Genomic DNA, 57,671 nt, shown 5'->3' with positions numbered 1-57,671 from the left:
CATGGTTGCAGCTGACTCTATTGTACTTGCGACAGGCGGTTATGGTATGAATAAGCAGATGGTTGCTTACTACCGCCCAACGATGAAAGACATGTCTAGCTCAAACAACGTTACAGCAACGGGTGATGGTGTGTTACTTGCTAAAGAAATCGGTGCTTCTATGACTGATATTGATTGGGTTCAGGCGCATCCAACAGTAGGAAAAGATAGCCGTATCTTAATCTCTGAAACTGTACGTGGTGTTGGCGCCATCATGGTGAACACGGATGGCCAACGTTTCATCAATGAATTAACCACTCGTGACCGCGCTTCAGATGCCATCCTTAAGCAAAAAGATCAATATGCTTGGTTAGTCTTTGACGAGCAGTTAGTTGAGAAGAAGAAAATGGTACGTGGTTACGAGCATTTAGGTATGTTAAGTAAGGCAAATACTATTGAAGAGTTAGCTAAAATCACTGGCATGAGCGATTTACCTAAAACAGCGATTGATTACAACAAATATCAAGCAGCAGGTAAAGACGATGCATTCGGCCGAGCTAATTTACCATTAAGCCTAAGTACGCCACCTTACTACGCTGTAAAAGTAGCTCCAGGTATCCATCACACCATGGGCGGAATTGCAGTCGATACTGACTCGAACATCTTAAACTTGCAAAGCTGGAAAATGCCTGGTTTATTTGCTGCTGGTGAAGTGACTGGTGGTGTTCATGGTTATAACCGTCTAGGCGGTAATGCGATTGCTGATACAGTGGTATTCGGCCGTAAAGCTGGCGAAAATGCAGCGAAACATGCTTTAAAGAAATAAGCTGTAATTAAAATTCATCATCACTAATATCCCCACAAAGGCCAAGTATCATCTACTTGGCCTTTTTATTGTTTGTTCATCACAAAAAATTTCTACCCACTTTTGTTTTGATATCCATAACATCGTTAAATAATAATTTTATTAAATTTAGAGTTTCACTCTGCTAACACTGATTAGTAAGGGGGAGTTTTGAAGAGGGAGGTTGAAAATATTTAATCTCATGCTTGGCGTTAATAAGAACTACAGACATAAAAAAACCAAGTCATCAGACTTGGTTTTAATTGATATGTTATTAGTTTCTTCTTATAAACTTACAACATCAAACGTCACGTTAGGGTTAACGTCCGCTTCATAATCAATGCCGTCAATACCGAACCCAAACAGTTTTAAGAACTCTTCTTTGTATTCATTGTAATCGGTCAATTCAGCTAAATTTTCAGTGGTCACTTCAGCCCAAAGCTCACGGCAATGCTTCTGAATTTCTTCACGTAACTCCCAGTCATCTAAACGTAAGCGGTTATCAGCATCAGTTTCTGCAGCTGTTCCATCTTCACGGAATAAACGCTCGCTGAACATGCGGTAAATTTGGTCCATACAACCTTCATGAACACCTTCTTCACGCATTTTCTTGAACACCATTGCAATATACAGTGGCATAACAGGAATAGCAGAACTGGCTTGCGTTACCACACTCTTAAGCACTGCAACATTAGCTGAACCGCCAGTTGCTGATAACTTAGTGTTTAATGCATGTGCTGCACGGTCTAAATCCATTTTGGCTTTACCAAGCGCACCGTGCCAGTAGATCGGCCAAGTGATTTCAGTTCCAATGTAGCTATAAGCGACTGTTTTACAGTTGTCGGTTAATACGCCAGCTTCACTTAAGGCGCTCATCCATAATTCCCAATCTTCACCGCCCATTACAGTGACTGTGTCAGCAATTTCTTGCTCACTTGCAGGCTCAACTGATGTTTCGATGATAGTGTTTTTATTCGTATCTACAGCTGTCGCAGTGTAAGTCTCGCCGATTGGCTTAAGACTTGAGCGGATAACTTCACCCGTATCAGGCAGTTTACGAACAGGTGATGCTAGTGAGTAAACTACCATATCGATTTGACCAAGGTCTTCCTTAATCAACTCAATCACTTTTTGCTTAGCTTCATGGCTAAAGGCGTCACAGTTAATACTTTTAGAATATAACCCTTCAGCTTTAGCAAACTTGTCAAAATAAGCTGAGTTATACCAACCCGCAGTACCAGGCTTAGTTTCAGTGCTTGGTTTTTCGAAGAAAACACCAATAGTGGCAGCATCGCTACCAAACGCAGATGCGATGCGCGAAGATAAGCCATAACCACTTGAAGAACCCACTACAAGGACCTTTTTAGGGCCATTAGCAATTTTGCCTTTCGCTTTAGTTAATTCAATTTGTTCTTTTACGTTAGCTTCACAGCCAATTGGATGCGTAGTGGTACAAATAAAGCCACGTGTCTTTGGTTTAATAATCATAATTTCGTTTCTTCCTTTAACAATGGCCCTAGGATAAATAGTTAGCCGCCGAAATGGCACTCATTTTTGTTAAAAATGGCCATTTAACTCAGTGGTTGGAGCAGTTTAGCGTTTTGCCGAGAGCTGAGTTTGCTCTGCAATTAATCTGCGAGTGTATTCATGTTGTGGGTTTTCGAACAGCTCTTCAGTGGTGTTTTTCTCAACCATGACCCCTTTTTTAAGCACCATAACTTTGTCACTGAAGTGTCTGACCACATTTAAATTGTGAGTCACAAAAATATAAGATAAGCCCATTTCTTTTTGTAATTTGAGCAATAAATTTAAAATTTGCGACCGTACTGATAAATCTAGTGATGTTAGCGCTTCATCAGCAATAATAATCTTGGGGTTTAACATTAAAGCGCGTCCCACAGCGACACGTTGTTTTTGTCCTTCCGATATCATATGCGGATAAAAGTTGGCATGTTCTGGAAGTAAGCCCACTTTACGTAGGATATCAGTCACTTGTGCTTTTCGTTCAGCACTTGTCATATCGGTATTAAAGCGTAAAGGTTCTTCAAGTAATGCACCAATGGTCAATCGTGGATTGAGGGAGGTGTTAGGGTCTTGGAAAATCATACGAATTAAATGACAGCGTTGCTTTAAATTACGCGCTTCTAGCTCTTCGCCTTCATATTCGATCGTACCAGTAGAACGAGACTCAGCACCAACTAGAATTCTTGCCAAGGTACTTTTTCCTGAACTTACTTGGCCAACAATAGCTAAGGTTTGGCCTCGTTCAAGCTCAAAAGATACAGTTGAAAGCGCTTGATTATACTGCGCTTTAAAACGCTTATAACCAATAAAGTATCGCTTGCTGAGCTCAGTGACATTAAGTAATGGCGTCGTCATCTTCTATCTCATTGTTATATGGGAAGTGGCAAGCAAAATAGCGATCTTTTTCATGGGCTAAATTGGGCTGAATAACACATTCTCTTTGCGCATCAGGGCAACGAGGGCCTAAGCGACAACCCGCTGGTAAATGTTGCAATGACGGCGACGAACCCTGCAAAGAAGGCAAATAGGATTTATGGCGCATTTTACCAGTGTGTTCAGGTAAGTTTTTAAATAGGGCCTTGGTATAAGGGTGATAAGGTTTTGTCAGTAGCTCCGAAACTGGACCTGATTCCATAATTTGACCGCTATATAAAATACTGATGCGATCACACCATTTAACCAAGGTTTCTAATTCATGACTCACAAGTAAAATAGACACGTTTTGCAATTGATTGAGTTGTGACAGTAACCGAAAAATTTGCGCTTGAGTACTCAGTTCCATGGAATTAGTCGGTTCGTCGGCAATTAATAGTCTTGGATGGTTTGCAACAGCCATAGCAATCATTACTTTTTGGCACTCGCCTTCAGTGAGTTCCCAAGGGTAGCTTTTCATAATGGCTTTAGGTTTTTTAATCCCCACTTTATGAAGCCATTTTTGAGCGGTTAAATGGGTATCTTTAGAACGACGCCAAAAAGGCACCGCTTTATTTGGCGTTAAAGACTCTATTAGCTGACTGCCGATGGTTTTAACCGGGTCTAAACTGCCTGAAGGGTCTTGAAATATCATCGTCATATCAGTGCCCATTAAGTTTCGGCGCTGTTTAGATGTCATTTCAAGTAGGTTTTGCCCATCCCACATCATACGGTCTGCGATGATATTCCAGTTTGGCCCTAAAACACCAAGTACCGCTTTTGCTAATAAACTGCGGCCAGAACCTGATTCACCGACCAGCCCATGCACTTCACCCGGGTTAATGGTTAAGCTGACTTTTTCAAGCACTTTGACTGTGCCTTGTGGAGTATCCAGCTCAATGGTGAGGTTTCTGATATCAAGTAATGGCATAGGTTAATTTCTTATCGGCGCTAACGCCGAGCGTAATCCGTCACCCACTAAATTGATGGATAACACCGTAAATAAAATGGCAAGCCCTGGGATTGTAATTGTCCAAGGTGCAATAAGCAGGCTACTTAAACCTTGATAAATCATTGACCCCCACTCAGAACTGGGTGCTTGTGCACCTAAATTCAAGAAGCCTAAGGCTGCAATATCCAAAATCGCAACTGAAATAGCAATGGTGGTTTGAATGATAACCACATCCCACACATTAGGCATGATCACATACCAAAATATCTGGATTTGGCTAGCACCATCAAGTTTAGCGGCTGTAACGTATTCTTTTTGTAACTCTTCATGCACAGCTTGATGAATCGCGCGAACAAATTGTGGGGTTAAGGCAATACCCACAGCCCAAAACACATTTGATAGCCCAGGACCTGTGACTGCGACCACTAAAATAGCTAACAATAGTGATGGAATTGACAGCAATGCATCTAATAAATGGCCTAAAATACTCGACTTTAAGCCGCGCATCATTCCTGACAAGGAACCAATAATGAAACCGACAACAAGGGCGCATACCACGACGATTAATGACATCCCAAAAGTGAGCCTGACGCCATGTAAAATTCGACTAAATAAATCACGGCCTAAATCGTCGGTGCCTAAAAAGTGCGAAACATGACCTGCTTGATCCCAAGATGGGGGCAGTAAAATCGCATCTGGATTTTGCAACTCTGGCTGAAAAGGGGCGAGCAATGGACCTAAAATAACCAGAAGTAATAGAAATATCACCGCCCATAAACCTGCAACTGCAAAAGGGTTAGATGCAAAAGCATGCCATAACTGCCCAAGCGGTGAGTCTATTTGTTCTTCTTGGTAGAGTTTTTTAATCGGCATACAGTTCTTTCCTATTAATGGGATTAATAGTGGTATGCAGTAATTCAATCATAATACTCAAAAAGATAATTAATAATGAAACCGACAAGATACCTGCTTGGATTACGGTGTAATCTCGTTGATATATAGCATTAATCAACCAAGAACCGACTCCAGGCCAAGCAAATATCACTTCGACAATAATGCCGTAACTTGCAAATGAGCCAAGCATTAAACCGAATGCTTTTAACACTGGAATAAGCGCATTGGGCAGGGCATGTCTGATTAGAATACGGTATGTACTTAATCCTCTGGCCTCAGCAGCACGGATATAGGTTTGAGTCATGACGGTCACCATAGCTTGGCGGGTGATCCGGATAACCACAGTAAAAGGCAATACGGCTAAGGTGACAGCAGGCAGTATGATATGCAGTAAAGCATCTTTAAACGCCGACATGCTGTAACTTGACTCAGATAACAATGTATCTATCAACATAATACGAGTGACGGGCTCTATTTCATATAACAGGTTAATTTGACCAGAAATCGGTAACCATTCTAATTGCACACCAAACCAAAGAGAGAGGGTTAATCCAAGCCAAAATACTGGAATGGAATAGCCGGTTAAGGTAATGGCTAAAATACTACGCTGCACTGGTTTACTGGAACTAAGCGAGGCTAACACCCCTAACGGTACGCCGAAGAAGACTGCAATACAGCCAGCAAATAATGATAGTTCAAATGATGCAGGTAATACGGCACTTAACTCTTCAGCCACATCTTGCTGTGAGTTAACTGAAATACCTAAATTTCCTGATAATCTTTGTGTTACATAGGCATAAAACTGACTGAACTGGTTTTTATCTAATTTGTAGTCTTCAACAGTTTGAACTTGTTGTTCTTCGGTAGGGAACTGAATACCGGTAAGCGCATAGCCTTTTTCTACAGGAAACATGCCCGTTGCAAAAAATAATACCGCCATCATTACTATCGATGTAGCAATAAAAAGGTTCAGTCGTCTTATAAGATAGCGCCACATTAAGGTTGAACCTCCTGTTTAATCAGCTCAACTCCGGAAAATGACATACCACCGTATGGATTGACATTTTTAATGCTCACGTTGGTATTTTTCAGCAGTAGCTTTTGGGCGTGCGCGATATTGACCAAAGGTACTTGCTCATGAATGATTTTCTCGGCCTGTTTGTAAAGCCTTTTTCGTTCTGGCTTGGAAAGCGTCTCTTTAGCTTGTGATAACAAAGTATCCAGCTCAGTAGAACACCAGCGGGAGCGATTGTTATTGGACTCAAGTGCGCTGCAACTTAACAGTGGCGTAAAAAAGTTATCTGGGTCGGTGTTGTCAGCATTCCAACCAATGAGTACAGAGTCGTATTCACTGGAAATAAGTTTCTGCGTGAATACACTCCAATCGTAACTGACGATGTTAACCGTTACGCCGATATTCGCTAAATCCGCTTGAATGAGCTCAGCGGTTTTAAGCGCATTAGGGTTATAAATTCTGACGACAGGCATCGCCCAAATATCAAAGATTAAATTTGTGACGCCAGCTGCTTTTAACAAACGTTTAGCTTCTTCAGGATCGTAATGCTTGGCGTATTCTGTTTCTGTATAAGCCCAAGATGCGGGTGGCAACATGCCCGAAGCGGCAACGGCAGTGTCATGATAAACCACATTGAGAATGTTTTGTTTGTCTACAGCGTGGGCCAAAGCATGACGCACTCTGACATCATCCAACGGTGGTTTTTGGGTGTTGAATGCCCAAAATGCTACGTTTAAACCTGGCTTAGTACGTAACTCAAGGTGCTTATGTTTGTTTATGACAGCAAGTTCATTGGCTTTGGGTAGTGCGGATACTTGGCAATCTCGAGTAATGATTTTAGCCAGTCTTGCTTCACTTTTACGAGTGATATCAAAAACGAGTAAATCAATCTTGGCTTGCTCCCCCCAATAGTACTGATTACGTTTGAAGCGTATATATTCGTTTTTAGCATATTCAGCTAAATAAAATGGCCCTGTACCAATGGCAAAGTAGTCGATATTTTCAGGTGTGCCAGCTGCCAGTTGTTGTGCAGCGTATTCAGCGGATAATATAACGGCAAAGTCGGTGGCAAGGTTAGATAAAAATGACGCATCTTTATTGGCAAGATGGAACACAACTTCGTAATCATTAATTTTTTCAATTTTGCTTACTAAACTAGCAAAATCAATACTTTGAAAAAAAGGATAACCGGTTCTGCTTACTAAATGATATGGATGTTCTGTATTGATAATGCGTGCAAAAGAAAAGATGACATCATCAGCGTTAAAGTTGCGAGATGGACTAAACAAACTGTTGTAGTGGAATTGTACATCTTGGCGCAGAGTGAATCGATATTGCAGGCCATCATCTGATACCGCCCAATCTGTCGCGAGTGCGGCGCTATAATCAGATGAGTCATCATTGTAATCAATTAAACGATTATAGAGTTGATTAGAGCTAGCATCGATGGTGGTGCCTGATGTAATGAGCTGCGGATTAAAGGTTTCAGGATTACCTTCTGAGCAATACACAATCCCAGATGGAACATTGAGCTCACCACAAGCTGTTACTAAAAAAGATAGTAAGCAAAGTAATGCTAAGGGATTCCAACGTTCTCTAATCACACGCATTTTTTCATCATTCAATTTTTAGGCTGTAAACGACTATTTTAGCAGTGTTAATAACTTAGGAGCAAATATCATCTTAAGCCTTTTCCAATAAGTTGTACTTTTTCAAAATACCGCGCAACTGGTGATAGCTTAATCCGAGTAACTCTGCGGTTTTCTTTTGATTATATTGACTCTCCGCCAAGGCTTTCTTTAATAGTTCAACTTCATAGTTTTCTGTATGATCTTTAAAGTTGATAGGGAAACTAAACTGGCTATTGAGTTGGCCTGTTTGATGTTGAGTTCCTTCTGCACTGCTTGCTGAGCTTGTATTACTGTCCTCAGGGCTATTACTTTCAATTGGCGCTGCACTGACATGTGATTCTGCACTAGAAGTCGCTGGGGCTTGTCTTTCTCGGGTTTTTACTCGACCGTTTGGTCGATAAGGGGAGGCAAATGGATCGAGAATAATATGGTCAATTTCATCACCGTCAGATCCTCGGCGATAAACGCTTCGCTCAACCACGTTTTTAAGTTCACGAATATTGCCCGGCCAGCGGTGCGACATTAATTGCTCTATTGCGATGGGACTAAATCCACCGAAAAAATCTAAATTCAGCTGTCTTGCCATACTGATAGCAAAATATTCAGCTAAAGGCATAATGTCTTCTGTTCTGCATCTAAGCGGTGGTAGCGTGATTACATCGAATGCAAGTCTATCGAGTAAATCGGCGCGGAACTCACCATTTTCAGCGAGTGAAGGTAAATCTTCATTGGCAGCACAGACGAGTCGAACATTAGTTTGTACTGTTTTACTGCCGCCAACACGTTCAAACTCACCATATTCAATGACACGTAATAACTTTTCTTGAATTAACCCTGAAGTGTTAGCAAGTTCGTCTAAAAATAGTGTGCCGTCATCTGCGCGTTCAAATCGACCTTCATGTTTTCCTTTCGCGCCAGTAAAAGCGCCAGACTCATGGCCAAATAATTCGCTTTCTAGTAAAGATTCACTTAAGGATGAACAATTGAGCTTAATAAACTCTTGATCCCATCTGGCAGATAGATAATGTAGACGTTCTGCGATAAGTTCTTTACCAGTACCACGTTCGCCGATGATTAAAACCGGCTTAGATAGTGGGGCAACTTTAGAAACATGTTCCAATACTTCTAATAAAGCATTGGATTGTCCGATAAGATTGTCTTGCTCAAATTGTCTAGTCACTGTAATTTTTAGTCTAATACGCTAACAAGTGGTGAAAATCATAATAGTTGGCTAGCGCTTTAAAATAAAGAAAAAGTTAATATTTTGGTTAACTTGTTGAAAAACAACATGTATAAAAAGTTGGCACGGCTTGTGAATAGTAATATTCGACATTAACAAAATATTTGAGGGACACATTATGGGAATCTTCTCACGCTTTGCAGACATCATTAATTCGAACATCAGTGCTTTACTAGATAAAGCAGAAGATCCAGAAAAAATGGTTCGTCTGATTATTCAGGAAATGGAAGACACGTTAGTTGAGGTTCGTTCAACTTCTGCCAAAGTGTTAGCAGAAAAGAAAGAACTACTGCGTCGTATTAGCCGAGTGCAAGAGCAAGTTATCGATTGGCAAGCAAAAGCAGAATTAGCTTTATCGAAAGATAGAGAAGATTTAGCAAAAGCTGCATTAATTGAAAAACAGAAAACAGTCACCATTCTAGAAACCTTAGAAATGGAACTGCAAGTAGTTGAAGAGCATATTGCCCGTCTTAAGCAAGAAGTTGAGCAACTACAAGAAAAGCTTAATGATGCTAGAGCTCGTCAGAAAACCATCATTATGCGTAAGCAAACTGCAACTTCACGTTTAGAAGTGAAAAAGCAGTTAGATTCAAGCAAAATTGATGACGCGATGGTGAAGTTTGAGAATTATGAGCGTCGTGTTGAAGGCTTAGAGTCACAAGTTGAAGCTTATGATATCGGTAAGAAAAATAATCTTGCAGATGAGTTTGCTGCATTAGAAGCTGAAGACTCAGTCAACGAAGAATTAGAGGCTTTAAAAGCAAAAGTTAAAGCTAAATCAACAACTAAAACAACTACTAAATCAAGTAAGTAAACTTTTTCAGAGGTGAGTTATGGATATGGATCTTCTTATTGCCCCAATTATTATTTTTCTTGTGATTGTGGCGCCTATCTGGTTGGTTCTTCATTATCGCAGTAAGCGACAAGTGAGCCAGGGGCTCACTGAGGCAGAGTTTACACAACTGAACGAACTGATTGCCCAAGCTGATAAAATGGGCCAGCGAATCGAAACATTGGAAGCTATTTTAGACACGGAAGCACCAGAGTGGAGGGGAAAACATGAGCAAGGCTAGCGGTCGTACATTATACCGAATCCCCAAAGCGGGTAAAATTTCAGGAGTTTGCGCAGGGATTGCCGACTACTTTAATTTTGAAACCTGGTTAGTACGTGTTATTGCGGTATCAATCTTTTTAGTGGGTGGTTCTGGACCAATATTAATCATCTACATTGCATTATGGTTAATTTTGGACAGCAAGGTTGAGGAGGTGACGACAAAACCGCACCATAAAGATATTGAAGTGAAGAAAAAAGTTTGGCAAGCAGGTGAGCCAGCTAAACGCGCACTTCATGAAGTAAACAGTCAGTTTTATGCGCTTGAGATTAGATTACAACGTTTAGAGCGCCACGTGACTTCAGATAATTTCGATTTGAAACATGAAATTAATAATCTGTAATCTTGTTCAATCTGCTGTAAGTAGGCTCTTTCTAACCAGAGCAACTAAAATCCAATGGGCGGTATCCCGCCCTTGATTTTTTCCTTTCCTGCCTAAATGTTATAGTAATCAGCACAGCAATAACTCCCCAAAATGATCACCAACACTTTTTTGAAATACTTTTTGTATAAGAGTTGGTTTTTAACAGATAACTTGAGATAAATTATGAGCTTTATTGATCGTTCAATCAGTAAAATTTCCAAAAAAACGCATCAATTAGTGCATCGTAGCACCGATAGACATGTGCGTTTAGCTGTAACGGGGTTATCTGGCGCGGGTAAAACTGCTTTTATTACTGGGCTGGTCAATCAAATGCTTCATGCTGGCAGTAACGTTAAACAAAACCCTTTACCGCTATGGCAAGTCTCAAGGGATAATCGGCTTATTGGTATTAAACGCACTATGCAGCCAGACCTAGCCATAGCAAGTTTTGATTATCAAGGTGGGATGAATGCTCTGACTTCATCTCCTGCGACTTGGCCAGCTTCAACACGTAATATTTCCGAGCTCCGTTTAGCGATAAAATATCGTCCCAGAAAGGGCATATTAGCCAAAATATCAGATACGGCGACTTTATATGTCGATATTGTTGACTACCCAGGTGAATGGTTGTTGGATTTACCTATGTTGAAGCAAAGCTACGTTGAATGGGTAGCGGGCCAACTTGAAGTGAAAAACCGCTTAAGACATTCGCCATATTTTTCTGCTTTTGAGGACGCGATTAACGCACTTAATTTAGCGGAGGTGGCAGATGAACATAAGTTAAAGCAAGTTGCCGATTTATATCAAACTTTACTCATTGATATGGTGAACAAGCAAGGTTTCTACCTTGCTCAGCCAGGGAGAATGTTATTACCAGGCGAGTTTGCTGATACGCCATTGTTAGCCTTTTTCCCATTGGTTAATTTATCTTTAGAGCAACTCACTGAGCTTGAAACGTCACCAGATGACAGTTATTACCAAGTATTAAAAAAACGCTATCAGGAATATGTAACAGTCGTGGTTAAGCCTTTTTATCGCGATTATTTTGCAAGCTTTGACCGTCAATTGGTGCTGGTGGATTGCTTCAATGGGCTAAATAGCGGTAAAGAACAATTTGAAGATATGGGGAATGCGTTAAATAGCATTGTTGAAAGTTTTCATTTTGGTCAATCGAGCTTATTAAAGCGTTTGTTCTCGCCGAAAATCGATAAATTATTATTTGCGGCAAGTAAAGTGGATAGGGTGACGCGCGATCAACAAAGCCATGTACTGAGCTTATTGACCGATATGCTTAAACACAGCCAACATTTCGCCAATTATGAAGGCTGTGAAGTAGAGACCATGGCTATTAGTGCAATTAAAGCAACACAGCACGGCATGGTAAATACCTCATCTGGTGAGCAAGAAGTGGTTCGCGGTATCGATGGAAATCATAATATGCTGACTATTTTTCCTGGTGAAGTACCGCAATCATTACCAGAAAATGCATTTTGGCAAAAGCAGGGCTTCAACTTTGTTTCGTTTAATCCGCCTAAATTGAATAACAACGCGACGTCAGACCCACGCTTTGAACATATTCGATTAGATCACTTACTGCAGTTTTTATTGGGGGATAAATTACAATAATGAAGCCATCTCAATCGCACCATTCAAATGATAACGAATCAATGCAGCAAACTAAATTAAAGCAGCAGCAAGTATTTGCGTCTGAAACTACAGAACAGTCTCAAGTCAAACCGAGTCAGTCTTACGCCGAGGTTGAGTTCCAGTGTGAGTTAGCCTTAGCTGAAATTGTAGAGGACATTGATGTTATTGAGCCTACAAGGTCAGCTAAACGTTGGTCGCCATTGGCGAAGCTTTCTTTAGTTGGCATAAGTTTAGCTGTGATTGTACAAACCTTACTAGGTCTGCATGCTGCTTTTTTACAAAGCCCATGGTTATTTGGTTTTTATGCCTCGGTGACAGGTGTGATCCTTGCTTGGGTAGCTACGGTTACGTTGGCTGAATGGCGAAAATTAGTAAAATTAAAACATGTTGCCGATACTCAAGTCACTGGCGAGCGGTTATCACAAAGTATGCAGCGAGGAGAGGCGGAAAAGTTTATATCGCCTTTATTATCTCAGTACCCAGAAAGTGCGGGGAAACAGCAATATAGCGCAATGAATACCAGTGAGCATAATGATGCTGAAATGGTGCTGCTGTTTGATGATTTAGTCGTTTCTGAGCGTGATGAAAAAGCTAAACAAATTGTTAGCCGGTATGCAGCAGAGTCAGCGTTATTACTGGCTGCTAGTCCATTGGCTGTTTTAGATATGGCGATTATTCTCTGGCGTAACCAACGAATGATTAATGCTATCGCTGATATTTATGGTATCGAATTAGGGTATTGGAGCCGAATTAAGCTGATTAAAAGTATTATTGTTAATATCGTTTATGCTGGGACAACAGAAGTGGTTGCCGATCTCGGTACCCAACTACTATCTGTTGAAATGACAGGCAAGTTATCTGCAAGACTTGCACAAGGTCTTGGTGGCGGTTTACTGACTGCAAGATTGGGTTATCAAGCAATGACGTTATGTCGTCCTTTAAGTTTTAAAGAACAAAATAGACCTAAACTTGGCCAGATCCATCAACAATTATTAACTGAATTGAAAACGTTTTCTGCATCCATGATGCAAAAGAGTAAAGTTAAGTCTGCGTCAGAGACCAATAAAGACTAAGTTAAATTGAGTTTTATAATAAAAGTTGATTAATATTTGATCTATTTAGATTGTTGACTACAGTTTTATGACAGTGATTTTTCAGGGGGGCATCTTAAAGTAGCTTTGTCGCTTTGTCGCTTTGTCGCTTTGAAACTTTACTGAATTGACCGATCACGGATAGGGAAGAAGATCGGTTTTAAATAGGACTTAAAGGAGTTAATAATGAAACATCCATTTCTAATGGGCGTGATGTGCGCCTGCGTTTTATCTATTGGGATTTCACAGCCAAGCTTTGCAAAAGAAGCGACTGTAGCCAAACAAGCTCAAACTCAAGCTAAAACGACAAAAGCAGTTAATGATATCAAACTAACCAAAGTTAATATTAATAAAGCCAGTGCTGCTGAATTACAGCAATTAAAAGGGATTGGTGAATCTAAAGCTAAAGCGATTGTTGATTATCGTGCAAAGCATGGCAAATTCAGTAACCTTAAACAACTTAGCCAAGTATCGGGTGTTGGTGATAAATTAATTGAACAAAATGCGAAACAGATTAGCTTTTAATCAACTGATTAATTCGCAAAGTATCAATTAACAAAAAGGAGCCAGTGGCTCCTTTTTTATACTCATTTAAAATCAAATGATTTCAAATCTAATTTTCACAAAACTTAAAAACGACTATTGCGCATTTAACTGCTGTCCATTTATGTCAGCTGCATCATCGCTCATCAAATAAAGATAGGTTGGCATGATGTCTTCAGCTGTTTTTAATGTTGCAGGATCTTCGCCTGGATACGCTTTTGCGCGCATTTCTGTGCGCGTTGCACCTGGGTTGATGCTATTAACGCGAACACTTGTACCTTCACACTCGTGAGCTAAAACTTGCATCATGCCTTCAGTTGCGAATTTTGAAAACGAATATGGGCCCCAGTAAGCACGACCTTGTCTGCCGACACTACTTGATGTAAACACTAATGAAGCAGAAGGTGCTGCTCGCATAATAGGCAGTAGCGCTTTAGTAAGGATCACTTGCGCGGTTACATTGATTTTCATTACATCTTCTAAAGATTCCAAATCAATATGTTCGAATGGGCCTAATGCGCCTAATAAACTAGCGTTATGTAAAACGCCATCTAAGTGGCCGAACTGCTCTGCAATGGTATCAGCCATGTCTTTATAATTTTGCTCAGTGGCACCTTTTAAATCCAATGGCACGATGGCAGGTTTTGGATAACCCGCTTGTTCTATTTCATCGTAAACGGCTTCTAACTTGTTAACTGTTTTACCGAGCAAAATGACTGTAGCGCCATGTTTAGCAAAAGTAATTGCCGCAACACGGCCGATGCCAGCGCCAGCACCTGTGACAAGAATTGTTTTATTATTTAATGAATCTTTTTTAGCTTGATATTCCAACATGGTTCTATTTTTCCTTCGGCTGCAAAAGCACGTCAATTCTAGATTCGAACAAAAGATAAACGATCGTTTTAAACAAATGACTGATAAATGTTAACGTGTAGTACTTTTGCATGTAACAAATATGTAGCTAACTCAATAGTTTTACGTTAACTTGAGATGAGTTAAGGACAAAAATAAGTCCTTATGGTCATGTGTTTACGCTATTGTGACCAATTTTTGGGGAAATTAAAATTATTACAACAAGATTTGGGGAAAAAAGATGAAAAGACTCATATTGGGTGTTGCAATTGCATCTGCTCTTGGGCTTAGCGGTTGTAGTGAAGATAGTTCAAATGAAGCGAAGGATTCAGTCGAGCCACTCATTCCATTCTCTCAAGTGGTTTTCGACCCTGCAGCGGGTGATGTGCCACTGCCAAATGACCTTTTATTTAACGGCACTACAGATGGCACGTTAAATATTCCTGGTGAAGACGGTGTTGATTATGTCGACCCTTCATTAGCTCTTGGCGCATTAGATGGCTGGTCTACTAGCTCTCCAATATCGATTTCAGTCGATCTGCCAGAAGATAATAATGGTGTCATGCTCACTTTAGATGCAGCTTCTGTGTTCCAACCAGGCGCTGTGCGCATGTTTGAAGCAACAGTTGGTGGAGCATTATCAACCGATCCAGAATGTGCTGCAGAATTAACGCTTTCAGCGTGTAAAGTTGGCGATGAACTTCAATTTGGGGTTGATTTTGTCGCACAGGCTTCTGGTAATAGCATCGCTATCGTGCCAATTAAACCGCTTAAATCAAACCAATCTTATATTTATGCCACTACCAGCCTGATCCAAGATTCTGCTGGTCGTGCGATAGAGCCATCAAGTACTTATAACTTACTTAAATTAGATATTGATACCGATCCGCTTGCAACCGACGAGCAGTTATTGCTTCAAGGTTTAGTTAACAGCTACGAAAAAGGTATTGCTGCCGAACACGGCGTTGATCCAGAAACGGTTTCTTATTCAGGTTTGTTTACCACTCAGTCAGTTGCTGATGTTTATGAAACCTCTAAATTGTTAATGGCTTCAAGCGATCCTTATAAGCCTTCATTTGTTCAACTGCCAATGCCGATGGATAATGGTTTCGGTGGTGTGGTGACTGTTGCACAAGCAGCTGGCTTAACTGAGGCTGACGGCTTAGCGTATGTGGTTTCAGATATTGCTGAAATTTATACCGCAGTTATTCGTCTGCCTATATTTGGTGATTGTTCATCTGTTAGTTGTGTTATTCCAATTGTTGATGGTGCGCCTACTGCGCCAAATGGCCGTTGGTTTGCTCAAGGTGATAGCCCTGTATCTGTATTACTCGCACTTGAAGCGGGTACGATGAGTGTTGCAAACTTCAGCTCACAAGCAGTTGCGCAGGGTGTTGACCCAGCCGCCGCATTGCAAAATCCAGCGTTAATGGCTGGTAAGTCTTGGATGCTTGATGATGGCACTGATGCCGATACCACAAAGCATTTGACCAAGTTCAACCCAATCCCTGCGATCATGGGTTATGAAAATGTTAATGTTCAAATTACTTTGCCTAACGCAGCTAAGTTAGCAGCATTCAGCGCGCAAGCGGGTTTGCCTTTTGTCGCACCAACAAATGGTTGGCCAACGACGATGGCGCTGCATGGTCTTGGCGGTACTAAGCAAATGGCATTAGCTTATGCAGGTACATATGCTGCGGCAGGTATTGCAACGATTGCCATCGATATGCCTTTACATGGTGACCGTTCATACGATGCTACTGGCAACGGTGTTTATGATATCTCAGCAACCAGTGATGTATTTGGTCCTGCATACGCTAACGGTAACCCATTAGTGTTTGTTAACGTGGCAAGCACTTTAACCGTTCGTGATAATTTCCGCCAAGCAACATTAGATCATTTAGGTCTTCGTTTGTTACTAACCGGTATGTACACACAAATCGCGCAGGCTGGTGGGCAACAAGTATTTGATATCAGTAAAATTAGTGCTCAAGGTTTAAGCTTAGGTGGCATTGTTGGTACTACATTATCAACTTATGCATCTACTGGTTTAGTTGACCCAACAACAGGTACTGAATTACCTAATGCTTACGGTATTAATGCTGCTTCACTTGTTGCGCCGGCTGGAGGTTTAGCTGGCTCATTTGCAGGCTCACCAACATTTGGTCCTGTTTTGTTTGAAACAGTAACAGGTACAGCAGATTTCCAAGCATTGGTTGATGCGGCTAATACAGGTGGATTTGAACCTGGTACGCCTGAGTATGCTGCACTTGTGCAAGCGGTTTACGCTGAATTTATTCCTACCTTTGCATTCGCAGTGCAAACCGCGGTTGATTCAGCAGACCCAATTAACCATGGTGCAATGTTAGCTGAAACCCAATTGCCTGTTCATTTAATTGAAGTGGCGGGTGATGGTGCTGGTAACTTACCGGATCAAGTATTACCTAATAGTGTTGAAGGCTTCCCACTATCAGGGACAGAGCCTCTTATCTCTGCACTAGGTTTAGGTTGCGTTAGTTCAACTAATGCAGGTTCTGGTGCGGTGAGATTTGCTAAAGGTCATCACAGCTCGATTGTTAGCCCTGATGAAATTGATGGCGTAACAGATGGTATGGCTGCGCAAGCTACAGTTGAAATGCAATCTCAAGTAGCGGCATTTGCTAAGTCAGCAGGCTTAGGTGCAGCAACGATTCTTGTTGATAATGCAGATGTTATTGTACCTTGTAGCTAATTAATGATGTTTAATTGTTAATTGACTAAAAACCCAGCATTTGCTGGGTTTTTTATTGTCTACTAGCTTCAACTTCCTGCTAAGATAACCCACAATTATGTTTTTCTTTACGGAGTGTATTTTGGAGTTTTTATCTGAGTACGGCATGTTTTTAGCTAAAGCCGTCACGATTGTCGTTGCAATTCTTGCCGTTGTGATTGTTGTGCTTGCTAGCAGCATGAAGCAAAAAGCAGACAAAGGTGAGCTTAAGCTAACGGATGTCACTGACGAGTTAAAGCAGCTTGAAAAAGAGTTAAAAGAAGAGCTGTTTACTAAGAAGCAATTTAAGGCTTATGAAAAGCAATTAAAAGCTGATGATAAAGCGGCTGAGAAAAATGACACTTCTCCATCAAAAGTTTTTGTTATCGACTTTAAAGGTAGCATTGATGCCGGTGAAGTTGCTTCTTTACGTGAGGAAATTACTGCTATTTTAACCGTTGCTGATAAAGATGACCAAGTGTTGGTTAATGTTGAAAGTGGCGGCGGTATGGTGCATGGCTACGGTTTAGCATCAAGCCAATTAGATAGACTAAAACAAGCCCAAATTCCTTTGACTATCTGTATCGATAAAGTCGCTGCTAGTGGTGGTTATATGATGGCATGTGTGGCTGATAAAGTGTATGCAGCACCTTTTGCTATTGTAGGTTCAATCGGGGTTGTAGCGCAATTACCGAACTTTAGTCGACTATTGAAAAAGCATGATATTGATTACGAACAGCACACTGCTGGCGACTTTAAGCGTACATTGACTGTGTTTGGTGAAAACACAGATGAAGGTCGTGAGAAGTTTCAGGAAGAACTTGAAGAAACGCACGTGTTGTTTAAAGAGTTCGTCAGCAAATATCGTCCAGATATGGATATTGCTAAAGTCGCAACCGGTGAGCATTGGTACGGTCAGCAAGCGATTGAACTGGGTTTAGTCGATGCTATTTCTACCAGCGATGATGTTATTTTGGGCCTAGCTAAAGAACATCAAGTGATCAAAATTAAATATCAAATGAAAAAGAAGTTAGCAGATAAGATAGCACATGGAGCTTCGCTATCTGTTGATGGGGTTTTAAATCGTTTGATGGAGCGTGAAAACGCAGTTAAATAATTAAGGATATGGATGCAGCAAGAGTCGGGTTATAAAGCGAATATGATGGTAGGTGATCAATGTTATCCTGCCTTTGAATTACGTAATTTACTCAATTTTATCGATATTCACCTAGGTGAAACGGTTGCTGCTGATATCTACCAAAAACTGGGCTTAGGGCCATTAGAACTTAAGGCGATGCAGTTTGTTTATGTATGGCAAGTTGAGTTCGCGATGGAGCAACTACGCACCCTCAGTCCAGATAAAGAGATTGGTGCCCGCTTGGGTGCTAGTTATCAAGTTGCCTCCCTCGATGTTCTTTTACCCTTCTTTGATCAATTCACAACATTGGGGCAATGTCTTAAATTTGTGATTCAAAACCCTGATTTAGCAGGCAGTTTTGCTGATACCTTAGTGCTAATTGAGGGTGACACTCTATGGGTGCGTTGGCTCAATACCGGTAAAGTCAGCGAAGACAAGTTTGCCTTTCAGTTTCATCATAGTGTTTGCGCTTTACTAGGCGCTGCGAGGCAACTCGTTGATGAGCCAGTCTATATTGATGAGATTCATTTTGCTTGCCGATGTTGCAATACCGACTTTCTCAGCCAAGAGACCGGTGCTACCATGGTATTTGACTGCGACTTTTTTGAGTGGGGCATCAAAATGGAAGTGCTAAATTCTCCCTTAGCATTTCAATTTTCGCAAGTTAAACACAATAAATCGGTGCCAGAGGCCACTTCTTTTATTGATAAAGTGTTAACAAATATTCGGCACTCTATGCCAAACCCACCTAAATTAGAGCAATTTGCGTTAAGTATGCACATGAGCGATCGCAGTTTACGTAGGAAGTTATCTGCTGCTGGCACGACATACCAGAAGTTAATCGACCAAGTTCGCTGCCAAGCGGCAATTAATTTAATTTTGACTGATAAGCTATCCATTGAGGATATTGCTGAGACTTTGGGTTATGGTGATGTATCTCACTTTAGGCAAAGCTTTAAACACTGGATCGGTTATCCTCCTGGACATTTCCTAAGACTCAATCAAGCCTCAAAACAGTAATTTTTTGAGTAAAAAGCAGGGAGTCCGTTGTTAACAATTATCTCCTGTATATTAGCTTGGTGTTACTCGCTTTGCATTATTGGCAAGTTGCTATGGTTGCCGACATACTATCAATCCAACGTTTAACTAACTCAGTGCCTTCAGAATGAATTATTTCTCGACCAATTGGCGGCATTTTGTCTTTTGGGGAAGATAAGATTTGGCGATAATGCACTATTGAGCGCTCCGCGTTTCCTGGCACAATGTCATAAGCTAAACCATTAGGGCCACCATCCCAGCCCGGAGGTTGTTTACAAACGCCATATTCAAAAGATGTGTGGTCGACAAAGTAGCTTAACCGCAGCCCTGAAATACTCGCAAAGCCCTGTTCATTATGACAATGTGCGCAGTTAATATCTAAATATCCTTTCGCGCGATTTGTTAAATCTGCATCACTATTGTCTAGAGCATAAGATTGATCAACAGTATCTAATTCAGGTAATCCAGACAGCATTTTCCTATCTTGCCAAAAACTCAATTGATTCACTTTATTACCATTTTCTTGAACTATATTCCGATTCAATAGGTGTGCTTTTAAACCAATTGGATTAATTCTACTAATATCCTCTTCATTGATTTGGTGGCAAATTTTGCACTCCACTTTACTGGGGATATGGTAATCAAAGGTAATGGACTCGCCTTGATTATTTAAGGTATGAGTGACATTGGCGCCGGCGATAATCAGTGAGGCAATGTCTTGTTGCCACTGATATGTTAGCGCAGTCCAGCCCGTTTCTCTGTGGATCATCAGTCGGGTTTCAATCTGCTTTTCGTTGCTGGTTCCGGTTAACTGAGTATCAAATGGCAGTGCAAATGTTTTTACTAACACGCTGCCAATTGGAAGTGAAAAAGCCTGTTGCGGGTTAAAAACCATCGACTGACTTTCGGGTAAATATATGAATCGATACTTACTGGCATAATTTGAAAATAATTCCGTGGACAACTGATAACCACGGCCTGGCTCTTGTGGTGCATGAGTTGGTATTGAAGGGTCGATAAACAAGCCATAATCACTTAAATTAGGGCAGTCTTTGCTCATTAACGCCTGCCAATTTACTTCTGTATTGGTTAACTGACAAACATCATCTGAACCATCTGGCTGTTCAGGTGTTGTTGGCGTGGCTGGCGTACTAGGTGTTGAAGGAGCTGAGGGTGTTGTAGGAGCAGAGGGCGCTGTTGACGTATTTGAATCATTACTGTCTGATCCACCACAAGCCATTAATACTGAGCTTAATAGTAAGATGAGTAGCGGTATTAGAAAGTTAGTTTTGATTTCAGTGTAATGAGTCATCAACAGTATCCTGCATTTTATAATTATTTGCCCCAAACTTTGAATAAATTTTGGTCGTTATGATTGGTCGTTATGATTGGTTAGTGAAATGAAAGAGGATGAACCTAGGTTCATCCTCTAAAGTGGCATTCTATGAACAAGACGCCGCTGGTAATCGCTTAATCCATTCACTGATCAAGGCAACACCTTCATCGTGAGACAGACTTCGGCCAATCTCTGGCATTCTATCTCCAGGATCATTAGTTTCCATTCTAAAGTGTAAAATAGACTCTTCAGGGTTACCTGGTACAACATCAAAGCCTAAGCTACCACCACCATAAGCGACTGGTGATTTACATGTTCCGTGGGAGAAACCTGCATCTTCAGCATAGCTACGCCAATACTCAAGCTTTAAGCCTGTGTTAGACGCGTTGCCTTCAGGGCGATGACAATGAGCGCAGTTAATATCTAAATAGCCTTTTGCAGCAGCCATTAGTTCAGTATCTGACATTGAACTAATATTATCTTCATCGCCATCTTGATACTCAGGTACCATATCAACATCTGTTAGGCTCGGAAGTCCTTGTAATATGCCTGCAGATTGCCATTTGGTTAACTGGTTCATGCTGCCATCAACATAAGCATAATCACGATTTAAATGACGTGCTTTAGGTCCGATAGGCATAAATACCGCATTACTGTCCTCATCAGCTTTAAACTGGTGGCATTGTTTACATTGGTTCATGTTGGGTACTACATAATCAAAGCTGAGCATTTCACCCTTATGGGTGACTTGCTTACCTTGAATCGCGCCAGCTTTAGCTAATACAGCATCTGACTTGTCTGCTTTCCACACATAAGGAAGCGCACTCCAGCCAGTTTCACGATGGATTAATAACCGTGTTTCGATTAAATCTTCATTAGCGAAGCCGCGTGCATTAGTGTTTTCTGGAAGTGCGAAGGTTTTACTGATCACTGTGCCAACAGGGAAGTCGAATGACTCATTCTCACTGTAGTCGGCTTTCGTTCCATCGGGTAAATAAACAAAACGATATTTGCTGGCATGATCGGTAAATAATGGTGTATTGAGATCGTAAGGTAATCCACCCGAATTTGGTGCATCGGTAGGGTTTGCCATGTCGGCAAATAGATTATAGTCAGACAAATTTGGGCAGTTAGCTTTTAATAGTGCATCCCAACTGACATTACTTCCTGATGCTTCACATAAACTTAAGTCGCCATCTCCTTCAAGGCCACCTTCGCCTTCACCGATTGAGCCTCCGCCACCGACTAAGGTGCCACCATCACAACCTGCGGTATCATCGTCGACGCCACAGCCAAAGATTTCATCGCCAAAGGTGACGGTATGGACAGGCAAACTGACTTGAGCACAATTCATTAATTCAGCTTGTGTTTTTTCATACAGTACATCAGCAATATTCATATCGGTATTATTGTTGGCATATAATTGACCAATACTGACATCACCATTATTTTGCGCACAAATATTGTCACTGCCATCAGGATTAAACGGCAATTCTTGTAAACCTAGATATGCCGCTGTGCCATTATTAGACAACATTTCCCCTAAGCCATCATATAAAATTCCGGGGAGTGAGCCATGGGTTAATACATAGGCTTTAATGATGTCTTCGATTAAATAACCTTTAGGCTTTTGGCCATATCCTGAGATGACGTTATCGTGAATCGAAATATTACGCGGAGTAGGGCGCCAACCATCTGCAATCGCTTGACCTGGTTGACCGTAATTACCCACAAATGTACTGATGTCTGGCTCGGCAATAAAGAAACTTGAAATGGTTAAGCCAACAGTGTCGTGGTTAGTAATTTCGTTATTAAAAATCTCTACATCATCAGTCGATAAAACAATCACCCCAGTCCCAGGTGGTACAATATGAACCCCAGCAGGATTTGACGATGCATTGGCAAAGTTCAGGGTATTATTGTCATAAACCTTGTTATTAAAGATACGAACACTGGAGCCATAGCGGTGATTATTAATCGGTAAATCGAAGACTAAAATACCACCTGTGTTACCCACAGCTTCGTTATCATATACATCGGCATATTTTGAGTTTTCGATCTCAATTCCTGCGACGTTTTCTTTAGCGATATTACGTCGAACCACTATGTACTCAGATTGGCCCACATAAATACCCGCATCGGCGCTACCGCGAACATAGGTATCTTCAATCAGGATATTCTCACATTCAACAGGGTATAGGCCATAAGCGCCATTACCTTCATCAAGTTCGCCTTCCCACACTGTCGCAAGGCGTCTTAAGATGATGCCATTGGTGTTTTTTAGCTTAATACCATTATTTTTTGCTTCGTTAACCGATAAATCCTGAATAATAATATTGATCGCATTTTGCACGAATATGCCATCACCAGAGTTAGCTTCAGAGAAATCGAGTACGGTATCATCTTGGCCATACCCCATGATGGTAATATTTTTAGCAAAGCTACCATCGCCGTCGACATCACCATCAAACAATAAAGTGGATTCGATTTTGAAGTTACCTTTAGGCAGCACAATAACATCATTACTTTGTGCGTTAATTAGGGCTTCTTGAATACTGATAGTAAGGTTATCGCCAGCTTCGACCATTATCGCACCTTCAGGAAAGGTTGGGCCGGTTTCTGCGGGTGGTTGAACGACTGGTGGGGTTTCGGTAACTGTGGTGTCATCATCATCTGAACCACAACCTGATAAACTCATAGTGACAGCTGTTGCTACAATGGTAGGCACCAGCCATGGCATCTTCTTGTTGAACATAGCATCTCCTGCTTTTTATTATTTATTTCCTACTCCTTAAGTTCCGCTAGAGGAGTGGATACGATTTATTTCGCATAACTCCAACATGCCTTGTTTGTTATTTGTTAATCAATGTGAGATCTGGCCACATTTAATTAACATGTACTTTTGAAGTTTATTACTGGGAGAGGAAAAAGGTAGGCAATAAAAAGTAGGACAATAAAAACGGCAGCGAGGCTGCCGTTTATAAATAATGGAGTCAGTTATGCTTTGTAACTAAGGTGTTGATGGAAACCTACCGTTAAATTAACATGCTCTTTATCAAAGTCGATGTCACCGATAAATTTGCGTATCGCATCTTCAACTTGGTTCATAAAGCGACCATAGCCACCATCAGAAATATTGCTATCATCTGCAACAACCACAAAACGTATAGCTTCAGCTATAACGTTTTCATCCCAATGACATATAGGGTTTGCATCGATAGAATTTGGGTCAAAACCAATCATTTGTAATTCATTGGTACTTTGTAAATCATCGAATTTACTGTTACGCACTAAAGGGTATTTACCATTAGCAACAACTGCCAATTTATTCAGTTGTTTCGACTGAGCGGCTTCAATAAAGTTTTGGCAAATACTTTGGTAGCTATCATTATAGTTTTTGTGATTTTCTGCTAATAGCTGATTTTTAATTCGGCGGCCAATTGGCATAGTGATCATAGCGTATGAAAGTGCACTGGCTTCTTCTGGTAATGGACAGTCACGATGTTGATAGCGACTATTTAGTGCTCTTAACTTGTAGCCGTATGTTTCTTTATGACCTTTATTTTTTGCATATAGATCATAAGAGATATGTTGGTGATCGCGTATTTTAGTCGCTAGACCTTGGATAGGTAATTGAGGCAATAAAGCTTGAGTAAACTCTCGGATCCGTGAGTGGAAATTTGCTGCATTACTACGGATCTCATCTCCAGTGGCTAAAAAAACCACCTTGAGTTTTTTAGCGCGATAATCTGCAACCATGTGCAAACTGTTTGCTTCATGATGTACAGGGTTGTAGAAAAAGCGTAGCTGCTCTTGAGTTGAAAAACAGTAAACTTCGTTATGAAAACGTACAACAGGAAGTTTATCTGTCGCAACAACGTGGACATTATAAAGTTCAAATTTATCAGCAGTTTCAAAAACAAGCTTGCTAAACTCTTGGTAACATTTCTCTAAGCTTTCATAATGCGCGATAAACTCATCAGTAAGTGGGAAACCAACGGTAATATACTGATTTTTTCTGGTCGTTGTAGGTAAATAAACTTTCTTTTGCCGACTGATAGCCATGAGATTTCCTTGTAGTCATAAACCAAATACTAAGCCTTATTGCTTAAAAACTTAATGTAGAATTAGTATTTTAGAACGTTTGAACAAAGTTATTTGTGTGTCATTCTATATGTTAAACCTTAAAATAAAATGACTAATTTGGGTTTTGCTCTCATTTTTAACTAAATATTTTAACCTTTATTACTTTTTTAACGCATCTATGATCCACGGTGCCATCCATTGCGTAATTTGTGGTTGAGCCTCGACATTTGGATGAATACCATCTCGTTGCATTAAGTCAGGGTTTGGTGCAATGTCCAACATAAAGAAAGGCACTAATGCAATGTCAAAGTCATCAGTAAGTTGATGGTAAACATCGTTGAACATTTTAGTGTATCTTGGACCGTAATTAGGTGGCACCATAATTTCAGTCAGTAATACATCAGCGCCACTGTCTTGAGACAAGCTAATGATTTTTGTAAGATTTGATTTCAGTTTGTTAGGCGGAAAACCACGAAGACCATCATTGCCACCCAGCTCAACTACGACTAGGTCAAATTGCGTTGAAGCCAGTAAATTCGGGAGTCTACGCAAACCACCTGCAGTAGTTTCACCGCTGACTGAGCCATTGATAATGTCATGTTCAGGGTGCTTATCACGTAACAATTGTACCCAACCTTGCTCTTCTGACATGCCATAACCTGCACTTAGACTATCACCTAAGATCAAAATCGTGGCAGCATAGCTAGAAGTGGAAACAAACATTGTAGATGCTACAAACAAAAATGCCGCAGTAAGCAGGCGTTTAGCCGGTAAATATAAGAAGGATCGTATGTCGACTAATTTTGCAAATAATTCAAGTGCCATTAATGTTACTAACCTCAATAAAACTGTAGTGACCCAAGAGGGAGAGCTTACTATCCTCAATGGCATTAATATGGATGTCAAGCAGGGCGACAGTATTGCTATTCTTGGCCCGTCAGGTTCTGGCAAGTCAACGTTACTGGGTTTGTTAGCTGCGCTCGATACACCCACCTCTGGTGAGATATTACTGGATGGTCAAGCCCTGTCTGGGCTTAATGAAGAACAAAAAGCGGCGCTGAGAAAACACAAAGTCAGCTTTATTTTTCAGTCTTTCATGTTAGTTGATACCTTAACCGCGCTGGAAAATGTCATGTTACCAGCTGAACTTGCAGGTGTCGTGAATGCGCGAGAGAAAGCTGAAAACATGCTTGAACGTGTGGGGTTATCACATCGCTTAACCCATTTACCTAAGCAATTATCTGGTGGTGAGCAGCAACGTGTTGCTATTGCACGTGCCTTTATTTGCGAGCCCAAAGTGCTATTTGCTGATGAGCCGACTGGTAACCTTGATAGTGCCAACGGCGATAAAATTGCCGATATGTTGTTTGCTTTGAACCAAGAAAGCGATACTACATTGGTATTAGTGACGCATGATTTAGAGCTAGCCAAACGCTGCAAAAGACAGTTAGTGATGGAAAATGGCCACTTATCTGAGCCTACAGTCAGTGAAGAGCAAAACGTCTCAGAGGAGGCGTGTTAATGGAATTACAATTAGCGTGGCGCTTATTTAAGCGCGAATTGATGCAGGGTCAGTTATTACTGATTGTACTTGCTATCACTTTAGCTGTGTTATCGGTCAGTGGGCTTGCGAGAGTGAGCGAGCGCTTACAAGTGGCAATTAACGGTGAGGCGGCCAATTTTATTGCGGCAGATAGAATCATTGATTCCCCTGCGCCGCTAAATGAGCAAGTATTGACGCTCGCTGAGTCGCTTGATATTAAGCATGTGACCAATATGAAATTTAACTCGATGGTTTATTCGGGTGATAATTTTCAATTAGTGACAATAAAAGCCGTGGGTGATGGCTATCCACTGCGTGGTGAAATCGAATTATCAACTGGCATTACACAAGCATTACCTCTAACAGGTGAGGCATGGTATGAAAACAGACTAGGCGGGTTATTAGGTTACCCAACCACCTTGGAGTTAGGTAATACCGAATTAAATTTATCTGCTGAGATTAGTCGATTACCTGATGCTGGCTTTAACCCGTTTGCTTCATCGCCAGTGTTATTAATGCGTTTAGATGATGTCGATGCGACTGGAATTATCCAACCAGGTAGCCGGGTAAGTTACGTCTATCAATTCGCAGGTGAAGCTGCTGCGTTAACTGAATTTGAAACTCAAGCTAAGCCGCTATTAAATAACAGTCAGCGTTGGACTGATGTGCAGTCAGGTGATTCACCAATTGCCTCAGCGGTGAAACGTGCAGAACGATTTTTATTATTAGCCAGTTTACTGGGTATTGCCTTAGCGTGTGCTGCGATAGGTATTGCTGCGCAGCGTTATTGCCAACGACATTATGATGTTGTGGCAATGCTCAAAACCTTTGGCGCATCTTCAAAACAAATTCGCACCTTGTTTGGCATTCACTTAATGCTCGTCACAGTATTGGGTATTGTTTTAGGTCTAATCGGTGGCTTGCTACTGGATATAGGTATTAACCAATTTTTACCTGCTGAAATAGCAGCCTATTCACCACCTTATTCAAGACCATTACTCTTAGGTGTCAGCACAGGTTTAATCAGCGCCTTTATGTTCTCTGCGTATCCTTTAATGCGTTTGCTGGCTATTCCACCTTTACGAGTATTGCAGCGACAGCTTGAAGGGCTGCAGTTCGGCATGTGGTTACACTTATTGTTAAGCCTTGGCGCAATGGCGTTGTTAGGCTATTTGTATTCACGCAGTATCGCGTTAACCATGACCGTTGTACTGGCTGTGTTATTACTGGGTGTATTACTGAGTATTTTAGGCTTTGCCATGATCCGTTTAGGTCATAGCGTCGGCATGAAAACCACCAATCCATTTCAGCTAGCCTTGGCAGGGCTTCGTCGCCGAGCGAGACAAAATGCGGTGCAACTGGTTGGTTTTAGTAGTGCGTTAGTGTTGTTATTGACGATTCTTGCACTTAGACAAGACTTATTGAATGAGTGGCAAAAGCAACTACCTGAAGATGCGCCAAATTATTTCTTGGTCAATATTGCCCCAGAAGATACCAAACCATTGGATGATTTTCTTGATAGTAACAAGATTATCGCAACTGATATTTATCCCGTGATCCGAGGCCGATTAACTCACATTAATGATGAAGAATTGATTTCTCGTCGAGAAGAGAAAGATGGCGCAGAAGGCCGAGTTGGGATCTCAAGAGAGCTAAACCTTACGTACAGAGAAACACTGCCGCCGAATAATGAAATTACCCAAGGGACTTTTAATCAGGCGGATGATGAAGTCTCGGTTGAAGCTGAAGTGGCTGAGCGTTTAGGGTTATCACTCAACGATACGATGACGTTTAATATCGATAATCAAAGTGTAAGCGTTAAGGTAACAAGCTTTAGGCAAGTGCAGTGGGAAACCCTGCAACCTAACTTTTTCATGATTTTTAAGCCTAAAGCTTTGGAGCCATTTTCGTATACTTCGATGGCCAGCTTCCATTTAAATGATCAAGATTTAAAGCAAGCGGGGAGTGATTTGACTGCCAATGGTGTGGTGCTACAACTCATCCAACAATTCCCAACAATATCTGTGATTGATGTTGGTGCTATGGTTGGGCAATTAAGACAAATTATTGAGCAAGTTTCACTATCTTTGTCACTGGTGCTGGCGCTAGTACTGCTAGCAAGTGCATTAGTATTGATAGCACAAACAGAAGCTGGAATGGCAACCAGGCAGCGCGAACTCGCAGTGCTTAGAACCTTTGGAGCATCTGGTTGGCTGCTACGCTCAGCGACTGGGCTAGAGTTTGCTTTATTAGGTGCAATAGCGGGTATCTTAGCGGTAATCGTGGCTGAATTTGCATTGTATATGCTGAAAACTCAAGTGTTTGAATTAGTGGTATATATGCATTGGCCGTGGTGGGGGATTGCGCCATTAGCTGGTGCCGCTGTGGTGGCTTTTTTAGGCATGTGGCGCTGTCGTCAATTACTGAATCAGTCATGCAGTGAATTGCTCAAAGCGGGTTAGTATTAAAACCCACTAACATCTAAAGGATTTGGATATGTTTGCGGTTATCTTTAAGGCTAAAGTGGGCGAGCAAAATCAACATTATCTTGATACTGTTGCGATTATGCGTGATTTAGCATTTGAGCAATATGGCTGTATTGATTTTATTGCCGTGTCAGAAGGGGAGCAAGAAATTGCAATTTCTTACTGGCAGTCAGAAGATGACATCAAACGCTGGCATCAGGATTCAAAGCATAGCGTTGCGCAGAAACTAGGCCAAGATAAGTGGTATGCGTCCTATACCGTTGAGGTTGTCGAGGTAAAAAGAAAATACAGCTTCGGTGAATAAATTAGTTTCAGTTAATAAATTTTCTTTGGTGAATCAGAAAAGCTTGGATGATTAATTTAGCTTGTTGAACTCATCATATTCATCCGTTAATTAAATGCCGTTAAGCCAGCTTAACGGCATTTTTGTATCTATACTTATCAAGAATGCAATTTATAATAATTTATTGTTATATGGGGTTGTTGTTATAGTAGCGGAATTGTCAGATGTGACTCAGTGGATTTTATGATTAATCAAAAATGGCTAACGACCTTCCTTAAACTTGCTGAAGTCGGGCATTTTACTCAAACGGCAGAACAATTGTTTATGACCCAACCCGGTGTCAGTCAACATGTGCAGAAGTTAGAACAGCAGTTAAATGTGCAACTTATTCAACGTTTTGGGAAAAGGTTTGAGCTTACAGATGCTGGCATGCAACTACAGCAATATGGCGAGCAAGCGTTAAAACAACAAGAGCAGTTTCTCAGTGATATTCAACAGGATTCACCTTTTATAGGAGAATGTCGCTTTGGTTGTTCAGGCTCTCTTGCTTTGTGGCTGTATCCACACTTTATCGATTACCAGATATTGCATCCTGAGTTATCTGTGTCAATAGAAGCTGGGCCGAATAAAAGAGTGATTGAGCAAGTATTTAATAACGATATCGACATTGGTATTGTGACTCAGTTTGTCTCTAACCCTGAGTTGGAAGTGACGCCAATAGGTGATGATAACTTTTGTTTAATTGTGCCGGCAGCTTATAAAGACAAGGAAATTTCATTTGAACAACTCACCTCACTGGGGCTGATTTCTCACCCAGATGCCAAGCATTACCTACAGTTATTGATCAACAGTAATTTTAAAACTGAGCAAGCTGGTAGCATTCCAATTGCAAGCTATGTCAATCAGTTAAATCAAATTTTACTTCCGGTTGCAAAAGGGCTTGGATTTACCGTATTACCAGAGTTTGCGGTAAACAGTTTTAGTCAACCAGAATGTATTTTTGTGGCCAAGTTAACTCATCAAGTTAAAGAGCCACTGTTTATGATCCGCAAAAAATTTCGTCCATTACCTAAACGTTATGATTGGTTTATTGAAACCACGACAGCGTTAGTGAACAAGTGATTTATTGATTTATTGATTTATTGATATGATTTGGTATGGCTGCTGATATCCGAAGGGGCAAACGAAAAGTTATTGGCTTAGTAAGATAATGGAAAGCGCAATCAATGGGTTTAATAACCATTGATTGCCTTAGCGTTATAGCGAACTCTTTAAAGCGTTTATCGACCTTAAGCTTTAAGTATCGAATCTAGTGCGGGTGAGATATCTGGGTATTTATAGTTAAAACCTGATGCCAATGTTCTTTTAGGCAGTACAAATTGACCTTCTACAATTAAATCAGCCATTTCACCCATAGCAAGTCTTAGTGCAATGACTGGAGTCGGAATGCAGGCAGGACGGTTCAAGCTTGAGCCAATGGATTCGGCGAATTGCTTATGGTTTACTGGATTAGGCGCCGTTGCATTAAATACACCATGGGCTTGTTCTGTTGTCAGCAAATGCAAAATTAATTGAGTTAAATCGTCAATGTGTATCCAACTAACACCATGTACCCCTTTGCCAATAGGACCGCCCAAACCCAACTTAAATGGCGGTAACATCTTAGCTAATGCGCCGCCATTTTTACCCAGCACAATCCCAATTCTGAGCACACAAACTCGCGTTTTCTCAGATTGTGCTTTTAAGGCAAGGTGCTCCCATTCACTGCAAACTTGATGGCTAAATTCATCGTGAGCTTGGCTATCTTCATCTACAGGTGTATTACCTTGTCGTCCGTAAAATCCAATCGCAGATGCACTAATAAAGCTTGCTGGTGGCGTGTCACTTTGTTTAATTAACTGAGTTAGCAATGCGGTGATATTCCAGCGACTGTCGCAAATTTGCTGTTTTTGTTGGTTACTCCATCTTTTACCTACAATAGGCTCGCCAGCAAGATTTATCACGCTATCAAAATCATTTAAGTTTTTTAGTTGATTGAGGTCATCTAAATACTGATGTTCAGCACCTAAAGTCTGTGTTGCTTGGGTGATATTTCGAGTCACAATGGTGAGCTGATGCGATTGTTGACTTAATAATGCGACTAGCTGTTTACCGACAAACCCAGTTGCACCTGTTATTAATATTTTCATATTCTCACCACTTTAAATTGTCAGTTGAAACTACAGCTCAGTTGTTAAAAATCAATAAAACTTACTCTTTTACACAGTTTGATACGATATAAAAGCATCAGTAGATCAGCTGTCATGCAAATCTTATAAAACTCTACTTATAAACCTCTACTTATAAACCTTTAAGGGTAATAAGGTTTACTAAACGCATTTCTACCTCATTGGGTTCGTATTTAGTATTGGTTCAGTTAATCTAAGTTAAACTCACGACAGAAGTGTCGCTGTAATGAGATTATTCTTTGTGAAGCACATTTAATAAAATAGCCGTAATATAGTCATTCATAGACTAATGATATATGAGTATAATGCGTAAGTTATTATTATTGTGCTAGTTTAATAGTAGATTTAATCATCAGGATTAATGCAAACGTCTTTTAATCCATTTTAAAACAACATTTAGTGTCTTGTGTTTTCCATCATGCTTCTAAATCGAGCTTATAAATACATGCGCACTTCTATGTGATATTCCAATAATACCAAAGGGTTTAAATATGAGTGGCGGCAATTCTTCATCGATGGCGTTTCGTGGATTCGCTATCATGGCGTGTTTAGTGGTGATTTTAGCGGGAATTAAAACAGCAAGCCCCATTGTCGTGCCGTTTGTATTATCTGCATTTTTAGCCGTAATCTGTAATCCAGCGATTCAATTCATGACACGCTATCGTGTACCTAAATGGCTTTCTGTTATTTTATTGATGATGTTTATTGTCATGATGGGGCTATGGCTTGCGAGTTTAGTTGGGAGTTCGATAAACGAGTTCTCTCAACAAATGCCATTCTATCGTCAACAATTAATTGAGCAGTTTTCTTGGGTGTTAGAAAAACTCAATTCAATGAATATCAATATTTCGAAAGACAAAGTTCTTGAATATTTTGACCCTGGTATGGCGTTGAGCATGACAACTAATATGTTGTCTGGTGTTGGCAATGTGATGGCCAACTTATTCTTAATCATACTGACTATTATCTTTATGTTATTTGAAGCTCAGTCTTTACCGAAGAAGCTGCATTTTGCGTTAGATGATCCAGATATGCGTCTAAAGCAAATCGATAAATTTTTACATTCTGTAAATCAATACATGGTGATAAAAACGTTAGTGAGTATCGCTACGGGTATTATCATTGGCATTGGCTTATCTATTATTGGTGTTGATTACGCTTTGTTGTGGGCTGTAGTGGCTTTCTTATTCAACTATATTCCGAATATCGGCTCAATCATTGCGGCTATTCCTGCGGTATTATTAGCGTTTATTCAAATGGGTCCAGGTGCTGCAGGGGTAACTGCACTTTTATATCTTGGGACTAATACGGTTATGGGCAACGCTGTCGAACCGAGATTCATGGGGAGAGGCCTAGGTTTATCGACGTTAGTGGTATTCCTGTCGTTGATCTTTTGGGGCTGGTTACTAGGCTCTGTTGGTATGCTGCTATCTGTACCGTTAACCATGGTTGTCAAAATTGCACTTGAGTCCAGTGAAGACGGTAAATGGTTTGCTATTTTGCTTTCTGATGAAGTGTCTACTGATACAGTGGCAAGTGATTATGTAGCAAGTGAAAGCCAGACTGATAAAAACGACTCAGCTGATGGCATAGATTTAAACTCTGACTCATCCGAATTGCAACAAGCAGAAGCTGTTAAGACGGCTGAAAAACCTTAAACAGCAAAACGTCGATAAATTAATTAAATAATTGAATATTGTGAAAGTAAAAAATGAATTTTGATAGTGATGAATTTCCACTTGGCCAAGCACTTGCCCAAGTACAATTAACTGATGAACTTAGCCGCATTTTCCATGGCCGAGGCGGTCGTTTTGCAGGTTTAGAGCACCTATGTTTGGATTGGTTTAAGCCTGTACTGTTATTAACCAGCTTTAAAGAGCTATCTGAAGGTGAGCGCTTAATGTTGACTGATGCCGTTGCAGCTGTTTGGCAACAACATCATAGTGAATTGAGCTTTAATTTGGTATTCCAATACCGTAATGCAGGTAAAACGGTTACTGAAATTGTGGCAGGTGAAGTGCCTGAAAAGCACATTGTCTCAGAAAATGGCGCAGATTTTTTAGTGCATCTGTTGCGTGGACAAAACCACGGTATTTTTCTTGATATGGCGAATGGACGTCGCTGGGTTAAGGAGCATGCAAAAGATAAAAAAGTATTAAACCTTTTTGCATATACTTGCGCATTCTCAGTGGTTGGTTTACAAGGCGGCGCTACCGAAGTTGTTAACATGGATATGAGTAAAGGCGCACTGAGCATTGGCAAACAAAATCATTTGCTTAACGGATTTGAATCAGGGGCCAGATTTTTAGGTCATGATATTTTTAGGTCATGGGGCAAGCTAACTAAATTAGGCCCTTATGATTTAATTGTTGCCGATCCACCGAGTAATCAAAAAGGCAGTTTTGTTGCAACTAAAGACTATGTAAGACTTTTACGTAGGCTACCTGAGTTACTTGCTGTAGATGGTGAGGTGCTGCTGTGTTTGAATGCGCCTGAATTGGGTTGTGATTTTTTGATGCAACAGGTTGCTGAAACCGCGCCAAGTTTGACATTTGTTGAGCGTATTGAAAATCCACCAGTCTTTGCTGATATCGATGAGCAGAAGTCGCTAAAAGTACTTCGATATCGTGTTAATCCGTAATTATAATTATCAATAAACTGGAAATTTAACAGCACAATTGAATATATATTCAGTTGTGCTTTTTTATGAAATGCGTTGCTTGTCGTTTAATTTTGAACCAAAGTAATTGAACCAAAGCAAGCGAGTTCAAGCTGCGTAAATGGAAATCGCTGAAGCTTTAAACACTCAAAATAACTCTTTTTACTCTCCTATATTAGCAAATTATAACTTAACAAGTTGATAACTTCTCTGGAAGCGACTATATATACTTAAGTATTATATTCTGATTTGAACAAACCTTTGTGATTGTTGTAAGTATGCTAATGCTTTTCCCTTCCATCAGTTCTAGTTGAATAAGTCAAAAAGATACCTTTGTATTGCAAGTGTTTAATCTGTTTTTATGATCTAGATCAACAAAGACACGTTTTACCAATTTGTGAGTATATAGTTTAGTCTTTGATTAAAGATAAAATTCTCGCAAATCTTAGTATGTAACAACTAAGTTACATCACTTTTATTCTAAACCTCTACTGGAGGCTCCATGAGTACAGATCCGCAAAGCGAAAAAAGCCTGGAATTTAAGATTTTTATCTTCTTGACGGTTTTTTTAGCGCCAATCTTATCGGCACTATTAGTCAGTGCACTCGGTTTTACCATATGGTTCAGTCAAATCCTTTCAGGCCCACCGGGTGCTGGTTAGCCATTAATTAATAACAAAAATAAAAGAGAAGTATTCTTGATGAGCAAAAAAGAAATTCATGTAACCAGCCTAATCGTCCAAGTCCATCCTGATCAAATGGGTGATGTGCGTGAAAAGATTATGGCGATGGAAAATGCTGAACTATCAGTAAACAACGAAATGAAGATTGTAGTGGTGATTGAAGGACCGACTCAGCGTTCTTTAATGGATGACATCTCTACCATAAATGCTATCCCTGGTGTGCTAACAGCCACTATGGTTTATCACCAAAGCGAAGAGCTAGAAGAGGGTGAAGAATGAGTATGAACAGACGTGAATTTATGAAAGCCAATGCTGCTATAGCAGCAGCTGGCGTAGCCGGTATGGCATTACCTGCAACAGCAAGTAACCTGATTACGAGTTCAGAGCAGACAAAATTAGAGTGGAATAAAGCGCCTTGTCGTTTTTGTGGTACGGGCTGTTCAGTTATCGTAGCCACCAGAGACGGTAAAGTGGTTGCTACTCATGGCGATGCAAAAAGTGAAGTTAACAAAGGCCTTAACTGCGTCAAAGGTTACTTCCTTTCAAAAATTATGTACGGCCGTGATCGCCTGCAAACCCCGATGTTACGTATGACTGACGGCAAATACGACAAAAATGGTGAATTTACCCCAGTTAGCTGGGATATGGCGTTCGACACCATGGCTGAAAAATGGAAAAAGACCATTAAAGCTAAAGGGCCGACTGCAGTAGGTATGTTTGGTTCGGGCCAATGGACCGTTTGGGAAGGTTATGCAGCTGTTAAGCTGATGAAGGCCGGTTTTGGTTCAAATAATATTGACCCTAATGCGCGTCACTGTATGGCATCAGCGGTAGGTGGGTTCATGCGTACCTTTGGTATTGATGAGCCAATGGGCTGTTACGATGATATGGAAGCGGCTGACGCATTTGTATTATGGGGCTCAAACATGGCTGAAATGCATCCCATTCTTTGGACTCGCGTGACTGACCGCCGTTTAAGTGCACCACATGTAAAAGTGGCAGTACTGTCGACCTTCCAACATCGTTCATTTGATTTGGCTGATTTACCGATTGTATTTACCCCGCAAACAGATTTAGCAATGCTTAACTTTATTGCGAATTACATTATTCAAAATGACAAAGTCGATAAAGACTTTATCAGTAAGCATGTTAATTTCCGTAAAGGCGAAACGGATATTGGTTACGGTTTACGTGCCTCACACCCGTTGCAGAAAAAAGCCAAGAATGTTGATACTGCTGGTGATTCAACCCCAATCGATTTTGAAGAATTCAAAAAATTTGTTGCAGATTACGATGTTGAAAGTGTCAGTAAATTATCGGGTGTGCCAGAGCATAAACTGATTGAACTTGCTGAGTTATACGCTGATCCTAAGAAGAAAGTCACTTCATTCTGGACCATGGGCTTTAATCAGCACACACGTGGTGTTTGGTGTAACAACCTGATTTATAACATTCACTTGTTAGTCGGTAAGATTTCGACTCCAGGTAACAGTCCTTTCTCGTTAACTGGTCAGCCTTCTGCATGTGGTACTGCTCGTGAAGTGGGTACATTCTCACATCGTTTACCTGCAGATATGGTTGTGACTAATCCTAAGCACCGTAAGCTTGCGGAAGATATTTGGAATATTCCAAGTGGCATTATCCCACCTAAACCGGGCTATCACGCTGTTGAGCAAAATCGACGTCTTAAAGATGGAGATTTAAACTGTTATTGGGTGCAAGTGAATAACAATATGCAGGCTGCTGCGAACATGAATGAAGAAGGCTTACCGGGCTACCGTAACCCTGACAACTTCATTGTGGTGTCAGATGCATACCCAACAGTCACGACTCAAGCGGGCGATTTGATTCTTCCTTCTGCCATGTGGGTAGAAAAAGAGGGTGCATACGGTAACGCTGAACGTCGTACTCAGTTCTGGCATCAAATGGTTCAAGCTCCAGGCGAGTCAATGTCTGACTTATGGCAGTTGATGGAATTTTCTAAGCGTTTTACGACTGACGAAGTGTGGTCAAAAGATGTGCTTGATGCTAACCCTGAATTTAAAGGAAAAACGTTATTTGAAGTCCTTTACCAAAATGGCAACGTAGAGAAATTCCCGTTAAGTGACACTGATCCTAAGTTTATGAATAACGAAGCTAAGCACTTTGGCTTCTATGTTCAAAAAGGGTTATTTGAAGAATATGCTGAATTTGGCCGTGGTCATGGTCATGATTTAGCTGACTTTGATCGCTATCATACTGAGCATGGTCTTCGCTGGCCTGTGGTTGATGGTAAAGAAACTAAATGGCGTTTCCGTGAAGGTGCTGATCCTTATGTTAAAGCCGGTAAAGGATTCGAGTTCTACGGTAAGCCAGATGGAAAAGCAGTGATTTTTGCCTTGCCATATGAGCCAGCGCCTGAAATGCCAGATGAAGAGTTTGATATTTGGTTATCCACAGGGCGCGTATTAGAACATTGGCACTCAGGTTCAATGACTCAACGTGTTCCTGAGCTTTATAAAGCCTTCCCTGATGCTGTGTGTTTCATGCATCCAGATGATGCTAAAAAGCGTGGTTTACGTCGAGGTGATGAAGTTAAAGTCATTTCACGTCGTGGTGAGATTAAAACCCGCGTTGAAACTAGAGGTCGTAACAAGCCGCCTGTTGGATTGGTTTTCGTACCATGGTTTGATGCTAGCCAGCTGATTAATAAAGTTACACTTGATGCGACAGATCCATTGTCGAAACAAACTGACTTTAAAAAGTGTGCGGTTAAGATTGTCAAAGCCTAAGGAGAACGACCATGAAAGCAGGTAAAATTTTATCAATGATTGCGTTATTGGGCTTCTCTTTTAGTTTGATGGCTGCATCAGTACCTGAAGAAAAAATTGCCACGTTGCGTTTAGCACCAATTGAAGTTGAGCCAACACCGCCAGCGATGCAAAAGGTGATTAATTCTGATGTAAAACAGGTGCGCAATTATCCAATGCAACCACCGGTTATTCCGCATCGCATTGATGGTTACCAGATTGATTTGAAAGTAAACAAATGTATGCAGTGCCATGCGCGTAATAGTACTGGGCACTCACAAGCACCTATGGTGAGTGTGACGCATTATATGGATAGAGAAAATAACTTCTTGGCATCTTTATCGCCGCGTCGTTATTACTGTACTCAATGCCATGTATCTCAATTAGATGCCAAGATACTTGTCGAGAATGATTTCGTTGATGTTAAAGAGTTAATGAAACATTCTTCAACAACTGAGCACTAGGAGCGTTTATGATTTCAAAATTACTAGAAAACCTGAAGTTAATTTGGAAGGTACTTAATCGTCCAAGTGTTCACTACAGTCTAGGTTTTCTAACTCTTGGTGGCTTTGTTGCTGGTGTGATTTTCTGGGGGGGCTTTAACACTGCCTTAGAAGTAACTAACCAAGAACAGTTTTGTATTGGTTGCCATGAGATGGAAAATAACGTTTACGAAGAGTTGAAAACGACCATTCATTTCACTAACCGAAGTGGTGTGCGCGCTACGTGTCCTGATTGTCATGTTCCCCATAACTGGACTGATAAAATTGCCCGTAAAATGCAAGCATCTAAAGAGGTTTGGGGTAAGGTATTTGGCACCATTAATACTCGTGAAAAGTTTGAAGCTAAACGTCGTCACCTGGCCGAGAATGAGTGGAATAGATTAAAAGCAAATGATTCATTAGAGTGTCGTAATTGTCATAACTTCGACTACATGGATTTTACGCGTCAATCTAAACGTGCATCACAAATGCATTCAACTTCACTCGCCAGTGGTGAGAAAACCTGTATTGATTGTCATAAAGGTATTGCACATCAATTACCTGACATGGCAGGCGTAGAAGGTTTTTAAATAAATTTAACGTTTAAATTTTATGTTAACTAGATTTTAAATTAACAATAAAAGGCCAGCATTAGCTGGCCTTTTTCATACATATAGGGCTATATTAAATAGATAAATTATTCTGTAGTAATAAAGACTTAATTTGGCTAACTTATCTTGAATCGAACACTGAAGCTGGATGCATGCAGAAATTGATACCATTATTAAACACTAGCATTTTAAACATCACTAGAGCTTTACTGAGAGTTGTAGTCTCAGTCACGCTTAGTACGGCTGTTGTCGCTACTACTGTTATCGCTGTCGAACCTCAATTAAATGATAAAAATCATCCTCAAAACAACCTTCTCGTAAACTCACAGCTTGAGCATACTCAACAAGATACCTATGAACAGCAGCTTAATCCTCTGCAGCTTCAATGGCTAAAATCTGAATTTCAACAATCCACTTTATCTTTAGCTGAACAGAAAAAAGAGATGCTGTGGTTTCAGCATAAAGCACAAGCTTTTAAGGGAATGGAAATTCGGGTGGTGTCGGAGCGAATAAATACTCATCAATACGAAGCCAATGTGCTAGCTAAAGCTTTCTTCGACATTACAGGTATTCACGTTATTCATGAGTTGACGAATGAAGATGATGTGATTAAAAAGTTTTCAGCACAATTGATGACCGGTCAGCGACTTTATGATGCTTATATCAGTGATAGTGATTTAATTGGTAGTCACTTTAGACAGCAGCATGTAATGTCGATTACTGATCTAATCAATCATCACGCAAAAGATTACACCTTACCAACGCTAGATTTAAGTGACTTCATTGGGCTTGCATTTACTACAGGACCTGACGGGAAAATTTATCAACTACCTGATCAGCAGTTTGCAAACTTATATTGGTATAGGAGTGATTGGTTTGCTAATTCAGATTATCAAAAGCGATTTGAATCAAAATATGGTTACCCATTAGGAATTCCTCAGAACTGGCAAGCCTATGAAGATATTGCCAACTTTTTTACCAATGATATTGGCGAAATCGCAGGTACCAAAGTATATGGTCATATGGATTACGCTAAATCTGATCCTTCTTTAGGCTGGCGTATTTCGGATGCATGGTTGTCTATGGCTGGAGTAGGTGACAAAGGCTTACCTAATGGACTTCCTGTAGATGAGTGGGGCATCCGTGTTGAAGATTGCCGTCCAGTAGGCGCCAGTATTGAACGAGGTGGAGCACTAAATAGTCCAGCAGCGATTTATGCCATAGAGAAGTATAAAGATTGGCTAATAAAATACGCGCCTCCTGAAGCACAACAGTTAACGTTCTCTGAGTCTGGGGGTTGGGCTGCCAAAGGCAATATTGCCCAACAAATATTTTGGTATACCGCCTTTGTGCCTGATTACACAAAAAAGGGTTTATCGGTGATGAATATTGATGGCACCCCTAAATGGCGTGTTGCGCCTTCACCTGTAGGTAAGTATTGGCAAAAAGGCATGAAATCAGGTTATCAAGATACTGGTGCTTGGACTTTTCTAAATCATACTCCAGAAGAAAATCAAATTGCAGCTTGGCTATATGCACAGTTTGTTGTATCTAAAACGGTTTCATTAAAGAAAACGTTAGTCGGCGCAACGCCAATACGTCAATCGGACATCGCATCAGATATTATGACTGAACAAGCTCCATATCTTGGTGGGCTAGTAGAGTTTTATCGAAGCCATGCAAGGGATGTTTGGACACCAACAGGCACCAATGTACCAGACTATCCCGGTATGGCTGGTTATTGGTGGCAAGCTATTAGTCGTATTATTGAAGGTGAGTTATCTGTTACTGATGGAATGAATGCTTTAGCTGAGCAAATAGATCAGCATTTAATTCGTTTGCAAGATCAAGATTTAATTTGCGGGCCAAAAGTGAATAAGCAGGTAAAACCTTCTATTTGGTTAAATAAACCTGGCTCGCCAAAGCAGTTAATGCCAGAAGAAGTAAAAGGGAAAACCTTACCTTTTGAGGAGGCAATAAATGCTTGGTAAAAAGCTAGCTTATTTATTGTTGTGTGTTTGGTATTTATCAATCAATGCTGTCACTTCTGTATCTGCTTCTGAAATCACAGTATATACCTATCAGCACGTACCTTTTGCAGAGCAAACTGATGCTCATCATCAAGGCATGATTATTGACATCATTGATGAGTTATTTACTCGTGCAAATATGGAATACAAAGTGATATTTAACCCACTTAAACGTGGTTTAACGATGACCGCAAGAGACCAAAATGTTTGTGTGTTACCTATAGTTCGCACCCAACAGATAGAAAGTGAATATCGCTGGGTTGGACCTATTTTAGTTTCAAGATATGGTTTATTCAGTGCGAAAAGTAAATCAATGCCTTTGGTAACGCTTCAAGATGCTAAGCATTTGTCTATCGGCACTTATTTAGGCAGTGGCATTAGTGAATATTTAGATTCGTTTCGCTATCAGGTTCAGCTAACAAACGAAGATGGATTAAATATTAAGAAACTTGATAGAGGCCGAATTGACCTATGGGCAGCGGAGTTGATTAGTGCTAAGGCATTAATGACGCAATCAAAAACGCAATTAGGTGAACCTGAACTTATATTCCACACATCTTTACGGGCGATGGCGTGTAATGAGGCTTTAGATGTATCTAAACATCAGGCGTTGGTCAATGCACTAAATGAAATGTATCAAGATGGCTTTATGGCGAAAATCAATTTAGCCTACGGAGCTTCCCTGTAGGTAGGCCATGGGGGTATTACTCTAGAACGTTATACGTGAGTATTTATAAGTAGATTTTCCAAAATCTGCCATTAGTTGTTGATGCATTTCTACTTTTTTTGAAGGTACTAATAACACATCATTGTCATTTTTAAGAATAGTCATTGGTGATAATGCTCTTCTTAAGAATCCGGAATCTCCTTCTGGTAAAAATGATATCTTATCATCTACTTTTGACCAAGCACCGTTAGAATAACTAGCGATCCCAATCGGACCTTCAAGATTTGACTCGTAACGTCCATCTTCATGTAGAATTAAATGAATGTTATTACCAAATCCATCGTTGTTAAAATATTTCCCGCTGACCATAGATGTGTCTATTTCTTGACGATTATCTGAAGATTGGAAACTACTACACCCAATTAAACTAAGCATCAGAATTAAACAAAATTGCTTATACATTTTATTTCCTAATTTTTGAACAATTTAAAATTGAGCTTATGCATTATGTCAATTTTATGTGGCACTTTCGTTGTAACTGAATACTCTATTGATTTAATGTTAAAATCAAGTGTTAAGTCATTTTTTTGACAAATAGTGTGATATTGACGCTACTGTGACATTGCTTGCTACTTTTTATTTTAAGTTGTTGATAATATTGTTATTGGTAAGTGTTGGAGCTTCTGGGTTTTTAATTAAAACGATGAATGTCTTAAAAAATTCATCTAAAAACCTCCCTTAAGGTAGTTCAAAAGTACTAATTCACTATTGGTTTAGTCTATAAATAGTCTTCACTAGCTTTGACTATTTTATAACAAGCTATACTTATCATATTCAGCCAGCTCTCAACGGATGAGATATCCGCTGATAACAAAATGAGCTTTGTTTGGAGGGGTATTATGTCTATGGTGAGTTCTAAAGATTTTGCTAATTGGCTTAAGCTGCAATTTGATCAATTAGAGTCTGGTGTCAGTTTAACAAGAGAAGATATTAATCAATTAACTGGAAGACAAGGCTTCTCGTTGGTGTTTATCAATGATATTCATTATGAGTTGATGCAGCACGGTATTGCGTTTGTGACAGACACATACAGGCAGCATTTTTATATGGTAAAAGTGCAGGATAACCCTTGGCGAGATGAATTAGAAAATGCTGGCCATCAGCAAACATTTTCCAATATCATTTCTATTAATATGTCGCGCTAAAGCTGACTTTCGATGTTATCTACAAGGTAAGCGGTAAAATCCTCACCGTGATTTTGGAGCATTTTTGGGAACATCGAAATAGGAGTAGAGCCAGGGAAGGTATTAATTTCGTTTAACAAAATCTCATTTTTATCAGTCAAAAAGAAATCAATTCTCGATAAATGCCTTAACTTCATCCCTTTAAATGCTTTAATCGCATACTCTCTGATTTGCTCTGCCACTTCTTTAGATAAGTTTTGGGCTACAACATCGGTTCTGGCTTTGCTACTGGCATTATACTTTTCTTCAAAAGTGTAAAACGTATTGCTGGCGCAAATAATTTCCCCTGGCAGTGTGGCAATCACTTTTCCTTGATACTCATACACCGCAACTTCTAATTCTCGAGCAACAATGGTTTTTTCAACCACCACTGAGGGTGCGAAACTGAATGCGTCTTTTAAAACTTGCTCAACTTGCGACACATTATCAACTTTGTAGCAGCCAACAGATGAACCTTGAGATGCGGCTTTTACAAATACCGAACCCCACTCATTGAGTGCCGTTTGAGTCTGCTCAATGGCATCTTGGTTCATATCATTTAGGAAGATATATGGCGTGTTAGGAATACCGAGCGCTGTGAACCACATTTTGGCGGTGATTTTATTAAAGCAGTTGCTTGATGCTTCAGATTCACAGCCAAAATAAGGCAGTTGAATAAGATTAAAATACGATTGAATATCACCGGTTTCACCTGGGAAACCATGAATACAAGGAATAGCATAATCAACAGGCCAAGCGGGTTTGTTTTGGTCATCAAAACGCACTTCACGGCGACTGGTTAACTCGCAGCGGTGACCATCTTGATCAAAGTAATGGCCATTACCATCAAGCTCTAGTCTCAGTAGGTTTATTCTATCTGACTTAGCTAATGACGATTCAAAATAGTTTGCTGACAATACTGAAACGTCATGTTCAGCGCTGCCGCCGCCGCAGATTAGAAGTACATTGATAATTGTCATAAAGCCCCGAGAGAAGTTGACCGTGTAAAACTGGTTTGTTGTGTACTCATGATAATGAACTGAGAAGGTTTAGTGCAAGCAAGGTTTTAGATAACTGCTTATCAAATCAACAATCGCAGTCATTAATTCTGACACAGGGGTCATAAATTGTTATACGGGATTCAGTGCGCTTCAAAGAGTAAAATAAAAAGCCTTATTATTCGTAACAAGGCTTAGTTTTTGCGCTAGCTGTCTTTACGAGATACTTTTTATGAAATGCTCGTTAATAGGTGCTTTTTATTAGACTAATACACGTCATGAAACTGCGATTGATGACACTTACCAACCGATAATATAGCGACTTTTCTTGCTCAATATTGTCTTAATCGCGGTAGCGATAAAGTATGAAACGATTATTACTCCCATCGTAACGACTAATGTCGTAAGCAAGTTGCCACTTCCTTCAAAACCGAAAATATCTGGACTGTTATATATCATCCACCAAGGCGTTGTTATCCAAGGGTGGATGAAATATATGGCAAAGCTGACTTCTGCTAATTTTTGTAGGGGTTTAATACTGATATGTTCAAACTTATTCAAAATGGCCAATATCACAAATGTGAGCAACATTTTTTGTGGCAACATTAAATCCGGAACAGTGAACTCTAGCGCCGTTTTATTAAGGGTGCCGGCACCAAACCAATAAGCTTGTGCAACAGCTAATCCAATGGCTAACAGCAGCATGACTGCCCAGTACTTATCGATGAATGGGAAAAGTTTGTCTCGATGAGCTGAACCCCAAACACCCAATAAATAAACAGGTAAAAAATAAAAAAGTGATTGTATAGCATTGAGGTTTGATTCAGGTCGGTGAATTAACATCGCAATAATAAACAGTGGTACAGCAACTATCAGAAGGTGCTGGCGTTTAATTAAATGCATGACCCAAGGCGAAAGGGCAAATAACATCATTCCCATTGGGATATACCAGTAAGCTGTTAGGGTCCTACCTGTGATGACATACCAGCTTGCTGCGACTGCAGGCTTTTCAATGTCGGCATACATCACATGTAGCGCTGGATCAGTACCTACCGTCAAATGCCAGAATATCCAAGGTAGCGATAACAGTATGTATGGCAAAAAGACAAATTTGGTTTTGTTCTTCATATATTTTTTATAGTCCCAACGGTGATAAAACACGTGATGGAATAAAAAACCAGAAATAAACACAAAAAATACTGTGCCATTCATCATTAAGTTGAACCAAGCTTTATCTGCAAGGGTTTCAACTTCCCAACCTGCAGGCCTATAACAATGAGCCATAACGATAAAAATAATCGCTATACCACGAAAATGATTAATGCTGTTTAAAAAGCCTTTTTTTTCAGCAGGATTTACCCTTGGTGACTCAGCGCTATCTGACATATTAAGCCTTGATTCTATTATTATTTAGTTAGAAATATCAGTGTTGCTCCATTGTGCTTTTATTGTTAATAAATAACAACTATTAACCTTGCTTGTTTGAATCCTCTTATGCTCATTCGAAATGTATTGAAATCTTGACGTGCACGTTAGACCTTTGTCGACAATGTGCAGGTTTTATATTGACTATACTCATTAATAAGCCTATATTGTCGACAATTATTCGAAGTAGAGTTCAATCATATTCCAATGACATTCTTTAACGAACAGCCAATAACTGCAGCAGATAAGACTTTCTTTGAATTACGCAAAGATATTGTTGAAGGTGAGATTCAAGCGGGTTCAAAGCTTAGTGAAACTGAGCTGTCGACAAAGTATCAAGTCAGTAGAGCTATCATTCGTGAGGCGATCAATCGCTTAGAGTCATGCCATTTGGTGGAACGTAAAGCTAATGTTGGCGCTAGAGTCGTGGCGTTAACGCCTGAAGGCTTAATTGAACTGTATCAAGTTCGAGAATCTTTAGAAGGCATGGCAGCAAGACTGGCAGCTAAGAATATGACAGAGTCTGAGATTGCAGATTTAAATGGATTACTTAACCGCCATTTTGATGAAGTTCAAACAGGCGAGTCCTATTACCAAGAAGCGGGTGATGTCGATTTTCATTACCGCATCATAATTGGCAGCAAAAACAAACACCTCATTACAGTTCTTCTTGAAGGTATGTATCACCTTATTCGTATGTATCGCGTACAACTCGGTATGGCGGGGCCAAGAGTCACAACCGCATTTGATGAGCATAAACATATCGTTAAAGCGATTTCGAATCGTGATGAAGAGCTGGCAGAAATGCTAATGCGTCGTCATATCATGTATTCGAAAGCAAATATCGAAACCAAGTTAGAAACCAAATTAGTTATCAACTAGAAAGTAGCTATCTACTAGAAGTAACAACTAATAAATATAATACGAACAGTAAATAGTAAAAAGAATAATCAACCAGTTAGCAATTCATACTGCTTAAAGCATAAAAAAGAGAGGGAAGTCATGAGCGCAGGCAAAAAATTTCGTCAAGCACTAGCTGACAATAAACCATTACAAATTGTCGGTACTATCAATGCTTATTCAGCAATGATGGCAAAGCAAATTGGTCATCAAGCCATTTATCTTTCGGGTGGCGGCGTTGCAAATGCATCATACGGTTTACCAGATCTAGGAATGACGTCACTCAATGATGTCATTGTTGATGTACAACGTATTACATCAGCATGTGATTTGCCTTTGATGGTTGATATTGATACTGGTTGGGGCGGTGCTTTCAATATCGCTAAAACCATTCGCGATATGGAAAAAGCAGGCGCAGCAGCAGTGCACATGGAAGATCAAGTGGCGCAAAAACGTTGCGGTCATCGCCCGAATAAAGAAATCGTGTCAACTGATGAAATGGTTGATCGCATTAAAGCAGCAGTTGATGCGCGTATTGACCCAGACTTTTTCATCATGGCACGTACAGACTCATTTGCTCAAGAAGGCTTAGAAGCTGCAATCGCTCGTGCTAAAGCTTATGTTGCAGCGGGTGCTGACGGCATTTTTGCTGAAGCGGTTAAAACTGAAGAACATTATCGTGCATTTTCTGAAGCATTAGATGTGCCGATTTTGGCCAATATCACTGAGTTTGGTCAAACAGAACTTTGGAACAAAGAGCAGCTAGGCGAGTGGGGCGCTGACATGGTGCTTTACCCATTAAGTGCATTTCGTGCGATGAATAAAGCCGCTGAACATGTTTACAGCGCAATATTAAAAGATGGCGATCAAAAAGCCGTTGTCGACACGATGCAAACCCGCATGGATTTGTACGATTACTTGGGTTACCACGATTACGAGCAAAAGCTAGATAGCTTATTTGCTGAAGGCAAAAACAAGTAAACGTGAGTTATTTATAAAATATCTCCAATTGTGAGTGTGTTTGTATAAAAAGTGCACAAATCTTGTTTTGGGACAAGGTAAGTTACTCGCAAATGGATAGGTTAAATAGTGTGGTTTAACCGCCCCCTACAAAGCTCAGATCATAAGAAATTGATCATAAGAAATAGAACATAAAAGAATAGGACATCATTATGGTAGACAAGAAATTAAGTGGCGCAGGCCTTCGCGGTCAAAGCGCAGGTGAAACAGCATTATGTACAGTGGGTAAATCAGGTTCTGGTTTAACGTATTGTGGTTATGATGTGGCTGATTTATCTGAAAATGCCACCTTCGAGGAAGTCGCATATTTATTATTTAACGGTGAATTACCTAACCTAGACCAGTTAGCAACATACAAAGCAGGCCTAAAAGCACAGCGTGATTTACCGCAAGCACTTAAAGAAGTGTTGCAGCGTATTCCTGCTGATGCACACCCAATGGATGTGATGCGTACGGGTTGTTCATTCCTAGGTAACCTTGAGCCAGAAGTTGATTTTACAGAGCAAAATACAGCTGCCAATCGTCTGCTTGCCGCTTTCCCTGCCATCATGTGCTACTGGTATAAATTCAGCCATGAAGGCGTAGAAATTGATTGTGTGACCGATGAAGATTCAATAGGTGGCCATTTCTTAAAGCTATTACGCGGTGAAACGCCTTCTGAGCAGCATCGTAAAGTGATGGACGTGTCACTTATTCTATATGCTGAGCATGAATTTAATGCTTCTACCTTTACCGCTCGTGTTTGTGCATCAACTTTATCAGATATGTACTCTTGTATTACGGGTGCTATCGGTACCCTGCGTGGACCTCTTCATGGCGGCGCGAATGAAGCGGCTATGGATATGATTCAAAAATTTACTTCACCAAGCGATGCTAAAACACAAATGGCTGGCATGCTTGAGCGTAAAGAAAAAATTATGGGCTTTGGTCATGCGATTTACCGCACCTCAGATCCGCGTAATGTGATCATTAAAGCCTGGTCTGAAAAGCTTGCAGATGAATTTGGCAATACCAGCCTTTATGATATTTCTGTTGCATGTGAAGAGTTCATGTGGGATAGCAAAAAGTTATTCTGTAATGCAGATTTCTTCCATGCATCGGCGTATCACTTCATGGGTATTCCAACTAAGTTATTTACGCCTATTTTTGTTTGTTCACGCTTAACAGGCTGGGCTGCGCATGTGATGGAGCAGCGTACTAATAACCGTATTATCAGACCAAGTGCTGATTACACAGGTTCTGAGCCTCGTACAGTAACGCCAATTAGCGAAAGATAAACCTTAAAGGCTAACGACACTACGTTAGCCTTTTTCGTGAGTCTTTTAGCAAATCTTTTCGCTAACCTTTAGCTCAGCTTTGTCACTTAAGATTTGCCTACATAAAACAAATAACAATGGATGTAGTTATGAACGCTAACTATAGAAAACCGCTTGCAGGTTCATCGCTTGATTACTTTGATACACAAGCTGCAATCAACGATATTGAGCCAGGGGCGTTTGAAAAACTGCCTTATACTTCTCGTGTTTATGCCGAGAATTTAGTACGTCGCTGCTCACCTGAAACACTTACTGATTCACTCAAACAAATTATTCATCGCAAACGCGATTTAGATTTTCCTTGGTATCCTGCACGTGTGGTCTGTCATGATATTTTAGGCCAAACTGCGTTAGTCGATTTAGCCGGTCTACGTGATGCGATTGCCAAAAAAGGTGGGGATCCTGCAAAAGTTAACCCTGTAGTACCAACCCAACTTATTGTCGATCACTCTTTGGCAGTGGAACACGCAGGTTTTGAGAAAGATGCTTTTGAGAAAAACCGCGCCATTGAAGATAGACGTAACGATGATCGTTTCCATTTTATTAATTGGACTAAGACGGCCTTTGAAAATATTGATGTGATCCAGCCGGGTAACGGCATCATGCATCAAATCAATCTTGAGAAAATGTCACCAGTGATACAAGCACGTGAAGGCGTGGCATTTCCTGATACCTTAGTGGGTACCGACAGTCATACACCACACGTAGATGCACTTGGTGTCATTGCAATCGGTGTTGGTGGATTAGAAGCTGAAAGCGTAATGCTTGGCCGTCCATCATGGATGCGTCTGCCTGATATCGTTGGCGTTGAGTTAGTTGGCAAACGCCAAGCTGGTATAACCGCCACCGATATCGTTTTAGCTATCACTGAGTTTTTACGTGAACAAAAAGTGGTTTCAACTTATCTTGAGTTTTACGGTGAAGGTGCTGCTAATCTGACATTGGGCGATCGTGCAACAATTTCAAACATGACCCCAGAGTTTGGTGCGACTGCAGCGATGTTCTACATAGATGACAAAACCTTAGACTATCTGACATTAACAGGTCGTGAAGATAGCCAAGTTAAATTGGTGGAAACCTATGCTAAAGCCAATGGTTTATGGGCAGACTCACTAGAAAATGCTGAATACGAGCGTGTTTTACGTTTTGATTTATCAAGCGTTGGCCGCAATATCGCAGGACCTTCTAACCCGCATCGCCGTGTGTCTACGAGTGATTTGGCTAAGCAAGGGATTAGTGGCAAAGTTGAAAATGAAGCGGGTTTGATGCCTGATGGTGCTTGTATTATTGCCGCTATTACCAGTTGTACTAATACTTCAAACCCACGCAATGTCATTGCTGCTGGTTTATTAGCCCGTAACGCTAATGCTAAAGGCCTGACTCGTAAACCTTGGGTTAAAACGTCACTGGCGCCTGGCTCTAAAGCGGTTCAGCTCTATCTTGAAGATGCCAACTTATTAACTGAACTTGAAGCCCTAGGCTTTGGTATTGTCGGTTTTGCCTGTACCACTTGTAATGGTATGAGTGGCGCACTTGACCCAGTTATTCAAAAAGAAGTGATTGAACGCGACTTATACACCACTGCAGTGTTATCGGGTAACCGAAATTTTGATGGTCGTATTCACCCTTACGCTAAACAAGCGTTTTTAGCATCACCGCCACTGGTTGTTGCCTATGCTATTGCTGGCACCATTCGTTTTGATATTGAAAAAGATGTGCTTGGTCAAGATAACGAGGGTAATGACATTCGCTTAAAAGATTTGTGGCCATCTGATGCTGAAATCGATGCAGTGATAGCTCAAAGCGTTAAACCTGAGCAATTTCGCAAAGTGTATGAGCCTATGTTTGATATTAAAGTGGACTATGGCTCTTTACAAGATGGCTCTTCAGCAAAGATTGATCCACAGTATGATTGGCGTCCTCAGAGCACCTATATCCGTCGCCCTCCTTATTGGGAAGGCGCATTAGCGGGTGACCGCACCATGAAAGGTATGCGTCCATTAGCGGTATTAGGTGACAACATCACTACCGATCATTTATCACCATCAAACGCGATTATGCTTGATAGTGCCGCCGGTGCTTACCTTGATAAAATGGGCTTGCCAGAAGAAGACTTTAACTCATATGCGACCCATCGAGGCGATCACTTAACCGCTCAACGTGCGACGTTTGCCAACCCTAGATTGCTTAATGAAATGGTGCAACACAACGGCCAAACCAAACAAGGCTCTTATGCTCGCATTGAGCCAGAAGGGCAAGAAAGCCGCATGTGGGAAGCAATTGAAACCTATATGGAACGTAAACAGCCATTGGTGATTATTGCTGGTAAAGATTACGGCCAAGGTTCAAGTCGTGACTGGGCAGCCAAAGGGGTTCGCCTAGCGGGCGTTGAAGTGATTGTCGCTGAAGGCTTTGAGCGTATTCACCGCACAAACCTTGTGGGAATGGGCGTGTTACCGGTTGAATTTATTAATGGTGAAACGCGTCAGACTTATCAAATTGATGGCACTGAAACTTTCGATATTATTGGTGAGCGCACGCCTGGTGCAATGATGACCTTAGTTATCCATCGCCGTGATGGTTCACAGACTGAAGTGACGGTGAAGTGTCGTTTAGATACTGCTGAGGAGTTGTCGGTTTATGAAGCGGGCGGCATTTTACAGCGTTTTGCTCAAGACTTTTTAGAAGCGAACCATTAATTATTGGTGTTAAATTCATAACAAAAGGCGGCGCTTTAGTAAGTTAAGCGTCGTCCTTTTCGTATTGATTTTGTATCGGTTTTTACCGATTTTGTCGGTTCTTATCGATAGTCTAGGAAATAATATGTCTCATATTCCACAAATTAAAATCCCTGCAACCTATATGCGTGGCGGCACCAGTAAAGGGGTGTTTTTCAAGTTAACTGATTTACCTGAAACCGCTCAAATTGCGGGCGCGGCGCGAGATACGTTATTGCTAAGAGTGATTGGTAGCCCAGACCCTTATGGCAAGCAAACTGATGGTATGGGCGGGGCAACCTCAAGTACCAGTAAAACGGTTATTTTATCTAAAAGTACTCAAGCTGATCATGATGTTGACTACCTATTTGGCCAAGTGGCGATTGATAAACCCTTTGTTGATTGGAGTGGCAACTGCGGTAATTTAACGGCTGCAGTGGGCTCATTTGCCATTTCAAATGGTTTAGTGGATACGAGCCGTATTCCACCAAATGGCATTGCTGTTGTTCGTATTTGGCAAGCTAACATTAATAAAACCATTATCGCCCATGTGCCAATTGTGAATGGTGAAGTGCAAGAAACCGGTGATTTTGAACTTGATGGGGTGACATTTCCAGCCGCTGAAGTTTTAGTTGAGTTCATGGCGCCAGCAGATGCGAATGCTGCTATGTTTCCAACGGGTAATGTGGTTGATGAGTTGATTCTGCCACAATCTATCCCTGAGTTTAAAGCTAAAGGTATTTCATCGGTAAAGGCGACAATGATCAATGCGGGTATTCCTACCATTTTTGTCAACGCTACTGATATTGGCTACCAGGGGAATGAGCTGCAAGATGACATTAACAATGATGAAAATGCATTAGCTTTTTTTGAAATGTTACGTGCTCATGGTGCAGTGAAAATGGGGTTAGTTGAGCACATTGATGAGGCTAAAGCCCGTCAACATACGCCGAAAATTGCATTTGTATCTGTCCCCAGTGATTACACATCATCAAGTGGTAAAGCCATTGCTCGAACTGATATCGATTTGCAAGTGAGAGCGTTATCTATGGGTAAACTGCATCATGCGATGATGGGGACGGCGGCAGTGGCAATTGGCACTGCCGCTGCGGTTAAAGGTTCATTGGTAAATATAGCTGCTGGTGGCACGTCTCGCACTCAAGTGATATTTGGTCATCCTTCAGGCACTCTTAAAGTGGGCGCAGAAGCGACATTAACTGATGGCAACTGGCAAGTTAACAAGGCCAGTATGAGTCGCAGTGCAAGAGTATTAATGGAAGGCTGGGTTAGAGTTCCGGGCGATAGCTTTTAATTATTTAAAGCGGCCTAATCATCAGAGACAATGTTAAATATCGATTTTTCAAGGCTTATAACGATAACGTTATAAGCCTTTTTTATAGGGAATGTTATTTTGATCGAATCCTTAATGACGTTAGTTATTGCCACAAGCTTATTATTAGGCTCACCAGGCCCTGTGCCCATTGCGCTCGCTGCAATAGGGGCTACATTTGGTGTTAAACAAGGTCTGCCATTTTTGTGTGGCATATTGTCAGGATTATTGTTGGTTATCCTGGCTACGGTACTTGGCTTGTCAGCCTTATTTACTGCTTATCCAAACTTTAGAATTATCTGTCAAATTATTGCTTCGCTGTATATGGTTCATATTGCCTTTAAAATTGCCACAGCTTCAGTAGTGCCAAACATTGCAGAACAGTCAGCACCTAAATATAGAGATGGCTTAGTGTTGAATGTACTTAACCCTAAAGCCTATGCCGCTTTTATCGCGATTTTCTCTCAGTTTCTACTACCGCTTTCACACACCTCCATCAGTTATTTGATGACAGCAGTGATATGCATTGTTGTTGCAGCATTGGTCGATAGTCTTTGGTTGGTGTTTGGCAGTTTATTAAAGCCAGTTTTTTCTTCGCCAAAGCATGCTAAAGCTATTCGATTAGTATTTGCGATCTTATTAGTTATTACTGTGTTAGTTTCTTTGGTGTTTAGCTTGCCAAGTTAACCCGTTATCACGATTTGTCACAGCTTATGACGACAGGACATTATGTGGATTGGGGGATTCAAGTTATCTTGTTTAATATAAGTCGAGCTTTCACTCAGCTATTGCATCTAAGTAAGTGCAACTAAGTAAGTGCATCTAAGCAAGTGCATCTAAGCAAGTGCAACTAAGCAAGTGCAACTAAGCAAGTGCAACTAAGTACGTGCAACTAAGTAAGTGCATCTAAGTAAGTGCATCTAAGTAAGTGCAACTAAGTAAGTGCAACTAAGTAAGTGCAACTAAGTAAGTGCATCTAAGTAAGTGCAACTAAGTAAGTGCAACTAAGTAATTGCAACTAAGTAATTGCAACTAAGTAAGTGCAACTAAGTAAGTGCAACTAAGTAAGTGCATCTAAATATGTGCAGCGAGTTATTGCAATCAGTCACAACAATCATCCATTAACACTTAGAAGGTTTACCTTATCCAGCAATCCAGTTTAAAAACCTTATCGATGACAATATTGGCATTGATAGCTTTTGCGGCGAACTCTGTTTTGTGCCGTTTAGCACTGGGCGATGGTAGCATTGACTGGGTGAGCTTTACGGTTATACGTTTATTATCCGGGGCGTTAACCTTATTACTGATTTTAAAAATCAATGGGGTTTTAACAAAACCTCGATATCCAGATGCTCAAGTTACGGACAAGAATAATCAACAATCTTTAATTAACCAGCAACAGTTAATGCTAAAGCAACATCAATCAGCTGGGAGTTGGTTAGGTGGTGTGATGCTGTTTGTTTACGCTGCCAGCTTTTCATATGCCTACACACTACTTGATACCGCCACAGGGGCATTGATTTTGTTTGCCGCAGTGCAATTAACCATGATCCTGCTTGCAATCATTAAGGGGGCGCGGCTCAAGCTGATTGAATGGCTTGGGGTTATTACGGCATTTGTAGGGTTTGTGTATTTAGTTGTTCCCGATATCAACTCACCTTCGATGGATGGTTTATTATTTATGACCATTTCAGGTATTGCTTGGGGTGTTTATACCCTAAAAGGTAAACAAACAACTCAGCCGCTACGCGATACTTGTGCCAATTTCGTCAGGTCTATACCTTTAGTTCTGGTATTATTTCTAGTCAGTTTAGGGCAGCTTGAATTAAGTGACAAAGGTGTATGGCTAGCGATTATCGCGGGCAGCGTGACCTCTGCAATGGGTTACAGTATTTGGTATGTCGCGCTTAATGGACTTAGCGCCACTAAAGCTGCCGTCGTGCAACTTTCTGTACCCGTTATTGCCGCTTTTGGTGGGGTGATATTTGTTGCTGAAACCCTAACTAGCCGTTTAATGATTGCATCGATTGTGGTGTTGACGGGGATGTTAATGGTAGTGCAGGGGAAGAGTCAGAGTAAAAAGTAAAGCCGCTAACAGCGGCCTTAGCGAAATAGCTTAGGATTTATTTCTCAGTACTAAATCTTACATCCTAAACTGATATCTTAAGTTTCGATTATATCGTTAAAACTTGGCAATTCTGTTTATGACTTGCCCCATAACCTCAGCGCCAACCCTGATGCTCGTGAGGTCACTTGTTTACAGGCGCGTTCAAATACATAAGGCGAGCCTAAGCAGATAAAGTGTTCTTTAGCTCGGGTAATTGCTGTATACACCAGCTCTTTAGTCAGTAGTTGCCATTGCGCATTACTGGGCTTTTGCGGCAGCACAAACGCCACTTGTTCAAATTCACTGCCTTGGCTTTTATGTACGGTCATCGCAAAGCAACTGTCGTGATGAGGTAATCGCGCGGGTTGTACTTTCAATAAGCTACCATCTGCTTTGACAAAGTAAGCCATAAGCCGTTCAGGTTTTTGTTCGTCCTGCAAAATCAAACCAATATCGCCATTAAATAAACCTAAGTTGTAATCGTTACTTTGGATAATGATTGGACGGCCAAGATAAAACTCCTGGTTAGGCTTAATCCAATGATTTTGCTTAAGCACATTGGTGATGGCGAGGTTAATACCATCAACGCCAAATTCACCTGATCGCATGGCGCACAAAATCCGGAATTTGTTAAAGCTTTCGATAATATCTGCAGCCTGATGACGCTGGGAATTGTAATCACTGTCTTGTACGGAACCTAGCTCATGACCTTGTTCACCATTGAGCAGTTTAGCTTGTTCATAAACATGCTGATTATCGAGGATCATCTGCAGATATTCACTGTAAGCTGCCACCGAAAGTTGCATTAACGGCAAGCTTTGACCTTCAGCTTGATGCTCAATCCAAGTAAGTTCTTGATGGCCATGCTGCCATTCTCGGCGGACTCCTTGAATATCGACATAGTTTACTGAACTAGCTAATAAGCCAATCCCTGCATCACCTTTAAAGCGGTGACTGTGCATTAACATACACAGGTTGTCACCAATCATGGGCGATTGATGAATAAACTCGCTGGTGGCTTCACCTGTGAGTTGTTCAAGTAAATCAGCTTGTTTAGCGGAATAGCGCATTTTCCACGGCTGCACAGACGATGAGTCCGTATTTGCAAGCCCAGAGCAGATATCAGCTAAGACTGCGCCAGCTTCAACTGAAGCGAGCTGGTCTTGATCGCCTAGCAATATCAACCTTGTTTGACTGGGTAAGGCATTGAGCAGTTTATGCATCATGGGTAAATCGACCATTGAGGCTTCATCGACCACCAATAAATCTAATCGTAACGGGTTGTCTTTGTTATGGCGAAAAGCATGGGAGTTTGGAATAACCCCAAGTAATCGGTGTAAAGTCGCAGCTTCTTCAGGGATATTTTTGAGCGCCTTGAGAAGTTCTGGTTTACCTGTTTGACTCACTTGGGTAAACAAACGGGCTTTAGAGGCTTTGATTGACTCACTTAATCGCGCTGCCGCTTTGCCGGTTGGGGCGACTAACTTTATGTTGAGCTCAGACTGGGTGAGTAGTAATAATAATAGTTTAGTGACAGTGGTCGTTTTACCAGTACCAGGGCCACCGGTAATCACCGCTAGGGCTTTGGTTAAGGCCGTTGCAGTAGCCACTTTTTGCCAATTAATGGTTTGTGCTGCCGCTGGCTTAACCTCATCAAATAAGTCGTTAAGGTAAGCGGGTAACAGATTGGTATCGACAGTTAAGTCAATATTCGCCATCTGATTTAAACGACTCGCCACTTCGGTTTCGAAATGATAATACTTGTTTAGGTATAAACGGCCATGTTCGAAAATCATCGGAGTATTTTCACTAGGCTCTCCCACACAATCTAATTTGGTAATTGAGTCAGTTAACTGCTGATGATCGACGTTAAGCTTACATAGGGCTTGTTGCTCACAAAACGGATTAGCTAAATCTATCCCACTGATGACCAAACAGCTGTGCTGACTGGATAACTGCTGACTTAGTAGGGTGCAGATGAACAATAAAAACTCATCACTTTTACTGGACTGTATCTTGGCCATTTCTAAAGCGAAATGGCGATCAAGTGGGGTAATAAGCCCTTGTTGCTGCCAATGCTTTAGTAGCTGATGTATGGGCGCTTGCAGCTGGAGTAATTGACTCATGATGTTGACTCCACTGTCGTATTATTCAAAGGCGTGCGACTCACTGCAGCTGATGCCTCATTCGATTGACTAAATAATATATCCAATTGCTCAATTAATGCTTGCGGCGGTTTGTCGAAAAATACCCCAGATTGTGGTGTTTGCGGGCTCATACCACGCAAGAACAAGTAAAAGCTGCCACCAATATGTTGTTGGTATTGGTAATGTGGCATACGTAGAGACAAGTATCGATGCAGCGCGAGGGTATACAAGATATATTGCAGGTTATAACGGTGACTGCTAATCGCATTGCCCATGGCTTCAAAGTTGTAATCTGAATAGTCATCGCCTAAATGGTTAGACTTATAATCGGCAATATAAAATTGACCGTTAAATTCAAAGGTTAAATCGATAAATCCCTTCAGCATACCCTGTAATTCATCAAACTCTAGCCCAGCATCATAGCCGTATTGACTGAGTAATTGATTCAATTGCTCTGATTTTAATTGGCTAATGGGAAGATAAAACTCCATTTCCACCAGTTTTTGTTTTTCCGTTAATTCACTCAAGGTTAATGGCATGCCGCTTGAGTTAAGTAATTGCTGGTCGCACTGCTGATAACCGGTTAATAGCGGGGTGTGCAAAATTTGTTGGTACCAGTGGATTAAAGTCTCGGTCCAAACTTCTTTGTCAAAACCATATTGGTCCATCGCTTTGGCTAACGCTTCAGGCAATTCGCTATCTGCCTGAGTGAAATCAAATAACTCCAACACTAAATGCATAAAGCTACCGGCATTGGCGCCACGTTCGAAAGTGAAACGGTTAATTGCGTTTTCAGCGGCTTCAGTATCAAAGGGGTTGATATCACTGCTGGGTTCAAATTGCGCTTGGGTTTCTTGGCTGAAATCTTCGTCATCGGCGCCAGGAGCGACTTTTTCATGGGCTAAATGTTTCACAAGCCCTGAGTAACTGCCTACTCGCCATGGTGTTTGGTAATCACGGCTTAAGGTTTTTGGTAGTGGTTCCTGGTCGTTGTTTTCTACGCTCAATAATGCTGAATCATCAATCGCATCGATTTCACGGATGCTAATCGCATCGACAGGATGACCGTGTTTATCGTTAG

At 40.8% G+C, this 57,671-nt stretch carries 49 protein-coding genes (2 of these 49 cut by a window edge); 31 read left to right on the top strand and 18 right to left on the bottom strand.

Annotated features, from left to right (window positions below):
• A protein-coding gene (locus tag LMH66_RS02785; protein ID WP_229368426.1) for a flavocytochrome c crosses the window boundary here: on the top strand, positions 1-805 show its final stretch. Its footprint begins 968 nt before the window's first position; 805 of the gene's 1,773 nt are visible here — the last part of the coding sequence; its start codon lies off the left edge, out of view; its stop codon occupies positions 803-805.
• Between the two features lie 303 nt (positions 806-1,108).
• Here the strand turns inward: LMH66_RS02785 and fabV are convergent, their stop codons facing one another.
• The 7 genes from fabV to pspF form a co-directional block, all read right to left on the bottom strand.
• A complete protein-coding gene (fabV, locus tag LMH66_RS02780; RefSeq protein WP_102528798.1) occupies positions 1,109-2,311 on the bottom strand; it encodes an enoyl-ACP reductase FabV in 1,203 nt (400 codons plus the stop codon).
• Between the two features lie 105 nt (positions 2,312-2,416).
• Positions 2,417-3,202, bottom strand: coding sequence for an ATP-binding cassette domain-containing protein (locus LMH66_RS02775; RefSeq protein ID WP_229368424.1), 786 nt, complete (start codon positions 3,200-3,202; stop codon positions 2,417-2,419).
• On the bottom strand, positions 3,183-4,190 hold the full coding sequence (locus LMH66_RS02770; RefSeq protein ID WP_102528796.1) for an oligopeptide/dipeptide ABC transporter ATP-binding protein: 1,008 nt from the start codon (positions 4,188-4,190) through the stop codon (positions 3,183-3,185). Before LMH66_RS02770 ends, LMH66_RS02775 begins: the two co-directional genes overlap by 20 nt.
• A gap of 3 nt (positions 4,191-4,193) precedes the next feature.
• On the bottom strand, positions 4,194-5,084 hold the full coding sequence (locus tag LMH66_RS02765) for an ABC transporter permease subunit (RefSeq protein ID WP_102528795.1): 891 nt from the start codon (positions 5,082-5,084) through the stop codon (positions 4,194-4,196).
• The gene (locus LMH66_RS02760; RefSeq protein ID WP_229368422.1) at positions 5,074-6,102 is read right to left on the bottom strand and encodes an ABC transporter permease; all 1,029 of its coding nucleotides are present in this window, start codon (positions 6,100-6,102) and stop codon (positions 5,074-5,076) included. Before LMH66_RS02760 ends, LMH66_RS02765 begins: the two co-directional genes overlap by 11 nt.
• Positions 6,102-7,730 (bottom strand): ABC transporter substrate-binding protein, encoded by a 1,629-nt coding sequence (locus LMH66_RS02755; protein WP_229368421.1) that lies wholly within the window; start codon positions 7,728-7,730, stop codon positions 6,102-6,104. The genes LMH66_RS02760 and LMH66_RS02755 overlap by 1 nt, the downstream gene beginning before the upstream one ends.
• Positions 7,731-7,803: 73 nt before the next feature.
• Complete coding sequence (pspF, locus tag LMH66_RS02750) at positions 7,804-8,931, bottom strand: phage shock protein operon transcriptional activator (RefSeq protein WP_229368420.1); 1,128 nt, start codon at positions 8,929-8,931, stop codon at positions 7,804-7,806.
• A 178-nt stretch (positions 8,932-9,109) separates the two neighbouring features.
• Between pspF and pspA the strand changes: the two genes are divergently transcribed.
• The 6 genes from pspA to LMH66_RS02720 all read left to right on the top strand — a co-directional run bounded on the left by pspA (position 9,110) and on the right by LMH66_RS02720 (position 13,730).
• Complete coding sequence (gene pspA / locus LMH66_RS02745) at positions 9,110-9,805, top strand: phage shock protein PspA (RefSeq protein ID WP_102528791.1); 696 nt, start codon at positions 9,110-9,112, stop codon at positions 9,803-9,805.
• 19 nt (positions 9,806-9,824) lie between these two features.
• The gene (pspB, locus tag LMH66_RS02740; RefSeq protein ID WP_102528790.1) at positions 9,825-10,064 is read left to right on the top strand and encodes an envelope stress response membrane protein PspB; all 240 of its coding nucleotides are present in this window, start codon (positions 9,825-9,827) and stop codon (positions 10,062-10,064) included.
• Complete coding sequence (gene pspC / locus LMH66_RS02735; RefSeq protein ID WP_229368419.1) at positions 10,051-10,446, top strand: envelope stress response membrane protein PspC; 396 nt, start codon at positions 10,051-10,053, stop codon at positions 10,444-10,446. The genes pspB and pspC overlap by 14 nt, the downstream gene beginning before the upstream one ends.
• Positions 10,447-10,650: 204 nt before the next feature.
• The gene (locus LMH66_RS02730; protein WP_229368418.1) at positions 10,651-12,093 is read left to right on the top strand and encodes a YcjX family protein; all 1,443 of its coding nucleotides are present in this window, start codon (positions 10,651-10,653) and stop codon (positions 12,091-12,093) included.
• On the top strand, positions 12,093-13,187 hold the full coding sequence (locus LMH66_RS02725; RefSeq protein ID WP_229368417.1) for a TIGR01620 family protein: 1,095 nt from the start codon (positions 12,093-12,095) through the stop codon (positions 13,185-13,187). Before LMH66_RS02730 ends, LMH66_RS02725 begins: the two co-directional genes overlap by 1 nt.
• Positions 13,188-13,391: 204 nt before the next feature.
• Entirely contained in the window at positions 13,392-13,730 is a 339-nt protein-coding gene (locus tag LMH66_RS02720) for a ComEA family DNA-binding protein (RefSeq protein WP_229368416.1), read from the top strand.
• A gap of 114 nt (positions 13,731-13,844) precedes the next feature.
• Here the strand turns inward: LMH66_RS02720 and LMH66_RS02715 are convergent, their stop codons facing one another.
• Complete coding sequence (locus tag LMH66_RS02715) at positions 13,845-14,582, bottom strand: YciK family oxidoreductase (RefSeq protein ID WP_102528785.1); 738 nt, start codon at positions 14,580-14,582, stop codon at positions 13,845-13,847.
• A 259-nt stretch (positions 14,583-14,841) separates the two neighbouring features.
• Between LMH66_RS02715 and LMH66_RS02710 the strand changes: the two genes are divergently transcribed.
• The 3 genes from LMH66_RS02710 to LMH66_RS02700 all read left to right on the top strand — a co-directional run bounded on the left by LMH66_RS02710 (position 14,842) and on the right by LMH66_RS02700 (position 19,507).
• The gene (locus LMH66_RS02710) at positions 14,842-17,331 is read left to right on the top strand and encodes a VolA/Pla-1 family phospholipase (protein WP_229368415.1); all 2,490 of its coding nucleotides are present in this window, start codon (positions 14,842-14,844) and stop codon (positions 17,329-17,331) included.
• Positions 17,332-17,452: 121 nt separating this feature from the next.
• Positions 17,453-18,466, top strand: coding sequence for a protease SohB (sohB, locus tag LMH66_RS02705; protein ID WP_229368414.1), 1,014 nt, complete (start codon positions 17,453-17,455; stop codon positions 18,464-18,466).
• Positions 18,467-18,478: 12 nt separating this feature from the next.
• The gene (locus LMH66_RS02700) at positions 18,479-19,507 is read left to right on the top strand and encodes an AraC family transcriptional regulator (protein WP_229368413.1); all 1,029 of its coding nucleotides are present in this window, start codon (positions 18,479-18,481) and stop codon (positions 19,505-19,507) included.
• A 76-nt stretch (positions 19,508-19,583) separates the two neighbouring features.
• Here LMH66_RS02700 and LMH66_RS02695 read toward each other — a convergent pair whose 3' ends face one another.
• From LMH66_RS02695 to LMH66_RS02680, 4 genes are all read right to left on the bottom strand, one after another.
• Positions 19,584-20,837, bottom strand: coding sequence for an SO2930 family diheme c-type cytochrome (locus tag LMH66_RS02695; RefSeq protein ID WP_229368412.1), 1,254 nt, complete (start codon positions 20,835-20,837; stop codon positions 19,584-19,586).
• A gap of 130 nt (positions 20,838-20,967) precedes the next feature.
• Entirely contained in the window at positions 20,968-23,616 is a 2,649-nt protein-coding gene (locus LMH66_RS02690; RefSeq protein ID WP_229368411.1) for a parallel beta-helix domain-containing protein, read from the bottom strand.
• Positions 23,617-23,858: 242 nt separating this feature from the next.
• Positions 23,859-24,926, bottom strand: coding sequence for a DUF3083 family protein (locus LMH66_RS02685; protein ID WP_229368410.1), 1,068 nt, complete (start codon positions 24,924-24,926; stop codon positions 23,859-23,861).
• A 180-nt stretch (positions 24,927-25,106) separates the two neighbouring features.
• Positions 25,107-25,670, bottom strand: coding sequence for an arylesterase (locus LMH66_RS02680; protein ID WP_229368409.1), 564 nt, complete (start codon positions 25,668-25,670; stop codon positions 25,107-25,109).
• 67 nt (positions 25,671-25,737) lie between these two features.
• Here LMH66_RS02680 and LMH66_RS02675 point away from each other — a divergent pair, with 67 nt between their 5' ends.
• The 4 genes from LMH66_RS02675 to LMH66_RS02660 all read left to right on the top strand — a co-directional run bounded on the left by LMH66_RS02675 (position 25,738) and on the right by LMH66_RS02660 (position 30,381).
• Positions 25,738-26,469, top strand: coding sequence for an ABC transporter ATP-binding protein (locus tag LMH66_RS02675; RefSeq protein ID WP_229368408.1), 732 nt, complete (start codon positions 25,738-25,740; stop codon positions 26,467-26,469).
• Positions 26,469-28,952, top strand: coding sequence for an ABC transporter permease (locus LMH66_RS02670; RefSeq protein ID WP_229368407.1), 2,484 nt, complete (start codon positions 26,469-26,471; stop codon positions 28,950-28,952). Before LMH66_RS02675 ends, LMH66_RS02670 begins: the two co-directional genes overlap by 1 nt.
• Before the next feature lie 34 nt (positions 28,953-28,986).
• Complete coding sequence (locus LMH66_RS02665) at positions 28,987-29,280, top strand: antibiotic biosynthesis monooxygenase family protein (protein WP_102528775.1); 294 nt, start codon at positions 28,987-28,989, stop codon at positions 29,278-29,280.
• A gap of 222 nt (positions 29,281-29,502) precedes the next feature.
• Positions 29,503-30,381 (top strand): LysR family transcriptional regulator, encoded by an 879-nt coding sequence (locus tag LMH66_RS02660; RefSeq protein WP_102528774.1) that lies wholly within the window; start codon positions 29,503-29,505, stop codon positions 30,379-30,381.
• A 167-nt stretch (positions 30,382-30,548) separates the two neighbouring features.
• Here LMH66_RS02660 and LMH66_RS02655 read toward each other — a convergent pair whose 3' ends face one another.
• Complete coding sequence (locus LMH66_RS02655) at positions 30,549-31,448, bottom strand: TIGR01777 family oxidoreductase (protein ID WP_229368406.1); 900 nt, start codon at positions 31,446-31,448, stop codon at positions 30,549-30,551.
• Between the two features lie 530 nt (positions 31,449-31,978).
• Here LMH66_RS02655 and LMH66_RS02650 point away from each other — a divergent pair.
• The 9 genes from LMH66_RS02650 to LMH66_RS02610 all read left to right on the top strand — a co-directional run bounded on the left by LMH66_RS02650 (position 31,979) and on the right by LMH66_RS02610 (position 41,428).
• Positions 31,979-33,145, top strand: coding sequence for an AI-2E family transporter (locus tag LMH66_RS02650; RefSeq protein ID WP_229368405.1), 1,167 nt, complete (start codon positions 31,979-31,981; stop codon positions 33,143-33,145).
• 53 nt (positions 33,146-33,198) lie between these two features.
• Positions 33,199-34,128, top strand: coding sequence for a class I SAM-dependent methyltransferase (locus LMH66_RS02645; protein WP_229368404.1), 930 nt, complete (start codon positions 33,199-33,201; stop codon positions 34,126-34,128).
• Between the two features lie 520 nt (positions 34,129-34,648).
• Positions 34,649-34,807 carry a periplasmic nitrate reductase, NapE protein gene (locus tag LMH66_RS02640; RefSeq protein ID WP_102528770.1) on the top strand — a complete coding sequence of 53 codons (159 nt, stop codon included), beginning with the start codon at positions 34,649-34,651 and terminating at the stop codon, positions 34,805-34,807.
• A gap of 39 nt (positions 34,808-34,846) precedes the next feature.
• Positions 34,847-35,107, top strand: coding sequence for a chaperone NapD (locus LMH66_RS02635; protein WP_102528769.1), 261 nt, complete (start codon positions 34,847-34,849; stop codon positions 35,105-35,107).
• Between the two features lie 2 nt (positions 35,108-35,109).
• Positions 35,110-37,599, top strand: a complete 2,490-nt coding sequence (gene napA, locus LMH66_RS02630; protein WP_229368468.1) for a nitrate reductase catalytic subunit NapA — start codon at positions 35,110-35,112, stop codon at positions 37,597-37,599.
• Positions 37,600-37,610: 11 nt separating this feature from the next.
• A complete protein-coding gene (locus LMH66_RS02625) occupies positions 37,611-38,081 on the top strand; it encodes a nitrate reductase cytochrome c-type subunit (RefSeq protein ID WP_102528768.1) in 471 nt (156 codons plus the stop codon).
• Positions 38,082-38,089: 8 nt separating this feature from the next.
• On the top strand, positions 38,090-38,689 hold the full coding sequence (locus LMH66_RS02620) for a cytochrome c3 family protein (RefSeq protein WP_229368403.1): 600 nt from the start codon (positions 38,090-38,092) through the stop codon (positions 38,687-38,689).
• A 173-nt stretch (positions 38,690-38,862) separates the two neighbouring features.
• On the top strand, positions 38,863-40,701 hold the full coding sequence (locus LMH66_RS02615) for an ABC transporter substrate-binding protein (RefSeq protein WP_229368402.1): 1,839 nt from the start codon (positions 38,863-38,865) through the stop codon (positions 40,699-40,701).
• Positions 40,691-41,428: a substrate-binding periplasmic protein gene (locus LMH66_RS02610; protein WP_229368401.1), complete on the top strand. Its 738-nt coding sequence runs from the start codon at positions 40,691-40,693 to the stop codon at positions 41,426-41,428. The genes LMH66_RS02615 and LMH66_RS02610 overlap by 11 nt, the downstream gene beginning before the upstream one ends.
• 21 nt (positions 41,429-41,449) lie before the next feature.
• Here LMH66_RS02610 and LMH66_RS02605 read toward each other — a convergent pair whose 3' ends face one another.
• Positions 41,450-41,869, bottom strand: a complete 420-nt coding sequence (locus LMH66_RS02605; RefSeq protein WP_229368400.1) for a hypothetical protein — start codon at positions 41,867-41,869, stop codon at positions 41,450-41,452.
• A gap of 437 nt (positions 41,870-42,306) precedes the next feature.
• Between LMH66_RS02605 and LMH66_RS02600 the strand changes: the two genes are divergently transcribed.
• Positions 42,307-42,612: a hypothetical protein gene (locus LMH66_RS02600; RefSeq protein ID WP_102528317.1), complete on the top strand. Its 306-nt coding sequence runs from the start codon at positions 42,307-42,309 to the stop codon at positions 42,610-42,612.
• On the opposite strand, the gene LMH66_RS02595 is transcribed toward LMH66_RS02600, so the two are convergent.
• Together LMH66_RS02595 and LMH66_RS02590 are read right to left on the bottom strand one after the other, a co-directional pair.
• Positions 42,609-43,610, bottom strand: a complete 1,002-nt coding sequence (locus LMH66_RS02595; protein ID WP_229368399.1) for a D-alanine--D-alanine ligase — start codon at positions 43,608-43,610, stop codon at positions 42,609-42,611. The two genes, LMH66_RS02600 and LMH66_RS02595, sit on opposite strands and share 4 nt — an antisense overlap.
• A gap of 318 nt (positions 43,611-43,928) precedes the next feature.
• Positions 43,929-45,014, bottom strand: a complete 1,086-nt coding sequence (locus LMH66_RS02590; RefSeq protein ID WP_229368398.1) for an acyltransferase family protein — start codon at positions 45,012-45,014, stop codon at positions 43,929-43,931.
• Between the two features lie 246 nt (positions 45,015-45,260).
• On the opposite strand from LMH66_RS02590, the gene LMH66_RS02585 reads away from it, so the two are divergent.
• The 7 genes from LMH66_RS02585 (at position 45,261) to LMH66_RS02555 (ending at position 54,422) form a co-directional block, all read left to right on the top strand.
• Positions 45,261-45,935: a GntR family transcriptional regulator gene (locus LMH66_RS02585; RefSeq protein WP_229368397.1), complete on the top strand. Its 675-nt coding sequence runs from the start codon at positions 45,261-45,263 to the stop codon at positions 45,933-45,935.
• A gap of 120 nt (positions 45,936-46,055) precedes the next feature.
• Positions 46,056-46,934, top strand: coding sequence for a methylisocitrate lyase (gene prpB / locus LMH66_RS02580; protein WP_229368396.1), 879 nt, complete (start codon positions 46,056-46,058; stop codon positions 46,932-46,934).
• Positions 46,935-47,125: 191 nt separating this feature from the next.
• A complete protein-coding gene (gene prpC / locus LMH66_RS02575) occupies positions 47,126-48,250 on the top strand; it encodes a bifunctional 2-methylcitrate synthase/citrate synthase (protein WP_229368395.1) in 1,125 nt (374 codons plus the stop codon).
• A 128-nt stretch (positions 48,251-48,378) separates the two neighbouring features.
• Positions 48,379-50,988, top strand: a complete 2,610-nt coding sequence (acnD, locus tag LMH66_RS02570) for a Fe/S-dependent 2-methylisocitrate dehydratase AcnD (RefSeq protein ID WP_229368394.1) — start codon at positions 48,379-48,381, stop codon at positions 50,986-50,988.
• 124 nt (positions 50,989-51,112) lie between these two features.
• Entirely contained in the window at positions 51,113-52,318 is a 1,206-nt protein-coding gene (prpF, locus tag LMH66_RS02565; RefSeq protein WP_229368393.1) for a 2-methylaconitate cis-trans isomerase PrpF, read from the top strand.
• A 99-nt stretch (positions 52,319-52,417) separates the two neighbouring features.
• On the top strand, positions 52,418-53,023 hold the full coding sequence (locus LMH66_RS02560; RefSeq protein ID WP_229368391.1) for a LysE family translocator: 606 nt from the start codon (positions 52,418-52,420) through the stop codon (positions 53,021-53,023).
• A 487-nt stretch (positions 53,024-53,510) separates the two neighbouring features.
• On the top strand, positions 53,511-54,422 hold the full coding sequence (locus LMH66_RS02555) for a DMT family transporter (RefSeq protein ID WP_229368389.1): 912 nt from the start codon (positions 53,511-53,513) through the stop codon (positions 54,420-54,422).
• Positions 54,423-54,538: 116 nt separating this feature from the next.
• Here the strand turns inward: LMH66_RS02555 and recD are convergent, their stop codons facing one another.
• Complete coding sequence (gene recD / locus LMH66_RS02550) at positions 54,539-56,569, bottom strand: exodeoxyribonuclease V subunit alpha (protein ID WP_229368386.1); 2,031 nt, start codon at positions 56,567-56,569, stop codon at positions 54,539-54,541.
• A protein-coding gene (recB, locus tag LMH66_RS02545; protein WP_229368382.1) for an exodeoxyribonuclease V subunit beta crosses the window boundary here: on the bottom strand, positions 56,566-57,671 show its end. 2,734 nt of this gene lie beyond the right edge of the window; only the last 1,106 of its 3,840 coding nucleotides appear in the window; its start codon lies off the right edge, out of view; it ends in the stop codon at positions 56,566-56,568. Before recB ends, recD begins: the two co-directional genes overlap by 4 nt.

The organism is Shewanella sp. 10N.7, assembly GCF_020806285.1.
Taxonomy (GTDB): domain Bacteria; phylum Pseudomonadota; class Gammaproteobacteria; order Enterobacterales; family Shewanellaceae; genus Shewanella; species Shewanella electrodiphila.
Note: the sequence above shows the minus strand (reverse complement) of the source record. Positions and strands in the feature narration are given on the sequence as shown.

Bases quoted from the DNA above. Each gene is read 5' to 3' on its own strand.
- fabV (WP_102528798.1), bottom strand. From the start codon at position 2,311: ATGATTATTAAACCAAAGACACGTGGCTTTATTTGTACCACTACGCAT.
- LMH66_RS02775 (WP_229368424.1), bottom strand. From the start codon at position 3,202: ATGACGACGCCATTACTTAATGTCACTGAGCTCAGCAAGCGATACTTT.
- LMH66_RS02770 (WP_102528796.1), bottom strand. From the start codon at position 4,190: ATGCCATTACTTGATATCAGAAACCTCACCATTGAGCTGGATACTCCA.
- LMH66_RS02765 (WP_102528795.1), bottom strand. From the start codon at position 5,084: ATGCCGATTAAAAAACTCTACCAAGAAGAACAAATAGACTCACCGCTT.
- LMH66_RS02760 (WP_229368422.1), bottom strand. From the start codon at position 6,102: ATGTGGCGCTATCTTATAAGACGACTGAACCTTTTTATTGCTACATCG.
- LMH66_RS02755 (WP_229368421.1), bottom strand. From the start codon at position 7,730: ATGCGTGTGATTAGAGAACGTTGGAATCCCTTAGCATTACTTTGCTTA.
- pspA (WP_102528791.1), top strand. From the start codon at position 9,110: ATGGGAATCTTCTCACGCTTTGCAGACATCATTAATTCGAACATCAGT.
- pspB (WP_102528790.1), top strand. From the start codon at position 9,825: ATGGATATGGATCTTCTTATTGCCCCAATTATTATTTTTCTTGTGATT.
- pspC (WP_229368419.1), top strand. From the start codon at position 10,051: ATGAGCAAGGCTAGCGGTCGTACATTATACCGAATCCCCAAAGCGGGT.
- LMH66_RS02730 (WP_229368418.1), top strand. From the start codon at position 10,651: ATGAGCTTTATTGATCGTTCAATCAGTAAAATTTCCAAAAAAACGCAT.
- LMH66_RS02725 (WP_229368417.1), top strand. From the start codon at position 12,093: ATGAAGCCATCTCAATCGCACCATTCAAATGATAACGAATCAATGCAG.
- LMH66_RS02720 (WP_229368416.1), top strand. From the start codon at position 13,392: ATGAAACATCCATTTCTAATGGGCGTGATGTGCGCCTGCGTTTTATCT.
- LMH66_RS02715 (WP_102528785.1), bottom strand. From the start codon at position 14,582: ATGTTGGAATATCAAGCTAAAAAAGATTCATTAAATAATAAAACAATT.
- LMH66_RS02710 (WP_229368415.1), top strand. From the start codon at position 14,842: ATGAAAAGACTCATATTGGGTGTTGCAATTGCATCTGCTCTTGGGCTT.
- LMH66_RS02700 (WP_229368413.1), top strand. From the start codon at position 18,479: ATGCAGCAAGAGTCGGGTTATAAAGCGAATATGATGGTAGGTGATCAA.
- LMH66_RS02695 (WP_229368412.1), bottom strand. From the start codon at position 20,837: ATGACTCATTACACTGAAATCAAAACTAACTTTCTAATACCGCTACTC.
- LMH66_RS02690 (WP_229368411.1), bottom strand. From the start codon at position 23,616: ATGTTCAACAAGAAGATGCCATGGCTGGTGCCTACCATTGTAGCAACA.
- LMH66_RS02685 (WP_229368410.1), bottom strand. From the start codon at position 24,926: ATGGCTATCAGTCGGCAAAAGAAAGTTTATTTACCTACAACGACCAGA.
- LMH66_RS02680 (WP_229368409.1), bottom strand. From the start codon at position 25,670: ATGTTTGTTTCCACTTCTAGCTATGCTGCCACGATTTTGATCTTAGGT.
- LMH66_RS02675 (WP_229368408.1), top strand. From the start codon at position 25,738: ATGTCGACTAATTTTGCAAATAATTCAAGTGCCATTAATGTTACTAAC.
- LMH66_RS02670 (WP_229368407.1), top strand. From the start codon at position 26,469: ATGGAATTACAATTAGCGTGGCGCTTATTTAAGCGCGAATTGATGCAG.
- LMH66_RS02665 (WP_102528775.1), top strand. From the start codon at position 28,987: ATGTTTGCGGTTATCTTTAAGGCTAAAGTGGGCGAGCAAAATCAACAT.
- LMH66_RS02660 (WP_102528774.1), top strand. From the start codon at position 29,503: ATGATTAATCAAAAATGGCTAACGACCTTCCTTAAACTTGCTGAAGTC.
- LMH66_RS02655 (WP_229368406.1), bottom strand. From the start codon at position 31,448: ATGAAAATATTAATAACAGGTGCAACTGGGTTTGTCGGTAAACAGCTA.
- LMH66_RS02650 (WP_229368405.1), top strand. From the start codon at position 31,979: ATGAGTGGCGGCAATTCTTCATCGATGGCGTTTCGTGGATTCGCTATC.
- LMH66_RS02645 (WP_229368404.1), top strand. From the start codon at position 33,199: ATGAATTTTGATAGTGATGAATTTCCACTTGGCCAAGCACTTGCCCAA.
- LMH66_RS02640 (WP_102528770.1), top strand. From the start codon at position 34,649: ATGAGTACAGATCCGCAAAGCGAAAAAAGCCTGGAATTTAAGATTTTT.
- LMH66_RS02635 (WP_102528769.1), top strand. From the start codon at position 34,847: ATGAGCAAAAAAGAAATTCATGTAACCAGCCTAATCGTCCAAGTCCAT.
- napA (WP_229368468.1), top strand. From the start codon at position 35,110: ATGAACAGACGTGAATTTATGAAAGCCAATGCTGCTATAGCAGCAGCT.
- LMH66_RS02625 (WP_102528768.1), top strand. From the start codon at position 37,611: ATGAAAGCAGGTAAAATTTTATCAATGATTGCGTTATTGGGCTTCTCT.
- LMH66_RS02620 (WP_229368403.1), top strand. From the start codon at position 38,090: ATGATTTCAAAATTACTAGAAAACCTGAAGTTAATTTGGAAGGTACTT.
- LMH66_RS02615 (WP_229368402.1), top strand. From the start codon at position 38,863: ATGCAGAAATTGATACCATTATTAAACACTAGCATTTTAAACATCACT.
- LMH66_RS02610 (WP_229368401.1), top strand. From the start codon at position 40,691: ATGCTTGGTAAAAAGCTAGCTTATTTATTGTTGTGTGTTTGGTATTTA.
- LMH66_RS02605 (WP_229368400.1), bottom strand. From the start codon at position 41,869: ATGTATAAGCAATTTTGTTTAATTCTGATGCTTAGTTTAATTGGGTGT.
- LMH66_RS02600 (WP_102528317.1), top strand. From the start codon at position 42,307: ATGTCTATGGTGAGTTCTAAAGATTTTGCTAATTGGCTTAAGCTGCAA.
- LMH66_RS02595 (WP_229368399.1), bottom strand. From the start codon at position 43,610: ATGACAATTATCAATGTACTTCTAATCTGCGGCGGCGGCAGCGCTGAA.
- LMH66_RS02590 (WP_229368398.1), bottom strand. From the start codon at position 45,014: ATGTCAGATAGCGCTGAGTCACCAAGGGTAAATCCTGCTGAAAAAAAA.
- LMH66_RS02585 (WP_229368397.1), top strand. From the start codon at position 45,261: ATGACATTCTTTAACGAACAGCCAATAACTGCAGCAGATAAGACTTTC.
- prpB (WP_229368396.1), top strand. From the start codon at position 46,056: ATGAGCGCAGGCAAAAAATTTCGTCAAGCACTAGCTGACAATAAACCA.
- prpC (WP_229368395.1), top strand. From the start codon at position 47,126: ATGGTAGACAAGAAATTAAGTGGCGCAGGCCTTCGCGGTCAAAGCGCA.
- acnD (WP_229368394.1), top strand. From the start codon at position 48,379: ATGAACGCTAACTATAGAAAACCGCTTGCAGGTTCATCGCTTGATTAC.
- prpF (WP_229368393.1), top strand. From the start codon at position 51,113: ATGTCTCATATTCCACAAATTAAAATCCCTGCAACCTATATGCGTGGC.
- LMH66_RS02555 (WP_229368389.1), top strand. From the start codon at position 53,511: ATGACAATATTGGCATTGATAGCTTTTGCGGCGAACTCTGTTTTGTGC.
- recD (WP_229368386.1), bottom strand. From the start codon at position 56,569: ATGAGTCAATTACTCCAGCTGCAAGCGCCCATACATCAGCTACTAAAG.